The organism is Janthinobacterium sp. UMAB-60 (assembly GCF_900095235.1).
Lineage (GTDB): Bacteria > Pseudomonadota > Gammaproteobacteria > Burkholderiales > Burkholderiaceae_D > Janthinobacterium.
In genome coordinates this window covers 1-57,671 of record NZ_LT607497.1, presented here as the reverse complement: position 1 = coordinate 57,671, position 57,671 = coordinate 1, and the positions used below count along the sequence as shown (strand labels likewise).

General features: G+C 57.6%; 50 protein-coding genes, 1 tRNA gene and 1 other RNA gene (1 of these 52 running past the window's edge). 30 read left to right on the top strand and 22 right to left on the bottom strand.

Annotation, left to right across the window (positions count from 1 at the left end; all coding sequences use genetic code 11):
• The 3 genes from ribBA to nusB all read left to right on the top strand — a co-directional run.
• Window positions 1-841, top strand: partial view of a bifunctional 3,4-dihydroxy-2-butanone-4-phosphate synthase/GTP cyclohydrolase II gene (gene ribBA, locus K0F86_RS22590; protein ID WP_219136414.1) — the 3' portion only. Its footprint begins 281 nt before the window's first position; only the last 841 of its 1,122 coding nucleotides appear in the window; the start codon falls outside the window, past its left edge; it ends in the stop codon at window positions 839-841.
• A gap of 59 nt (window positions 842-900) precedes the next feature.
• Window positions 901-1,383 (top strand): 6,7-dimethyl-8-ribityllumazine synthase, encoded by a 483-nt coding sequence (ribH, locus tag K0F86_RS22585; RefSeq protein ID WP_071078714.1) that lies wholly within the window; start codon window positions 901-903, stop codon window positions 1,381-1,383.
• 91 nt (window positions 1,384-1,474) lie between these two features.
• A complete protein-coding gene (gene nusB / locus K0F86_RS22580; RefSeq protein WP_219136413.1) occupies window positions 1,475-1,945 on the top strand; it encodes a transcription antitermination factor NusB in 471 nt (156 codons plus the stop codon).
• 222 nt (window positions 1,946-2,167) lie between these two features.
• On the opposite strand, the gene K0F86_RS22575 is transcribed toward nusB, so the two are convergent.
• Window positions 2,168-3,085, bottom strand: coding sequence for a lytic transglycosylase domain-containing protein (locus K0F86_RS22575; protein ID WP_219136412.1), 918 nt, complete (start codon window positions 3,083-3,085; stop codon window positions 2,168-2,170).
• Window positions 3,086-3,563: 478 nt separating this feature from the next.
• On the opposite strand from K0F86_RS22575, the gene ubiD reads away from it, so the two are divergent.
• The 7 genes from ubiD (at window position 3,564) to K0F86_RS22540 (ending at window position 11,371) form a co-directional block, all read left to right on the top strand.
• On the top strand, window positions 3,564-5,048 hold the full coding sequence (gene ubiD / locus K0F86_RS22570; RefSeq protein WP_071650179.1) for a 4-hydroxy-3-polyprenylbenzoate decarboxylase: 1,485 nt from the start codon (window positions 3,564-3,566) through the stop codon (window positions 5,046-5,048).
• A 179-nt stretch (window positions 5,049-5,227) separates the two neighbouring features.
• Window positions 5,228-5,326: signal recognition particle sRNA small type (ffs, locus tag K0F86_RS22565), an RNA gene on the top strand.
• A gap of 216 nt (window positions 5,327-5,542) precedes the next feature.
• Complete coding sequence (locus K0F86_RS22560; protein ID WP_219136411.1) at window positions 5,543-7,843, top strand: DNA polymerase III subunit gamma/tau; 2,301 nt, start codon at window positions 5,543-5,545, stop codon at window positions 7,841-7,843.
• A gap of 41 nt (window positions 7,844-7,884) precedes the next feature.
• A complete protein-coding gene (locus K0F86_RS22555; RefSeq protein WP_096234483.1) occupies window positions 7,885-8,211 on the top strand; it encodes a YbaB/EbfC family nucleoid-associated protein in 327 nt (108 codons plus the stop codon).
• Window positions 8,212-8,258: 47 nt separating this feature from the next.
• Window positions 8,259-8,849: a recombination mediator RecR gene (gene recR / locus K0F86_RS22550; protein ID WP_071078710.1), complete on the top strand. Its 591-nt coding sequence runs from the start codon at window positions 8,259-8,261 to the stop codon at window positions 8,847-8,849.
• Between the two features lie 3 nt (window positions 8,850-8,852).
• On the top strand, window positions 8,853-10,070 hold the full coding sequence (locus tag K0F86_RS22545) for a CaiB/BaiF CoA-transferase family protein (RefSeq protein ID WP_219136410.1): 1,218 nt from the start codon (window positions 8,853-8,855) through the stop codon (window positions 10,068-10,070).
• A gap of 167 nt (window positions 10,071-10,237) precedes the next feature.
• Window positions 10,238-11,371 carry an esterase-like activity of phytase family protein gene (locus K0F86_RS22540; RefSeq protein ID WP_219136409.1) on the top strand — a complete coding sequence of 378 codons (1,134 nt, stop codon included), beginning with the start codon at window positions 10,238-10,240 and terminating at the stop codon, window positions 11,369-11,371.
• On the opposite strand, the gene K0F86_RS22535 is transcribed toward K0F86_RS22540, so the two are convergent.
• The 4 genes from K0F86_RS22535 to K0F86_RS22520 all read right to left on the bottom strand — a co-directional run bounded on the left by K0F86_RS22535 (window position 11,340) and on the right by K0F86_RS22520 (window position 18,942).
• Window positions 11,340-13,499: a bifunctional diguanylate cyclase/phosphodiesterase gene (locus K0F86_RS22535; protein ID WP_219136408.1), complete on the bottom strand. Its 2,160-nt coding sequence runs from the start codon at window positions 13,497-13,499 to the stop codon at window positions 11,340-11,342. The genes K0F86_RS22540 and K0F86_RS22535 overlap by 32 nt on opposite strands.
• Window position 13,500: 1 nt before the next feature.
• Window positions 13,501-16,371 carry a response regulator gene (locus tag K0F86_RS22530; RefSeq protein ID WP_219136407.1) on the bottom strand — a complete coding sequence of 957 codons (2,871 nt, stop codon included), beginning with the start codon at window positions 16,369-16,371 and terminating at the stop codon, window positions 13,501-13,503.
• A gap of 310 nt (window positions 16,372-16,681) precedes the next feature.
• Window positions 16,682-16,882: a YbdD/YjiX family protein gene (locus tag K0F86_RS22525; protein ID WP_010396213.1), complete on the bottom strand. Its 201-nt coding sequence runs from the start codon at window positions 16,880-16,882 to the stop codon at window positions 16,682-16,684.
• Window positions 16,882-18,942 (bottom strand): carbon starvation CstA family protein, encoded by a 2,061-nt coding sequence (locus tag K0F86_RS22520; protein ID WP_219136406.1) that lies wholly within the window; start codon window positions 18,940-18,942, stop codon window positions 16,882-16,884. The genes K0F86_RS22525 and K0F86_RS22520 overlap by 1 nt, the downstream gene beginning before the upstream one ends.
• Before the next feature lie 245 nt (window positions 18,943-19,187).
• Between K0F86_RS22520 and K0F86_RS22515 the strand changes: the two genes are divergently transcribed.
• From K0F86_RS22515 to K0F86_RS22495, 5 genes are all read left to right on the top strand, one after another.
• On the top strand, window positions 19,188-20,558 hold the full coding sequence (locus K0F86_RS22515) for a cache domain-containing protein (protein ID WP_219136405.1): 1,371 nt from the start codon (window positions 19,188-19,190) through the stop codon (window positions 20,556-20,558).
• A 28-nt stretch (window positions 20,559-20,586) separates the two neighbouring features.
• Complete coding sequence (locus tag K0F86_RS22510; protein WP_219136404.1) at window positions 20,587-21,216, top strand: response regulator transcription factor; 630 nt, start codon at window positions 20,587-20,589, stop codon at window positions 21,214-21,216.
• A 266-nt stretch (window positions 21,217-21,482) separates the two neighbouring features.
• Window positions 21,483-22,607: an EAL and HDOD domain-containing protein gene (locus K0F86_RS22505; RefSeq protein WP_306823220.1), complete on the top strand. Its 1,125-nt coding sequence runs from the start codon at window positions 21,483-21,485 to the stop codon at window positions 22,605-22,607.
• Between the two features lies 1 nt (window position 22,608).
• Window positions 22,609-24,654 carry a bifunctional diguanylate cyclase/phosphodiesterase gene (locus K0F86_RS22500; RefSeq protein ID WP_219136402.1) on the top strand — a complete coding sequence of 682 codons (2,046 nt, stop codon included), beginning with the start codon at window positions 22,609-22,611 and terminating at the stop codon, window positions 24,652-24,654.
• Between the two features lie 154 nt (window positions 24,655-24,808).
• Window positions 24,809-24,898, top strand: a tRNA-Ser gene (locus K0F86_RS22495).
• 129 nt (window positions 24,899-25,027) lie between these two features.
• Here K0F86_RS22495 and K0F86_RS22490 read toward each other — a convergent pair.
• Both K0F86_RS22490 and K0F86_RS22485 read right to left on the bottom strand, forming a co-directional pair.
• A complete protein-coding gene (locus K0F86_RS22490) occupies window positions 25,028-26,086 on the bottom strand; it encodes a tyrosine-type recombinase/integrase (protein ID WP_219136401.1) in 1,059 nt (352 codons plus the stop codon).
• A gap of 18 nt (window positions 26,087-26,104) precedes the next feature.
• Window positions 26,105-26,356: a DUF4224 domain-containing protein gene (locus K0F86_RS22485; RefSeq protein ID WP_046682344.1), complete on the bottom strand. Its 252-nt coding sequence runs from the start codon at window positions 26,354-26,356 to the stop codon at window positions 26,105-26,107.
• Between the two features lie 273 nt (window positions 26,357-26,629).
• Here K0F86_RS22485 and K0F86_RS22480 point away from each other — a divergent pair, with 273 nt between their 5' ends.
• Window positions 26,630-26,959, top strand: a complete 330-nt coding sequence (locus K0F86_RS22480; protein ID WP_219136400.1) for a hypothetical protein — start codon at window positions 26,630-26,632, stop codon at window positions 26,957-26,959.
• 11 nt (window positions 26,960-26,970) lie between these two features.
• Here the strand turns inward: K0F86_RS22480 and K0F86_RS22475 are convergent, their stop codons facing one another.
• The 10 genes from K0F86_RS22475 to K0F86_RS22430 all read right to left on the bottom strand — a co-directional run bounded on the left by K0F86_RS22475 (window position 26,971) and on the right by K0F86_RS22430 (window position 31,354).
• Window positions 26,971-27,174, bottom strand: coding sequence for a hypothetical protein (locus K0F86_RS22475; RefSeq protein WP_219136399.1), 204 nt, complete (start codon window positions 27,172-27,174; stop codon window positions 26,971-26,973).
• Window positions 27,175-27,263: 89 nt separating this feature from the next.
• Entirely contained in the window at window positions 27,264-27,503 is a 240-nt protein-coding gene (locus tag K0F86_RS22470; RefSeq protein WP_219136398.1) for a hypothetical protein, read from the bottom strand.
• Entirely contained in the window at window positions 27,497-27,649 is a 153-nt protein-coding gene (locus K0F86_RS22465; protein ID WP_162995787.1) for a hypothetical protein, read from the bottom strand. Before K0F86_RS22465 ends, K0F86_RS22470 begins: the two co-directional genes overlap by 7 nt.
• Entirely contained in the window at window positions 27,646-29,484 is a 1,839-nt protein-coding gene (locus tag K0F86_RS22460) for a replication endonuclease (RefSeq protein WP_219136397.1), read from the bottom strand. Before K0F86_RS22460 ends, K0F86_RS22465 begins: the two co-directional genes overlap by 4 nt.
• Window positions 29,474-29,827: a hypothetical protein gene (locus K0F86_RS27720; protein WP_257572307.1), complete on the bottom strand. Its 354-nt coding sequence runs from the start codon at window positions 29,825-29,827 to the stop codon at window positions 29,474-29,476. Before K0F86_RS27720 ends, K0F86_RS22460 begins: the two co-directional genes overlap by 11 nt.
• Window positions 29,828-29,928: 101 nt before the next feature.
• Window positions 29,929-30,330: a hypothetical protein gene (locus K0F86_RS22450; RefSeq protein WP_219136396.1), complete on the bottom strand. Its 402-nt coding sequence runs from the start codon at window positions 30,328-30,330 to the stop codon at window positions 29,929-29,931.
• Window positions 30,331-30,450: 120 nt separating this feature from the next.
• On the bottom strand, window positions 30,451-30,714 hold the full coding sequence (locus K0F86_RS22445; protein ID WP_219136395.1) for an ogr/Delta-like zinc finger family protein: 264 nt from the start codon (window positions 30,712-30,714) through the stop codon (window positions 30,451-30,453).
• Complete coding sequence (locus K0F86_RS22440) at window positions 30,711-30,899, bottom strand: hypothetical protein (RefSeq protein ID WP_219136394.1); 189 nt, start codon at window positions 30,897-30,899, stop codon at window positions 30,711-30,713. The genes K0F86_RS22445 and K0F86_RS22440 overlap by 4 nt, the downstream gene beginning before the upstream one ends.
• Before the next feature lie 37 nt (window positions 30,900-30,936).
• Window positions 30,937-31,140: a hypothetical protein gene (locus K0F86_RS22435; protein WP_219136393.1), complete on the bottom strand. Its 204-nt coding sequence runs from the start codon at window positions 31,138-31,140 to the stop codon at window positions 30,937-30,939.
• Window positions 31,141-31,150: 10 nt separating this feature from the next.
• Entirely contained in the window at window positions 31,151-31,354 is a 204-nt protein-coding gene (locus K0F86_RS22430; protein ID WP_219136392.1) for a ribbon-helix-helix protein, CopG family, read from the bottom strand.
• A gap of 80 nt (window positions 31,355-31,434) precedes the next feature.
• On the opposite strand from K0F86_RS22430, the gene K0F86_RS22425 reads away from it, so the two are divergent.
• From K0F86_RS22425 to K0F86_RS22415, 3 genes are all read left to right on the top strand, one after another.
• Complete coding sequence (locus K0F86_RS22425; RefSeq protein ID WP_219136391.1) at window positions 31,435-31,875, top strand: helix-turn-helix domain-containing protein; 441 nt, start codon at window positions 31,435-31,437, stop codon at window positions 31,873-31,875.
• Between the two features lie 348 nt (window positions 31,876-32,223).
• Entirely contained in the window at window positions 32,224-33,543 is a 1,320-nt protein-coding gene (locus K0F86_RS22420) for a hypothetical protein (protein ID WP_219136390.1), read from the top strand.
• A 350-nt stretch (window positions 33,544-33,893) separates the two neighbouring features.
• On the top strand, window positions 33,894-34,634 hold the full coding sequence (locus tag K0F86_RS22415) for a hypothetical protein (RefSeq protein WP_219136389.1): 741 nt from the start codon (window positions 33,894-33,896) through the stop codon (window positions 34,632-34,634).
• Between the two features lie 108 nt (window positions 34,635-34,742).
• On the opposite strand, the gene K0F86_RS22410 is transcribed toward K0F86_RS22415, so the two are convergent.
• Window positions 34,743-35,270, bottom strand: coding sequence for a hypothetical protein (locus K0F86_RS22410; protein ID WP_219136388.1), 528 nt, complete (start codon window positions 35,268-35,270; stop codon window positions 34,743-34,745).
• Between K0F86_RS22410 and K0F86_RS22405 the strand changes: the two genes are divergently transcribed.
• Complete coding sequence (locus K0F86_RS22405; protein WP_219136387.1) at window positions 35,269-36,042, top strand: OST-HTH/LOTUS domain-containing protein; 774 nt, start codon at window positions 35,269-35,271, stop codon at window positions 36,040-36,042. The two genes, K0F86_RS22410 and K0F86_RS22405, sit on opposite strands and share 2 nt — an antisense overlap.
• A gap of 225 nt (window positions 36,043-36,267) precedes the next feature.
• Here the strand turns inward: K0F86_RS22405 and K0F86_RS22400 are convergent, their stop codons facing one another.
• Complete coding sequence (locus tag K0F86_RS22400; RefSeq protein WP_219136386.1) at window positions 36,268-36,969, bottom strand: hypothetical protein; 702 nt, start codon at window positions 36,967-36,969, stop codon at window positions 36,268-36,270.
• 383 nt (window positions 36,970-37,352) lie between these two features.
• Here K0F86_RS22400 and K0F86_RS27955 point away from each other — a divergent pair, with 383 nt between their 5' ends.
• From K0F86_RS27955 to brxL, 10 genes are all read left to right on the top strand, one after another.
• On the top strand, window positions 37,353-37,559 hold the full coding sequence (locus K0F86_RS27955; RefSeq protein ID WP_374197315.1) for a ribbon-helix-helix protein, CopG family: 207 nt from the start codon (window positions 37,353-37,355) through the stop codon (window positions 37,557-37,559).
• Entirely contained in the window at window positions 37,556-38,356 is an 801-nt protein-coding gene (locus tag K0F86_RS22395) for a hypothetical protein (protein ID WP_257572306.1), read from the top strand. Before K0F86_RS27955 ends, K0F86_RS22395 begins: the two co-directional genes overlap by 4 nt.
• Complete coding sequence (locus K0F86_RS22390) at window positions 38,346-38,909, top strand: BREX protein BrxB domain-containing protein (protein ID WP_219136385.1); 564 nt, start codon at window positions 38,346-38,348, stop codon at window positions 38,907-38,909. The genes K0F86_RS22395 and K0F86_RS22390 overlap by 11 nt, the downstream gene beginning before the upstream one ends.
• A gap of 26 nt (window positions 38,910-38,935) precedes the next feature.
• A complete protein-coding gene (gene brxC, locus K0F86_RS22385; RefSeq protein ID WP_219136384.1) occupies window positions 38,936-42,397 on the top strand; it encodes a BREX system P-loop protein BrxC in 3,462 nt (1,153 codons plus the stop codon).
• A gap of 85 nt (window positions 42,398-42,482) precedes the next feature.
• Window positions 42,483-45,815 carry an Eco57I restriction-modification methylase domain-containing protein gene (locus K0F86_RS22380; protein WP_219136383.1) on the top strand — a complete coding sequence of 1,111 codons (3,333 nt, stop codon included), beginning with the start codon at window positions 42,483-42,485 and terminating at the stop codon, window positions 45,813-45,815.
• Window positions 45,816-45,860: 45 nt separating this feature from the next.
• A complete protein-coding gene (locus K0F86_RS22375; RefSeq protein ID WP_219136382.1) occupies window positions 45,861-46,985 on the top strand; it encodes a hypothetical protein in 1,125 nt (374 codons plus the stop codon).
• On the top strand, window positions 46,975-48,546 hold the full coding sequence (locus K0F86_RS22370; RefSeq protein ID WP_219136381.1) for a hypothetical protein: 1,572 nt from the start codon (window positions 46,975-46,977) through the stop codon (window positions 48,544-48,546). Before K0F86_RS22375 ends, K0F86_RS22370 begins: the two co-directional genes overlap by 11 nt.
• Complete coding sequence (locus K0F86_RS22365; RefSeq protein WP_219136380.1) at window positions 48,543-50,339, top strand: Hsp70 family protein; 1,797 nt, start codon at window positions 48,543-48,545, stop codon at window positions 50,337-50,339. The genes K0F86_RS22370 and K0F86_RS22365 overlap by 4 nt, the downstream gene beginning before the upstream one ends.
• Before the next feature lie 4 nt (window positions 50,340-50,343).
• A complete protein-coding gene (gene pglZ, locus K0F86_RS22360; protein WP_219136379.1) occupies window positions 50,344-52,692 on the top strand; it encodes a BREX-1 system phosphatase PglZ type B in 2,349 nt (782 codons plus the stop codon).
• Window positions 52,693-52,707: 15 nt separating this feature from the next.
• Complete coding sequence (gene brxL, locus K0F86_RS22355; protein ID WP_219136378.1) at window positions 52,708-54,753, top strand: protease Lon-related BREX system protein BrxL; 2,046 nt, start codon at window positions 52,708-52,710, stop codon at window positions 54,751-54,753.
• 219 nt (window positions 54,754-54,972) lie between these two features.
• On the opposite strand, the gene K0F86_RS22350 is transcribed toward brxL, so the two are convergent.
• From K0F86_RS22350 to K0F86_RS22340, 3 genes are all read right to left on the bottom strand, one after another.
• Window positions 54,973-55,923 (bottom strand): sce7725 family protein, encoded by a 951-nt coding sequence (locus K0F86_RS22350; RefSeq protein ID WP_219136377.1) that lies wholly within the window; start codon window positions 55,921-55,923, stop codon window positions 54,973-54,975.
• A 48-nt stretch (window positions 55,924-55,971) separates the two neighbouring features.
• The gene (locus K0F86_RS22345; protein ID WP_219136376.1) at window positions 55,972-56,847 is read right to left on the bottom strand and encodes a sce7726 family protein; all 876 of its coding nucleotides are present in this window, start codon (window positions 56,845-56,847) and stop codon (window positions 55,972-55,974) included.
• Window positions 56,848-57,388: 541 nt separating this feature from the next.
• Complete coding sequence (locus K0F86_RS22340) at window positions 57,389-57,634, bottom strand: H-NS histone family protein (protein WP_257572320.1); 246 nt, start codon at window positions 57,632-57,634, stop codon at window positions 57,389-57,391.
• Window positions 57,635-57,671: the final 37 nt, after the last annotated feature.

Sequence of the window (57,671 nt, the reverse complement as noted above, 5' to 3'; positions counted from 1 at the left end):
CGTGACGACGGGCATTTCCGCCGCCGACCGCGCCAAGACCATCCAGGTGGCCGTGGCCAAGGGCACGCAGCCCAGCGATATCGTCCAGCCTGGCCATATCTTCCCCCTGAAAGCGCAAAAAGGCGGCGTGCTGATGCGCGCAGGCCATACGGAAGCTGGTTGCGACTTGACGGCCATGGCCGGCCTGACGCCCGCGTCCGTGATTTGCGAAATCATGAAGGACGACGGCACCATGGCGCGCCTGCCGGACTTGCTGGTGTTTGCCGAGCAACACGGCTTGAAAATCGGCACGATTGCCGACCTGATCCATTACCGCAGCCAGACGGAGTCCCTGGTCGAGCGCGTTGCCGAGCGTACCCTGCACACGGCGCATGGCGAATTCCGCCTGATCGCGTTCCGCGACAAGCCCAGCGCGTCGGCCCATTTGGCCCTCGTGCATGGCGACCTGGCGCCCGGCCTGGAAGCGCTGGTGCGCGTGCACCAGCCCGTTTCCCTGCTGGACGTGCTGGAAAGCGAAGTGACCACCCACTCGTGGACGGTGGCGGCCTCGATGGCGGCCATCAAGCAGTCCGAGCGGGGCGTGATGGTCTTGCTGAACTGCGGCGAGACGTCGGGCGAGCTGTTTGCCCAGTTCGCCGCACTCGACACGCCGCAAGCCAAGCCGAAAGGCCGTGCCGCCAGCATGGACCTGCGCAGCTACGGCATCGGCGCGCAAATCCTGCGCGACCTGGGCGTGAGCAAGATGCAATTGCTGGCCAGTCCCCGCAAGATGCCGTCGATGGCCGGTTTCGACCTGGAAGTGACAGGTTTTCAGTGCCATCCAGGCCAGACGTCGATGTGAGAGTAAATGATGGCGGCATGTGTGTGTCGCCCTGAACCACCAGATTAAAGAGGCATATGATGAGCGTAGGAACTTATGAAACCAATTTTGCCGGCGAAGGTTTGCGCGTCGGTATCGTCCAGGCACGATTCAATGAAATCGTCGGTGGTGGCTTGCTGTCGGCATGCCTGGAAGAGTTGAGCAAGCTGGGCGTGGCCGATGAAGATATCCTGCACGTGACCGTGCCGGGCGCCCTGGAAATCCCACTGATTCTGCAAAAAATGGCAGAAACCGAGCAATTCGACGCCCTGATCGCACTGGGCGCCGTGATTCGCGGTGAAACCTACCACTTCGAGCTGGTATCGAACGAATCGGGCGCAGGCATCACGCGCATCGGTCTCGATTACGGCATCCCCATCGCCAACGCAGTGTTGACGACCGAAAACGACGAGCAGGCGGAAGTGCGCATGCTGGTCAAGGGAGCCGAAGCGGCACGCGTGGCAGTGGAAATGGCCAATCTGGCGCAAGCGCTGGAAGAGTTGCAAGACACAGACGAGGATTAATCGTGCTTGCGCCGCAGTGTGCTGCCTGGCAGCACGCCGCGGTATTCGTCACTATTTGCAGTAAATACGTATTTAAGAACAGGTAACAATCATGACTGAGAAAAATTTGCTCGCCAATCCCAGCAAAAACCGCACGCCGCGTCACCGCGCGCGCGAGTTTGCGCTGCAGGGCTTGTACCAGTGGCTGCTGAACAATGAAGACGCGACCACCGTCGTGAACAATATTCGCGCGGCTCACGGCTTCGACAAGGCCGATGGCGATCATTTCACGGTGCTGCTGTACGGCGCCATCAAGGATTCGCTGGCGCTGCGCGACAGCATGGCACCCTTGATCGACCGCAATATTACGGAACTGTCGCCGATCGAACACGGCATCCTGCTGATCGGCGCGTTCGAGCTGAAGAACAACATGGAAATCCCGTACCGCGTCGTCATCAACGAAGCGGTCGAGCTGGCCAAGTCGTTTGGCGGTATCGATGGCCACAAGTATGTGAACGGCGTGCTGGACAAGCTGGCAGTGAAATTCCGCGAGGAAGAAGTCAACGCCAACAAGCGCAAGTAATATAGGTATGGATCCAGCGGCGAAGGCCGCAATGGATGCAAAAAGGGCAGACTGAAAAGTCTGCCCTTTTTGCTGTCGAAGTGTTGCGCATTAACGTATCTGCGCCTCTTCCAACCGTAGCGAGCAAGCCCGATATCGGGTTGAGTAACGCAGCTGTACTGGAGTACAGCGAGTAACGCCGACCCGAGAGCGGGCTGCGCAGTAGGTTGGAAGAGCGCGCTACTACAAGCCGGCGATCTCGTTGTGCGGCAGCACTTTGATGGTGATGCCGCTTTCCGGTGCAGGCGCCTTGGCTGGCGCTGGCGTGTTCGATGCCATCACCGGCGTGCTGGTCGGCACGCGCTGGCCCGCCGATACTTGTTTCAGGCGGCGGTATTCGGCCAGCACGCGCGAGCCGTAGCCCGAGTCGGTGGCGAAGTTGGCGGCGCCCACATAGGTTTTCAAGCCCGCTTCGACGGAACCGCCACGCGTGACGTAGTCTTTCAGGATCAGCGAGCCGACGCGGATGTTGGCGACGGGATTCAGGGCTGCCTGCACGCCGCCCATTTCCTGGAAGCGCTCATGGTGTACTTTCGACATGACTTGCATCAAGCCTTGTGCGCCGACCGGGCTTTCGGCGAACGGGTTCAAGCCCGATTCGATGGCCATCACGGCCAGGATCAATAGCGGGTCCAGCTTGATTTCGCGCGCCGTCAGGTACGCCGTCGAGACGAGCATATTGGTGGCATCGTTGGCCACGCGGTAGCGCTTGGAGAGCCAGTTGGTGACCCATTGCTGCTGCTTTTGCGTGCCCAGCAAGGCTTTTTCTTCCTTGGTCAAAGGCGCCTCGTTGGCGGCGGCCATTTGCACGGATGCAGGCGCTTCCATCAGTGCCGACAGGGCCGGCGCTTCAACGGCTTGTGCCTCTGCCATGGGCAGCGGGAACAGGCTGTGCGTCAGTTGCTTGCCCAGGTCCGGGCGGAACATCAGCAGGGCGATCAGTGCCAGGGCGGAAATGCCGAAGACTGTCAGTGTGTGTTGCGCTGTGGTCAATACGCCACGTGCCGAAACGGCTTGTGCGCGGGCACGCAAACGCGCCAACGCTGGCTGGCCAGCCACGGTTGAAGCAGGCAATGCTGCTTCAGTGCTACGATGAGTCATAGAGTTCCCCGAAATGTCGCGTCAACAGGCAGTCCCTCCGCGGTCACGCGGTGTTGTGGGTACTGCCAATGCCGTGCATCAGAAATATCATCGTTTCCGCCGCGTATGGATGCGTGCGAGAAACGCCGTCATTGCTTGCTTGAGCTGATCGGTCCCATGCTGGTATTGGATCAGTCGCAATACAACTTTTACCGGGGGTAAGGCAGACGCCTTTTGAAAACACTCCTTAAAATGTCATGTGGAGCCCCGACTCCGTGAATGAAAGAGAAACGCTAAAATCAAGCTCTGGGCCGGCGTGCTCTTTCAAGTTGGGCGAATTGTAGAAGCCGTTTTATATCAAGTCAATACTAACGAATCGATTCTTTATTACTTTTATGTCTTACTTTTTGTCTTGCATTGTGCCAAAAGCCAATAAAATCAATTACTTGGCATAGATCCTTCAGCAACGGCGTCCGACGTCAAAAAAAATTAAAAACACATGAAATATTCAGATTTGCGAGATTTTATTTCTCAACTGCAACAAATGGGTGAACTTAAGCCTATTTCGACCCCCATTTCGCCGATTTTGGAGATGACGGAGGTGTGCGACCGCACTTTGCGCGCAGGCGGACCGGCCTTGCTGTTCAATAATCCGACGGGATACGACATGCCGGTGTTGGGCAATCTGTTCGGCACCACGCGCCGCGTGGCGCTGGGTATGGGCGCGGAAGATGTCAGCGAATTGCGCAAGATCGGCCATGTGCTGGCGCGCCTGAAGGAGCCGGAACCGCCGAAGGATTTCAAGGATCTGCTGGGCCTCGGTTCGCTGGTGAAATCCGTGTGGGACATGTCGCCGAAAGAGTTGCGCGGCGCGAAGTGCCAGGAAATCGTCTGGGAAGGCAATGACGTCGACCTGGCGCGCCTGCCCATCCAGCATTGCTGGCCCGGCGACGTCGCTCCCCTGATCACCTGGGGCCTGGTGATCACCAAGGGCCCGAACAAGAAGCGGCAAAACCTCGGCATCTACCGCCAGCAGGTATTGGGGCGCAACAAGGTCATCATGCGCTGGCTGGCGCACCGGGGCGGTGCGCTGGACTTCCGCGAGCATGCGATTCAAAGCAAGGGCAAGCCGTATCCGATCGCCGTCGCGCTCGGTGCCGATCCCGCTACTATATTAGGTGCCGTCACGCCGGTGCCGGACAGCCTGTCCGAATACCAGTTCGCCGGCTTGCTGCGCGGCAGCCGCACGGAGCTGGTGAAAGCCATCGGCAGCGAGCTGCGCGTGCCCGCCTCGGCCGAAATCGTGCTCGAAGGCCATATCTACCCGGACGAAAATCATCCGAGCGGCTATGAACACGCGCTGGAAGGGCCGTATGGCGACCACACGGGCTACTATAATGAGCAGGACAGTTTCCCCGTGTTTACCATCGACCGCATCACCATGCGCCGCGACCCGATTTACCACTCCACCTACACGGGCAAACCGCCGGACGAGCCGGCCGTGCTGGGCCTGGCGCTGAACGAAGTGTTCGTGCCCCTGCTGCAAAAGCAGTTCAGCGAAATCACGGATTTTTATCTGCCGCCCGAAGGCTGCAGCTACCGCATGGCTGTGGTGCAGATCAAGAAGCAGTACGCGGGCCACGCCAAGCGCGTGATGTTCGGCGTGTGGAGCTTCCTGCGCCAGTTCATGTATACCAAGTTCATCGTGGTGGTCGACGAGGACGTGAATATCCGCGACTGGAAAGAGGTCATCTGGGCCATCACCACGCGTGTCGACCCCATCCGCGATACGACCCTGGTCGACAATACGCCCATCGATTACCTGGACTTCGCTTCGCCCGTCAGCGGCCTGGGCAGCAAGATGGGCATCGATGCGACGAATAAATGGCCGGGCGAAACGACGCGCGAGTGGGGCACGACGATCGCCATGACGCCGGAAGTGAAGGCTAAGGTGGATGGGATCTGGCAAGAGCTGGGGCTGTAGGTCGGGTTAGCGCTTGCGCGTAACCCGACGTTGCGGCGCTGGCATGCCCATGGCCTGCATACTCAGCAGTGTCGGCTTACGGCCTGCGGCCTAAGCCGACCTACGCCGACCTACGCCGACGCACACAGCATTGACACGGCAATTTCCCAATCTGGCGCAGGTCGGTTATAATTGTCCCCGGCGGGCCCCTGCGCATCGTGGCATGGCTAACCTGGTCAGGTCGGGAACGAAGCAGCCACGGCTATTAACCATGAGTGCCGCAGATCAGGCTCGCCTCCTTCGGGAAACAAACAGTAAAGCTGCCGTTGGCGGCTTTTTTGTTTTGCGGCGCTGTGTTTTGCCAGTCCGCATGCTTGCCTGATTTTCCAGAATGCCACTCTCCATGTTATACAATTGCTGCTTTGCCGCGTTTGCCATATTTGAATGTGGCCCGGCCATGAGGCTTGCGCCCGCCGCGCAGGATCACCCGCAAAATCGCATGGTAAAATCTCAGCATGTCCTATCAAGTCCTCGCCCGTAAATACCGCCCCAAGAATTTCGAGACGCTCGTCGGCCAGGAGCACGTCGTGCGCGCGCTCACGCATGCCTTGCACAGCGGCCGATTGCATCACGCCTATTTGTTCACGGGCACGCGCGGCGTCGGCAAGACGACCCTGTCGCGCATCCTGGCCAAGTCGCTCAATTGCATCGGCCCCGATGGCACGGGCGGCATCACGGCCCAGCCTTGCGGCGTCTGCGAAGCGTGCACGGCGATCGATGCGGGACGCTTTGTCGACTATATAGAGATGGATGCGGCGTCGAACCGCGGCGTCGATGAAATGGCGCAGCTGCTGGAACAGGCGGTCTACGCGCCAAGCAATGCGCGCTTCAAGGTCTATATGATCGATGAGGTGCACATGCTGACGAACCACGCGTTCAATTCCATGTTGAAGACGCTGGAAGAGCCGCCCGAGCACGTCAAGTTCATCCTGGCCACGACGGACCCGCAAAAGATTCCCGTCACCGTGCTGTCGCGCTGCCTGCAGTTCAACCTCAAGCAGATGCCGCCCGGTCACATCATCAGCCATTTGGACAATATCCTGGGGCAGGAGGGCATCGCCTTCGAACAGCCGGCCTTGCGCCTGCTGGCCCAGGGCGCCCACGGTTCCATGCGCGATGCGCTGTCGCTGACGGACCAGGCCATCGCCTACGCGGCCGGCGAAGTGACGCTCGATGCCGTGCAAGGCATGCTGGGCGCGCTCGACCAATCGTACCTGGTGCGTCTGCTCGACGCGCTGGCGCAGCAGGACGGCGCCGATCTGCTGGCCGTGGCCGACGAGATGGCCTCGCGCAGCCTGTCGTATAACGGCGCCCTGCAGGACCTGGGCACCTTGCTGCACCGCATTGCGCTGGCGCAAACCGTGCCGACCGCCTTGCCGCAGGATTTGCCTGAATACGCGGACATCGTGCGCCTGGCCGGCGCGTTTGACGCGGAAGAAGTGCAGCTGTTTTACCAGATCGCCGTGCATGGCCGCAATGAACTGGGCCTGGCGCCCGATGAATATGCGGGCTTTACCATGACCCTGCTGCGCATGCTGGCCTTTCGGCCCGGCATAGGCGGCGCCGATGGCGTACCGGCGGCAGCACCTGCGGCTGCCCCGGGCAATCGTCCCGCCGCCGTGGCCGCCGCGCGCGCCGCAGCCGGCGCATCCGCCCCGGCCGCCCGCGCCGCCAGCAACAGCGTGGCCAGCCATGCGGCCGTGACACCGCCCGCCGTGGTGGCCGCTGCCGCCGCCAGCATGGCGCGCAGCGAAGCGCCGCCGCCACGCGCGGCTGCACCGGCGCCAGCACCAGTAGCAGCTCCGGCACCGGCAGCGCCGCCGGCTGCGGCTGCCCCGGCAGCCTCGGGCGCGCCGATCAGTTCCGCCCGCGCCGCCATCAATGCGGCGCTGGAAGCTGCCCGCGCCGCCTCGAAAGGCCGTCCGGGCAGCGCGCCGTCGGCGCCAACATCGGCGCCCAAGCCGGCTGCGCCGGCACCAGCAGCGGAACCTGTCGCCGCAGCGCCAGCTCCGGCCGCACAGGTCCAGGCAGCGCCGCCACCACGGCCCGCCGCCGCGAAAGCGCCGGCGCCGTGGGACGATGCGCCGCCAGTCGCCGTGATGGAAGCACCCGCACCCGCACCCGCGCCCGTGCAGCCGGCACGCCAGGCACCGCCACAGCAGGCGCCCGCCGATGACGACTTGCCGCCCTGGGTCACCGAATTTTCCGACGACAGCGCGTCTGCCGCCGTGTCCGCGCCCGCCGCGCAGAGCAGCGAGCAGCCGGCCGTCGTCATGCCGCAACGTGCCGCCAAGCAAGCCGCGCCCAGCGGACCGTACGTGATCACGCCCGTGCCTGGCCTGGACTGGGACGGCAACTGGCCGGCCGTCGCCGCCGTGCTGCCCCTGCGCGGCGTGGCCCAGCAGCTGGCTGTGCAAGCCGAGCTGATCGAATGCCTGCACGACGGCCACAGCACCACGTTCCGCCTGCGCGTGCCGATCGATACGTGGCGCAGCCCGGCCAACGTGGAAAAACTGGCGGCCGCGCTGACCGAACGCTTCGGCCGCAAGGTCGCGGTCGACACAGAACTGGGCGCCGTCTGGTACACGGCCAGCGCGGAAGCGCAGGCGCACCGCGAGGCGTGCCAGCTGCAAGCGGAAGCAACCATCGCCAGCGATCCCTTCGTGCTCGACATGAAGCGTGCATTCGACGCTTTTGTCGTGCCGGGAACGATTACCCCTGCACCGGCCGGCTCCGCCGCGCCGACCCTGCATTGATGATTAACACACTCACAAACTGAATTGAACGGAGCATTCTCATGATGAAAAATCAACTGGCTGGCCTGATGAAGCAGGCGCAAACAATGCAAGACAACATGAAAAAGGCCCAGGAACAACTGGCGCTGGTGGAAGTGGAAGGCCAGTCCGGCGCCGGTCTGGTGAAAATCGTCATGACGTGCAAGAACGACGTCAAGCGCGTCTCCATCGACCCGTCGCTGCTGGCCGACGACAAGGACATGCTGGAAGACCTGGTGGCCGCCGCCTTCAACGACGCCGTGCGCAAGGCGGAAGCGACGTCCGCGGAAAAAATGGCAGGCTTGACCGGCGGCATGAACTTGCCAGCTGGCTTCAAAATGCCATTCTGATGCAATCCCGCATGCGCTCGATCTGTGGCACGGGGCAGGGTTGATCCATGTCCAAGTCGCTTGAATTTTTGACCGAGGCGCTGCGGCGCCTGCCCGGCGTCGGCCCCAAGTCGGCGCAGCGGATGGCATTTCATTTGTTGCAGCACGATAGGGAAGGCGCGGCCATGCTGTCGCGCGCCCTGTTCCAGGCCGTCGATGCCGTGCATCACTGCGGCCTGTGCAATACCTTTACCGAACATGAAGTGTGCGAGACCTGTCTCGACGAAGAGCGCGACAAGCGCTTGCTGTGCGTGGTGGAAACGCCCGCCGACCAGCTGATGATCGAGCAGACGCTCACCTACAAGGGCCTGTATTTCGTGCTTATGGGCAGATTGTCTCCGCTCGATGGCATCGGCCCGAAAGATATCCACCTCGAAAAATTACTGGGCCGCGCCAACGATGGCGTGGTCGGTGAAGTGGTGCTGGCCACCAATTTCACGAATGAAGGCGAAGCGACGGCCCACTACATCAGCGAAATGCTGAAGGCGCGGGGCTTGCGAGTGAGCCGCCTGGCCCGCGGCGTGCCCGTGGGCGGCGAACTGGAATACGTCGACGCGGGCACGATTGCCCGCGCGATGCTCGACCGCAGGGCAACCTAAATCATGCAAGAAAAAACGTCGGCTGGTCCTTTGACGGGCATCAAAGTCCTGGAACTGGGCACCCTGATCGCGGGGCCGTTCTGTGCCCGCATGCTGGCCGAATTCGGCGCCGACGTGATCAAGATCGAGTCGCCCGATGGTGGCGACCCCATCCGTACCTGGCGCGTGCTGAAAGACGGCACTTCGCTGTGGTGGTCGGTGCAGGCGCGCAACAAGAAAAGTTTAACGCTGAACCTGAAGACGCTGGAAGGCCGCGCCATCGCGCGCCAGCTGGCCCTGGAAGCGGACATCATCATCGAGAACTACCGCCCCGGCGTGCTGGAAAAGTGGGACCTGGGCTACGAACAGCTGAAAAAGGAAAAGCCATCCCTCATCATGGTGCGCCTGTCCGGCTTTGGCCAGACGGGACCGATGAAGGACTTGCCCGGTTTCGGCGCCATCGGCGAGTCGATGGGCGGCTTGCGCTATGTGTCCGGTTTTGCCGACCGTCCGCCCGTGCGGGTCGGCGTGTCGATCGGCGACTCGGTGGCGGCCCTGCACGGCGTGATCGGCGCCATGATGGCCTTGCGCCACCGCGACGTGACGGGTGGGCGCGAGCACGGCGAAGGGCAGATGGTCGACGTGGCCCTGTACGAATCCGTGTTCAACCTGATGGAGTCGCTGGTGCCCGAATACGACCAGGCGGGCGTCGTGCGCGAACGCACGGGCGGTTCCTTGCCAGGCATCGTCCCCTCGAATACCTACACGACGGGCGATGGCGAAAACATCGTCATTGCCGGCAACGGCGACGCCATCTTCAAGCGTTTGATGCTGGCCATGGGCCGCATCGACATGGCGGGCGACCCGCAACTGGCGCGCAACGATGGCAGGGTGGCGCGCACGCAGGAAATCGACGACGCCATCGGCGCCTGGTGCGCCACGCACACGATCGACAGCGCGCTGGCCGTGCTCAAAGCTGCCGATGTGCCATCCGGAAAAATTTACTCCGTGCGCGATATGCTGAGCGACCCGCAATTTCTCGCCCGCGAGATGTTCGAACAACACCATTTCGCCGACGGCACACCCGTCAAATTGCCCGCCATCAGCCCGAAACTGTCCGCCACGCCGGGCAAGACGCAGTGGCTGGGGCCAACCCTGGGCCAGCACAACGACGAGGTGCTGGGGTCGCTGGGCTATGATGCCGCCGCCATTGCGCGGCTGAAGGCCGATGGGGTGGTGTAGGCAGGAGCAGGTAGATGAATGTCGGGTAGGTCGGATTAGCGGCGTAGCCGCGTAATCCGACACCACCACGCCACGTTACCGACACCACCACCACCAGCCATGCCAACAATGTTGTCGGCTTACGCGCTCCGCGCTAAGCCGACCTACGCAACTTACTGATACCCGCCATGCACCGATCTTTCCGCACCGCGCTTGCCCTGGCGTCCGCCGCCATCCTCCTCTCCGCCTGCGCCAGCTTCCCCCACGACGCGCCGATTGCCGGCCTGCGCCTGATCGGCGAACAGCGCATCGCCTTGAAACAGGCATTCGAAGGCACCACGGTGGGCGGCTTGTCCGGCATCGACTATGATGCGGCCAACAAGAGCTGGGTGATGGAAAGCGATGACCGCTCGGAAATCAATCCGGCCCGCTTTTACCGTGCCACGCTCAGCTACGACAGCAAGGCGTTTACGGCCGTGACTTTGAGCAGCGTGCATTTCTTCACGCAGCCGGACGGCAGCCGCTACCCGAACCTGGCGCATGCAAAACTGGACCAGGGCGACCAGGTGCCCGACATCGAGACCATCCGCGTCGATCCGCAGGACGGCAGCCTGTGGTACGGCAGCGAAGGCAACCGCAAGGTGGGCCTGCACCCGTTCGTGCGCCACGCGGACCGCGACGGCCACTACCTGGCCACCTTGCCCACGCCCGCCATGTTCAATGTCTCGCAGGAAGAAATCGGCTCGCGCAACAACATGAGCTTCGAGGCACTGTCTTTCTCGTCGGACGGCAAGAGCCTGTGGCTGGGCATGGAAGCGGCGCTGTACCAGGATGGCCCGCTGGCCACGCCCGACAACGGCTCCGTGGTGCGCATCACGCGCCTGGACCGCGCCGGCACCGTGCTGGGCCAGTATGCGTATGCGATCGAGCCGGTGGCGTCGCGGCCCGCGCCGGGGCGCGAGGCGGACAATGGCGTGTCGGAAATTCTTGCCGTGAACGACCACCAGGTGCTGGTGGTGGAGCGGGCCGGCGTGGAACACGCCGATGGCGTGTATTCGAACCATGTGCGCATCTACGCGATGGACACGGCTGGCGCCACCGACATCCAGGCCATCCCCGCGCTGGCGGGCGCAGCCTATGTTCCGGCGCGCAAGCGCCTGCTGCTGGACCTGGAAAAGATCGGCCTGGCAAGAATCGACAATATCGAAGGCATCAGCTGGGGTCCGCGCCTGGAAAACGGCCGCCGCAGCCTGGTGATGATTTCCGACGATAATTTTAATCCGCAGCAAGTCACGCAAATCCTTGCCTTCGAAGTGCTCTAGTTTCCAGGTTGGCCAGCTGGCCCGCCTGCCTGGCCAGCATGGCCGTGATCGTGTCGTGCGGCGACGGGTGGCCTAAAAAGTATCCCTGCGCCATGTCGCAGCCGTATTCTTCCAGCATCAGCAGTTGCTCGTCCGTCTCCACGCCCTCGGCCACCACCACCATCTTCAAGCCATGCGCCATGGCGATGATGGCGCGCGTGATGGCCGCGTTTTCCGTGTCCTGCGGCAAGCCGGCGATAAAGCTCTTGTCGATTTTCAAGGCCCGCACGTCGAAGCGCTTCAAATAATTCATCGACGAGTATCCCGTGCCGAAGTCATCGATGGACAGATACACGCCGATGCCGCGCAATTGCTCCAAGGTCACCATGGTGGCGCGCGCATCGTCCATCAACGTTCCCTCCGTCAATTCCAGTTCCAGCAGGCGCGCATCGAGGCCCGTGTCGGCCAGGGCCGAGAGCACGATCTGCATCAGGTTTTCATCCTTGAATTGCTTGGCCGACAGGTTCACGGCCATGCGGATGGCCCGTCCGCCATCGTTTTGCCAGGCCTTGGCCTGGTTGCACGCCGTGCGCAGCACCCATTCGCCGATGGGCACGATCAGCCCCGTTTCTTCGGCCAGCGGGATGAATTCCGTGGGCGAAATGATGCCCCGCTCGGGATGGCGCCAGCGAATCAGCGCTTCCACGCCGACGATCTGCGTGCTGGGAACGTCGATCTGCGGCTGGTACAGCAAGTACAGCTCGTTGTTCTGCAAGGCTTTGCGCAGACCCACTTCCATCTTGACGTGGCTCATGATTTCCATCGTCAGCGATGAACTGTACAGCTTGGCATTGTTCTTGCCGCAGTTCTTCGCGTGGTACATGGCCGTGTCCGCGTATTTGAGCAGCGAATTGCAGTCCTCGCCATCTTCCGGATACAGCGAGATGCCGATGCTGGCCGTGACGAAAATCTCGTGCGCCTCGATCATGAAGGGCCGGCGCATGGCTTCCTTGACCCGGTGCGCCACGTTCAGCGCGTCTTCCACCCGCTCCAGGTCGGGAATCAAAATCGTGAATTCGTCGCCGCCCAGGCGCGCGAGGTTGCTGCCGCCGAAGCTGGCCTCAAACTCGTGTTCGGCGCGCAGCACCAGGTCGCTGGGGCGGATGGTTTCGCGCAGGCGCTCGGACACCACCTTGAGCAAATGGTCGCCCACGTCGTGGCCCAGGGTGTCGTTGATGCGCTTGAAGGCGTCGAGGTCCATGAACAGCACGGCGAATTTCTTGTCGTGCTCCTTCGAGCGCAGCAGTTCGCGCTCCAGCGTTTCCAGGAAGGCCTGGCGGTTGGGGATACCCGTCAGGCTGTCGCAATACGCGAGGCGGCGGATCTGCTCTTCCGTGCGCTTGCGTTCGCTGATGTCGCGCACCAGGCCCAGCACTTCGTCGGCGCCCGTCGCCACCAGGCGCGCCTCGAAATGGCGCGTGCTGTCCTCGTGCGTGAGCGTGTAGTCGACCGAGCCGATATGCTGCGTGGCCAGCACGGCGTGCGCCTTGTCGAGCAGGCGCGCGGCGATTTCGGGCGGCAGCACGTCGCGGATATGGCTGCCCACGCAGTCGCTGAGGGAAAAGCCCGCGCTGGCGTCGTGGCCCTGTTCGTAGTCGAGATAAAAGCCTTCGCGGTTCAGGCGAAAGAAGGTGTCGGGGATGGCGGCCAGCACGGCGCGGTTGTGCGCGTCGGCGATGCGCAGGCGGGCGATGGCGTCGCTGGCGCGCAGCACGTACAGCACGCGGTGGCCCAGGATGGGCCAGTTGATGGGCTTGGAAATGAAATCCGTGGCGCCCACCTCGTAGGCGCGCGTGACGGCTTCCAGCTCGTCGCCGCCCGTGACCATGATGATGGGCACGGTGCCGCCCACTTCCTGGCGGCGGATTTCGCGGCACACGGCAAAGCCGTCCAGGGCCGGCATGTCGACGTCGAGCATGACCAGGTCCGGCCCGCTGTGCTTGTAGCTGGCCAGCGCCTGCACGCCGTCCTCGGCCTCGATCACGTCCAGGCCTACCTGGGTGAGCATTTGTCGCATCAGCAAGCGCATCACGGGATCGTCGTCGGCCACCAGCACCAGGCCGCGGGGAGGGGAGAGGGGCGCTGTCATGTCAGTGTTCCTTCACGAGGATGGCGCTCAGCGATTCGCGTACGGCCAGGAAGGCTTGCTGCATCTGCTGCAGCAGGGCAGCCGCGCCCTCGGTACTGCCGGCGCGGCCCAGTTTTTCCATCTCCTTGCACAGCTGCGCCAGGCCATCGGCGCCCACGTTGGCGCTGCCCGACTTGAGGCTGTGCGCCACCTTGCGCAGCGCTTCCGCATCCGCGCCGGCAATCGCTGCGCGCATGGCGCTCAACTGGCGCGGCGTCTCGCTGGTAAAAGCGAGGATGACCCGTTCCAGCAGCGCATCGCCATCGGCCTGCGACAGGGCGCGGATGTTTTCCAGCGCCTGCCGGTTCAGCGGCTGGCCCGCCGGCGGGGGGGCGGAAACGGGTAGCGACACCTCGGGCGGCGCTTCCTGCAGCGTTTGCGGTGTTTGCGCCTGCGGCGCCTCGCTGTGGTGCACGGTGGCCGCGCGCGGCAGGGTGATCCAGCGCGCAATCGTGTGGCCCAGGTCCTGCTGCGTAAAAGGTTTACTCAGGTAATCGTCCATGCCGGCCGCCAGGCATGCCTCGCGGTCGCCCTGCAGCGCATTGGCCGTGATGGCGACGATGGGCAGCACGCGCGCGTGGCCGCACTGCTGTTCGTGGCGGCGGATTTCCGCCGTGGCGGCAAAGCCGTCCATCACGGGCATCTGGCAGTCCATCAGGATCAGATCGAAATCCTCGGCCTGCGCCGCCTGCAAGGCTTCGTCGCCGTTGCGCGCGCACACCACGTCCAGGCCCAGGCTGTCGAGCATGGCCAGCGCCACTTCCACGTTGACGGGATTGTCCTCGGCCAGCAGCACGCGGCGGCGCTGGCGCCGGCCCACTTGACGGGCCGCATGCGGCGGATGGATGCGCATGCCCTCACTGGCGCGCGGCGGCGTGACGATGCAGTCGAACAAGTCGCATTCGCGGGCCGGCTTGATCAGCTGGAAGGCCACGCCCGCCTCGCGCCGCTGCACGGGGTCGGCCGCCGCCTGTTCCGTGCTCAGCAGCAGTAACTTGAGGTCGGCCAGCAGCGGGTCGCTCTTGATGGTGGCGGCCAGGGCCAGGCCGCTGGTGCGCGGCAATTCCATGTCGAGCAGGGCCACGGCATACGGCGTGCCCGCCTGCGCGGCCGCGCGCAGCTTGCCCAGGCAGTCGCTGGCCGTGCCGGCGCTGTCGCTGACGATGTGCCAGCTGGCCAGCTGCCGCTCCAGCACGGCGCGCGTGGCGGGTGTGTGGTCGACGATCAAGGCGCGTAATCCCCGTGTGGTTTTCAGGTTGAAGGACGGGTCATCGCTGTCGACCCGCCGCTTATCGAAATTTACTTCGAACCAGAAGATCGAGCCTTGCGTTAAAGCATTATCAACGCCGATAGTGCCGCCCATCAGCTCCACCAGCTGTTTCGAGATCGTCAATCCCAGGCCCGTGCCGCCGTGCTTGCGCGTGGTCGAACCGTCCGCCTGCGAGAACGATTCGAAGATGCGCGTCTGCGCTTCGTTTGATACGCCGATGCCCGTGTCGTGCACCTCGAAGCGCAAGCCCACGCTGGGCGCGTCTTCGCTGCACACTTCCACTTTCACGGTGACCTTGCCCGTTTCCGTGAACTTGATGGCGTTGCCCAGCAGATTGACGATGATCTGGCGCAATCGGTTCGGGTCGCCGCAGATGGCGACGGGAATGTCAAACGCGATATCGAATTCCAGGCTGATGTTTTTCGCTTCCGCCTGCGGCGCGAACACGTGCTCTATGTCGTCGAGCAATTCGCGGAAATTGAAGCGGATGTATTCCACGCTCAGCTTGCCTGCCTCGATCTTGGAAAAGTCGAGGATGTCGTTGATGATCACCAGCAAATTCTGCCCCGAGCGCTGCACCATGCTCGTGTAGTGGCGCTGCTGCGGGCTCAACGGGCTGGCCAGCAGCAGTTCCGTCATGCCCAGCACGCCATTCATCGGCGTGCGGATTTCATGGCTCATGGTGGCGAGAAACGCGCTCTTCGCCTGGCTGGCCGCCTCGGCCGCATCCTTGGCCTTTTCCAGCTGCGCCGTGCGCACGCCCACCTGGCGTTCGAGCTGGTCGCGGTAATTGGCCAGGGTGCTGTCGCGGCTGTCGATCTGCGCCAGCATGTCGTTGAAACTGTCGATCAGCACGCCCAGCTCGTCGCTGCGCTGGTGCGCGATGCGGTGGCTGTAGGTCTGGCTGCTCGACACTTTTTGCGCCGTATCGATCAGCTTGGTGATCGGTTCGGCAATCACGCTTTTGAAACGCCGTGCCAGGAAGACGGCGATCAGGAAGGACAGCACGGTGGCGCCGCCGATGGCGCCCACGTGGCGGCCGATGTCGCGCCACATGTGGTTCAGGTCTGCCTCGATCAGCACGGCGCCGATGATCTGTTGCGGCTCGCCCGGCTGGTAGACGGGACGGTACAAACGCATGGCGGGCGCCAGCGTCGTGCCCGCGCCTTGCGTGACGGGCTGCACGGCCATGTCGGCCAGCAGGGCCGGGTCCATGTCTTCCGGCGCCGCCAGGCCATCCGCATGCTGCGGCGCGCGGTACAGGGCGAACAGCCGGCCGCCCCGGTCGAACAGGGCCGCCTGGGCCACCTCGTCGCGCGCGGCCAGCGATGCCAGCACCTGTTCCGCCTGCGCCTGCGCAGGTTTGCCCGCCAGCAACGGCACCGCGCTGGCCGCACCGATCACGCCCGCCAGCGACAACAGTTGCTTGCCTTCATCGTTCTTGTGGCTGAGCACGGACGTCAGCGCAAACGCCACGAACACCAGCAGCAGCGCGCAGCCCGATGACAGTACCGAGATCATGGTCAGCTTCTGGCTGATGCTGGAGCGTTGGAAATTGAACATGGTGGCGGCGCTTCTCCGATCGATCCGTTGACTGTTTTTTAATTCCTATTGGAAAAATATAGACGCGAAGACACACCCTGATGTTGATGTGGGTCTAAGGGAGGAGAGGGGAGGGGAACTTATACGATATGAAACAGCGGATGGCAGCACGTAGGTCGGATTAGCGCGGCAAAGCCGCGCGTAATCCGACAGCATCACCGGCCAACGATATTGTCGGATTACGCGCTTGCGCGCTAATCCGACCTACGCAACTGGGTTACGACGCTGGACAAAACCGACGCGCAGTAGGCTGGGTCAGGTGTCACCACAACTAACAACAGCCGCCACGCTTGCCGGCGCCGCCATAACGGGCTTCCTGCCGTTCGCGGAAGAACTCTTCATACGTCATCATCGGCTCGCCGGGATGGGTGACTTCCCGGTGCGCCACATAGGTGTCGTACTCGGGCAAGCCGCACATGAGCCGCATGCTTTGCCCCAGATACCGTCCAGCCTTGATGATTTCGTCGATCATCATTGCACCGTGGGCATGGCCTGGAACGGCGTTTCCTTGGTGCTCGGCTGGCTGTCGCGGCGCGCCTTCAGGATGGTGCGGATGCCGAAGAACAGCACGCTGATCACGACGATGACGAAGAAGGCGGCCAGGCCGGCGTCCAGGTAATCGTTGAAGATGATCTGCTGCATCTGCGCCACCGACTTGGCCGGCGCCAGCAGGGTGCCTTCATCGAGCGCCGCCGAGTATTTCTTCGCATGCGCGAGGAAACCCACGCGCGGATTGGCGTCGAAGATCTTTTGCCAGCCCGCCGTCAGGGTGCACAGCAGCAGCCAGATGGTCGGCGTGATGGTGACCCACGCATAGCGGCCTTTTTTCATCTTGAACAGCACGCAAGTGCCGAGGATCAGCGCGATCGCCGCCAGCATCTGGTTGGCGATGCCGAACAGCGGCCACAGGGTGTTGATGCCGCCCAATGGATCGACCACGCCCTGGTACAGGAAATAGCCCCAGGCCGCCACGCACAGGCCCGTGGCCAGCAGGTTGGCGATGACGTTTTCCGTCTGTTTCAGCGCTGGCACGAAGCTGCCCAGCAAGTCTTGCAGCATGAAGCGGCCCGCACGCGTGCCCGCATCGACGGCCGTCAGGATGAACAGCGCCTCGAACAGGATGGCGAAGTGATACCAGAAGGCCATCATGGCCTTGCCGCCCATGGCGCCGGACAAAATCTGCGCCATGCCGACGGCCAGGGTCGGTGCGCCACCGGCGCGCGAGATGATGCTGTGCTCGCCAACGTCCTTGGCCGTCTGCGTCAGCATTTCCGGCGTCACATAGAAGCCCCATTGCGAGATCGCCTGGGCGGCCGATTCCGCCGTGGTGCCGATCAGGGCGGCCGGGCTGTTCATGGCGAAATAGATGCCCGGCTCGATGGTCGAGGCGGCCACCAAGGCCATGATGGCAACGAACGATTCCATCAGCATGGCGCCGTAGCCGATGAAGCGGGCGTGGCTTTCGTTTTCAATCATCTTCGGCGTGGTGCCCGAGGAAATCAGCGCGTGGAAGCCGGAAACGGCGCCGCAGGCAATCGTGATGAACAGGAACGGGAACAGATTGCCCGACCAGACAGGGCCGGAACCGTCGATGAACTTGGTCATGGCCGGCATTTTCAGGTAAGGCGCGACGACGATGATGCCGATGGCCAGGCCCAGAATCGTGCCGATTTTCAGGAACGTCGACAGGTAGTCGCGCGGCGCCAGCAGCAGCCACACGGGCAGCACGGAAGCGATGAAGCCGTAGCCGATCAGCATCCACGTCAGTTCCGTGCCGGTAAACGTGAACATCGGGCCGAGCACGGCGGATTCCTGCACGTACTGGCCGCCGATGATGGCCAGCATCAGCAGCACAAAGCCGATGATGGAAATTTCGCCGATGCGGCCCACGCGGATGAAGCGCGAGTACACGCCCATGAACAGGGCGATGGGTATCGTCGCCATCACGGTAAAGCTGCCCCATGGGGAACCGGTCAGCGCTTTGACGACGATCAAGGCCAGCACGGCCAGGATGATGACCATGATCATGAAGCAGCCGAGCAAGGCGATCATGCCGGGAATTTCGCCCAGTTCAGCCTTGATCAGGTCGCCCAGCGAGCGGCCGTCGCGGCGCATGGAAATGAACAGCACGATGAAATCCTGCACGGCGCCCGCGAACACCACGCCCGCCAAGATCCACAGCATGCCGGGCAAATAGCCCATCTGCGCGGCCAGCACGGGGCCGACCAGGGGACCGGCGCCGGCAATCGCCGCGAAATGGTGGCCGAACAGCACATATTTATTCGTCGGCACGTGGTCGAGGCCATCGTTGTGCTTGAAGGCCGGCGTCATGCGGCGTGCATCGAGGCCCAGCACCTTGTCGGCGATGAACAGGCTGTAGAAACGGTAGGCGATCAGGTAGACGCAGACGGCGGCGATGACGATCCAGATTGCGCTGATCGGTTCGCCACGTTGCAGGGCGACGACGCCCAGGGAGCCGGCGCCGGCCAGCGCAAGCGCTGCCCAGCCGAGCTGTTTGAAAATGCGGTTCATGCTTCCTCCAGAGATTGACGGGCGCTGTGCCGTGCGATGATGTGTGCTGCGGGTCCTGGTCGTCGCCAGTTTGATGTGACTTTTGGTGTATTTGCAGCTTATGGCAAGTATTCAGGAATCGTATAATTGCCGCAAGCGCACGACTACGCAGTAACGCTCAGTATTACTACGCAGGCCGATCGCCGCGCCGCGACGTAAAATCACGCATTCCCACCAGCATCGACGCCGCCGGAGCGCGCCAGGCCATGAAACTCAGACAGAAAGTCATCTTCCTGGCCATCACGCCGCTCATCCTCGCCCTGTGCGCCATCGCGTTTGCCGTGCGGCACCAGGCGGTCACCCTGGCCGAGCAGCAGCGCGCCACCATCCAGCAAGCCTATCTGGCCAGCAAGGAAGCCGAACTCAAGCATTACGTGACCCTGGCCAGCCATTCCATCGCCTCGTTATATGGCTCGGGCCGCAAGGATGGCGCTACACAAGAGGAAGCCAAGCGCATCCTGTCCGCCCTCAGCTATGGCGATGATGGCTACTTCTTCATCTATGATTTGCAGGGCAAGTCGCTGATGCATCCGCGCCAGCCCGAGCTGGTTGGGCAGAATCTGTGGGAGTTGCGCGACGCGGACGGCAACCTGACCATCCAGCGCCTGATGCAGCGCGCCAGGAGCGGCGGCGGCTTCGAGCGCTACAACTGGATCAAGCCCTCGACCAACAAGTCCGCGCCCAAGCTCGGCTATGTGATATTGATGCCGGAATGGGGCTGGATGATGGGTACCGGTATTTATATGGATGACGTGGACCAGGCGCTGGCCAAGGTCGACGCCCAGCAGTCGCGCAATATCCGCTCGACCATGGAGTTGATCGCCGCCATCGCCATCCTCGGTTCGCTGCTGGTGGCCGCCTGCGGCCTGGTGCTGAACTTGCGCGAATTGCGCGTGGCCGACGCCAAGCTGAAAGTGCTGGCGCAGCGCGTGGTCGAATCGCAGGAGGAGGAGCGGGCGCGGCTGTCGCGTGACTTGCACGACGGCATCAGCCAGTGGCTGGTCTCCATCAAGCTGCAGATCGAGGCGGGCATCGCGCGCCTGGCCGGCAATGCCGAACAGAAAGACAAGGCGCCTGCCACGTTCGAGCGGGCCGCCGAGCAACTGAACAAGGTGCTGGGCGAGGTGCGGCGCATTTCGCACAACCTGCGCCCGGCCATCCTCGACGACCTGGGCCTGGCCGCCGCGCTCGACCACCTGGTGCATGAATTTAACGACAGCAGCAGCGCGCAAGCCAGTTTCACGGCCAGCCCGGCGGCGGCGGGCGAGGGCTTGCCCGACATGGTCAATACCGTCCTGTTCCGCATCGCCCAGGAAGCGCTGACCAATTGCGAGCGCCATGCCCACGCCCGCGGCGTGGAAGTGAGCCTGCGCGAGGCGGGCAAGGCGGTGGAATTGCGCATCGAGGATAATGGCGGCGGCTTCGATTTCGACGGCATCGCCCTGCACCCGCAGCGCGGCATCGGCCTGCGCAACATGACGGAACGCATGGAAGCCATCGGCGGCAGCCTGCTCATCACCTCGTCGCCGGCCGGCACCCTGGTGCTGGCGCGGCTCGCCCTTCCACCGACACACTGATGAATAGATACCGAGAAGATACCGAGACATGAGCGAGAAAATCAACATCCTGCTGGTGGACGACCATCCCCTCGTGCGCGACGGCTTGCGCGCGCGCCTGGAAGCGGTGGCGCATTTCGACGTGGTGGCCGAGGCGGGCGGCGCCGACGAAGCCCTGGCCCAGGCGCGTGCGCATCAGGTGGATCTCGTGTTGATGGATATCAATATGCGCGGCATCAACGGCATCGAAGCGACGGCGCTGTTCAAGCAGGCCTTTCCGCAGATTGCCGTGCTGATCCTGTCCATGCACGACAAGCTCGAATACGTGTCGCAAGCCATTGCCGCCGGCGCGCGCGGCTATGTGCTCAAAGATGCTCCAGGGAAAGATATCGTCTTCGCCATCGAGACGGTGATGTCCGGCGGCATTTATTACAGCGCGGCCCTGGCGCGGCAACTGTCGCGTCCGCAAGTGCACGATTCCTTCCTCACCACGCGCGAGCAGCAAGTGCTGCAACACATCGCGGCGGGACAGTCGAACAAGCAGATCGCCCGCGACCTGGACTTGAGCGTGCGCACGGTGGAGACGCACCGCCTGAACATCAAGCGCAAGCTGGGTATCGAAGGACAGGCCGAATTGATCAAATATGCGGTCGAACATGCGCATGGCGGCGGCGCCTGAACGGCGCTGGCGCCACGGTGTTTTTTTCAAACCCGCATGACAGGCGGGTCTCCCGGGGGGGATGTTTTTTTTGAATATTTATTGCCAAAATTAAACTGTTTCGCGGGTGAGATTCGGATAGAATGATTCTCGCTGTCGAAATGGCATCCCTGTCGGGCCAGGGTTGCCAATGCTGGTCAGTTTATTTACTATGGCGCCCTACCCACACTGAGATACCGATGTCAGCGTCTGAATCAAACCTGTTTCCGTTGGTGGGATTACAAGCAGTGGCCAATGCTCATAACGAGTGGGTCGCTGTCACCTTGCATGTACCGCAGGCCTCGACGGCGCCGCTGCTGGCGGCGCTGGCCGCTGCCGACGCGTATGCCTTCCTGGCGCCGCTCGACTGCATCATTCCCTTGGTCGACCCGCATGGCGTGGACGAGGCCGTGCTGGCGCAACTGGTGCCGCAACGCACCATTTTCCGTTTGCCGGCGCAGCTTGCCGGCGACAAGCAGATCCAGAAAAAATGCCGGCAATGGCGCGACGCCGGCTATCGCATCCTGCTCGATGGCGCCGATGCCGGTCCCGTGGTGGCGGCGCAGGTTGACGCGCGCGCGCTGAGTTTTGACGCGGCGGGCACACGCCCGGCCCTGCATCAGCTGCTGCCCTTGCCGGGGCCGCACCTGGCCTACAACATCGGCGACGCGGGCCAGCTTGCCGCATTGCAAGAAATCGGCGTGAGCTGGTTTGCCGGCGACTACGCCTTGCGGCATGCGCGCCAGCAAAGCGAGCCGGAAGACGCCACCTCGCGCCGGCGCTTGCTGGCCCTGCTTGGCTTGCTGGCCCGCGATGCCGACGCACACGAGCTGGAAGTGCCGCTCAAGCAAGATCCATCACTCAGCTATCATCTATTAAAACTGGTCAATTCAGCCGCCTTCGGTTTCACGGCGCCGATTACCAGCTTCAGCCAGGCTATTACCTTGCTGGGCCGGCGCCAGCTGCAGCGCTGGCTGCAACTGCTGCTGTATGCGCGGCAACAGGACGACGGCAAGATTCATGCGCTGCTGCCGCTGGCGGCCGTGCGCGCGGCGCAGATGGAAGCGCTGTGCCAACTGCGCGGCGGCGACCGCGATGCGCAAGACCTGGCCTTCATGACGGGCGTGTTTTCCCTGCTCGACGTCCTGCTGGGCATGCCGATGGAAGCGATCATCGCCACCCTGAACCTGGCGCCCGAAGTCAATGACGCCTTGCTTGAACGCAATGGCGAGCTGGGCACCTTGCTGGCGCTGGTCGAAAGCGCCACGCCGCCGCCCGAAGGCTTGCGCCGTGCCGGCATCGATGGAGAAACCTATTGGCGCAGCCTGCTACAGGCCTACCAATGGGCCATCCAGGTCAGCCGGAACCTCTAGCATGACCTTGCTGCCGGTGTCGGATTACCTCGGTGACAGCGCCGCCCTGTGCGATGCCGTCGTGCGTTTGCGCGGTCCCGCGCTGGTGGCTGAGCTGGGCCGTATCGCCAGCGCCGTGATGACCAGCCCGCATGGCCAGTTTCTGCCTGCGGGCGGCATGGGCGCCGCTGTGCCAGCCGTGCCGTTTCCCCGCGATACGCCCGCCTTGCTGCAGGAAATCAGTTTCGACGGCCATTGTTTCGGCCATTACAGCGTGGCGGGACGCAGCCTGTACAACGACGCCGACCGCCACCACCTGGCCAGCCTGGCTTCGCTGACGGCCGGCGTGCTGCAGGTGCATTCACTGGCGCAACGCTCGACCCATGCTTTTGCGCAAGTCGAAGCCTTGCTGGCGCAGCAGACGCAAATCCTCGACCAGTTGCACGAATCCGTGCTGACGATGGACTTGACGGGCTACATCACCAGCTGGAACAAGGGCGCCGAGCGCCTGTTCGGCTACACCTCGGTGGAAGCCGTGGGGCGCAACATCCTGTTCCTGTACGACGACGAAGACACGGCTTTCCACGACGCCTTCCTGGAACAGGGAGGGCGCCTGATGGAGGTGCGTCGCCGAAAGAAGTCAGGCGAGATCTTCTGGGCCAGCCTATCCCTGTCTCCGCTGCAAGACCTGGACGACAAGCCCATCGGACTCATCGCCTACCTGACGGACATTACGGAACGCAAGCTGGCCGAAGAGCGCTTGCACCACCTGGCCTACTACGATTCGCTGACCAGCCTGCCCAACCGCACCTTGCTGGCCAAGCTGGTCGACCAGGCCCTCAGCGTGGCGCAGCGCAGCAAGATGCTCGGCTGCGTGCTGTTCATCGACCTGAACCGTTTCAAGCTGATCAACGACACCCTGGGCCGGCGCATCGGCGATGAGCTGCTGCGCCAGGTCTCCTTGCGTTTCCGCAAGGTATTGCGCGACCAGGACCTGGTGGCGCGCCTGGGCGGCGACGAGTTCGCCGTGGGCCTGTTCGACATCGGCCAGCACTTCGAGGCCAGCATGGTGGCGCAAAAGCTGCTCGCTTCCCTGGTGCAACCGTTCCTGATCGAAGGCCACGACTTGCGCGTGGGCGCCAGCATCGGCATCAGCGTGTATCCGCAAGACGGGCAGGACGCGGAAACCCTGCTGCGCCTGGCCGACATCGCCATGTACCGCGCCAAGCAGGACAGCGGCGGCGAAGCGGAAAGCGTGGCCTTCTACAGCCAGGACATGAACTTGGGCATGCAGGCGCGCATGCGCCTGGAAACAGGCTTGCGTCAGGCATTGTCGGAACAGCAACTGTTGCTGCACTACCAGCCGAAATATGCGCTGGGCAGCGGCCGCATCATCGGCGCCGAAGCACTGGTGCGCTGGCACCACCCGCAGCACGGCATGATCCCGCCCGCCGAGTTCATCCCCCTGGCCGAATCGACGGGCCTGGTGGTGCAAGTGGGCGAATGGGTGCTGGAAGCGGCCTGCGCCCAGGCGCAGGCGTGGAAACTGGCGGGCCTGCCGCCGATCCGCCTGGCCGTCAACGTCTCCGCGCGCGAATTCACCTCGGCCCTGCCGGCCCGGGTGGCGGCGACCCTGGCCCGCTACGGCCTGGAAGCGGCCTGGCTGGAACTGGAAATCACGGAAAGCACGCTGATGCACAACATCGAACGCGTGATCGGCATCATGGACCGCATCACGGCGCTGGGCGTGGCGCTGTCGCTGGACGACTTCGGCACCGGTTATTCGAGCTTGTCCTACCTCAAACGTTTCCCCATCGACACCCTCAAAATCGACCGCTCGTTTACCACCGGCATCCCGACAGACGCCAGCGACTGCGCCATCGCCAGCACCATCATCAGCATCGCCCAGCAGCTGCACCATAAAGTGATCGCGGAAGGCGTGGAAACGGCCGAGCAGCTGGCCTTCCTGAAGAGTTCCGGCTGCGACGAAGTACAGGGCTACCTATTCTCGCGCCCGTTACCGGCGGGGGAGTTTGAAAGAGTGCTGAGGGAGAATTGGGGCGTGTAAGGCATGTGTGCTGGCATGATTGTTTATGCCACAAGCAAAGAGCCGGGGTCATACCCGCCAGGCACGGCCCCGGTCCTTGACGTTGGGGTAAATAAGGCCATGGGAGAGCTAGCCATTGGTAAGCCACTGACCTTTATGTATAATGCTGCCATCTGGAAGCGTGGCCGAGTGGTTGAAGGCACTAGTCTTGAAAACTAGCGACGGGTTACACTGTTCGTGAGTTCGAATCTCACCGCTTCCGCCAGAAATATGAAAATAAGCCCTTGAATATCAAGGGCTTATTTTTTTTGTGCTGTCGCCTGCAAAATCCCTGATGTAAAACCTCAGTTTCAACTTAGCGCTAATTTGCGGAAATGGTTTCCGCAACTCGCCGCTAGCGAGTAGGGCGGACAGCCTGGCCAATGCGCCGATAGACCTTTTCCGTGATGACTTTTTCACTATGCCCCAGCAGGGAGCTGGCGGCGCCCAGGTCGGCAATGTCGCTGGCGGAGCGCGCCCGGATATCGCGGAACTGGAAGGCCTTGATGCGGCTGGCCAGCTCTTCGTCGCCAGCCTTTAGCGCCAGTTCCGCTGCAGCTTTCCGGGCGCCATCGAAGCGCAGGCGCAAATGCCACTTCTTGACCTGGCAACCATTTGGCAGCGCGACGATGAAGGTGGTGCGCGGCCGGTGCGCGCGCGCGTGGATGCGCTCGATGACTTTCGCCAGTTCGGACTTGATGCCGTCGTGCTCGAGCACGATGCGCAGCAGCTTGTTGCTCTTGCCCTGGCGCACCTGCAACGCCCCATCCTTCAAATCGCCGTCGCGCATCTTGAGCACGTCCGCAGGCCGCTGTCCGGTCAGGTAGTTCAGGTCCATGGCGTCCTGCAGTTCTTCACAGCCTGCGTTGCGCACCGCATCCCACACGGCTTTGTCGGCATAGAAGTCACGCGGCACTTCTTTATTCTTGCGCACGCCCCTGCATGGGTTCTCGCGCTTGGTGTAGCCCCATTCCCTTGCCATATTGAACACATGCGACAGCAACGCGATTTCGCGGTTGGCGCGTACCTTGGCGCTGCGCGCGTCGCGGTAGCGGGCAATGTCCTGCGGCGTGATGGCGTCGATGGGCGCGCTGTCGAAGACCGGGCGCAGCTGGCTCAACGAGCTGGAGTTCTCGCGTTGCGTGCTTGGCGCCTTGCCCGGCAGGATGTCGCGGACGTATTGCGCAAACACGTATTCCATCAGCGTGGCGTCGGTTGGCACGGGCTTGCATTCGTATTCTGCCCACAGGCGCTTGGCCTCGACCAAATCCGTGCCCAGCGGGTATTCCTTCCGGTTGCCGGCGTCGTCCCGGCCATTGTAGTAATAGCCGGTCCATGTTTCGCCCGATTTCAGCTTGCGCACGCGCCGCAGCATGCGCGGCGGCAGTTTGTAGCCAGTGCTTTTAGGTCGCATTGTTTTCTTTCAATTCTATTAACGTACTTTGGACAGGTCCGGCGCCCAGGCCGGCGTGCTCACCAGGCTGGCGGGATTGATGCCGCTCAAGCGCAACCTGGCGTACAGGCGCCCGATGATGGGCGCGCCGGCGCGGTTTTTGATGAAGGTCCAGCCGTTTTGCTGCAGCCATTTGATCTGATCCACTTTCCGGCAGCAGCCTGAAATGGTTTCCAGCTCTTCCGCAGTCAGGGTTTCGGACTGGATGGAATTATCAAAAAGGTTATTCATTGGATGCCGCTTTCTTTGTGGCCGGGCTGCATGCTTGGCATTTGTTCGTGGCCAAGGCGAACGCTTCGGCCTCCGTGTACTGCGGTACTTCTGCGCCTGGCTTGCGGTAGTCGCGCAGCCGGCAGAATTCTTTGTATTGGTCCATTTTTAATAGTCCTGCTTGGCTTTGCAAACGCAGTCGGGTAGACGACCGCGCCGCCTTTGCCGCCCAGGTGGTTTATGCGGCAATCCTGCTAAACTAGCAACTCCTACAACCGCAATAGAATTAAGCATATGAAAACAATCGTGAATAGCACCTACTCTGCTCCTGAATTTGACGCCCAGATCGCGGACTGGCTGGCTACCTACGAAACCAGCGAGTACGATTTTCCCGACGCCCCCCGTCGCGTCGGCATCCTGTTTCGTCGCGACGACGTTAGTACCGTGTACAGGGCTATAGATGGCGCAGGTGTCAGCGAAATTGGCAAGGCATATGATTTTCTTGAGTCCATCGGACTGCGTGACCTGGCGATCTACGATCATCCGAGATTCAACTGCATCTACGGCTTGCCCGAACATCGTCCGCAGGCTGGCGAAAAGCTTGCCGTCATTCTTTGGGAGTAGTTGTGCCGGCTTCATGCCGTAAACTCCCTTTGGGCCAGCAGCAGATTATTCAGCTGCTGGACCTCGTAATTGCGACCTGCAGCGTTGTCCTCGTCCAACGGCATGTATTTCAGGCGCTCTTTCGATTGCGCAATGGCGACGCGCAATGCCATGTCGATACCGACGTAGGCGCACGTGGAAAGTTTGATTGTTTTGTAATAAATTGCGTTTGACATGATGCTTCCTCAGGCTATGGGCATGGTCTTGACGATGGAATTGGCGCGCACGAACAAGGTCGCCACGGCATGCGTAGGGTGTTCCGCTGTCATGCTGGGCACCCGAAAGGCGCGACAGCTTTCTTGACCGCCTCGATGGCCGCCAGCGGCACCGCCCGGAACAAGCCCGGCCACTGGTGGTCCAGCTCCACCCACGCATGCAGCTCCCCATTGCCCACGTCGCGGCGCAGGTCGTTGACGGTGCCGGCCTGGTAGCCTTCATCGGTGTCGAATGTCACGCGGTCGCCCAAGGCGATTTGCCGCGGTGAATCGGTCGAGGTGGTCAGCATTGCGGTGCTCCTTTCAGTTTGGCAGTAACGCCGCACACGCCGAAGTGGTCGAGGGCGGCCTGGATCGCGTCGCCGCTGGAAGCGGCAATCGCGGCATATTCAAAGCGTTCGGTTTGCGTGCGAACGATCACGGCATAGGTGCTCATGTGCCATTTCCTTCTTGGTGTGGGGTGTCGGGGAGGATCAATCGGGGCCACGGGCAGGCGTTGACGGCCGCCCAGGCGGCAATCACGGCTGTTTTTGCCTCGTCGGACAGATCGGGCACGGGCGCCGCTGGCGGCGTGGCCGGGGCAGGGCGGTCGGGGTGCGTACAGTTATTTACACGAGTCCGAGGAACGGCAACCCCAACAGCCACCCCGCGCCCGCCTGTGGCCTGTACCGGCGTCCACGTATGGCGCACGGACTTGAAGACCACGCCGATGAGGTCGCTGCAGCGCACGCCGTAGGGCGTGGTGCGCAGTGTTTCGCCGTAGCGCCCGATGACGGTCTTTTCGTCTTTGGCCAAGGTGACGACCAGTTCCTTGCGCGGCACCAGGGCGCCGCCCTGGGCGCGCAGGTATTCGGCCCAGCAGGCGCGCTTTTCGCCGTCGATCTTTTGCACGGCATTCCAGGCGCGGCGCATGGCGGCCGGGGCTTCGTTGAGCATGTTTTCCTCGATGCGGCGCAGCTCGCGCCACACGGTGACGGGCGCGCCGCCCCATTGCTGGAATTGACGAATGCCCCAGCACGCGGCCCAGGATTCGACCCGCGCCGATGGCGTCAGCTCGACATCGCCTTCGGTGTCGGCCGTGACGACGTAGCCTTCCTTGGTCTTGTGCTCGGCCACGCCATCGATGTTCTTGGCCACGTACTTGGCGATGTAGCCGGCGGCGCTGCCCTTGGCCCAGTCGATGCGTTTCACGTCGAGGCGGCGCGCGAAGGCGCCCGGTTCGCCACGGTCCACGCGCCAGGCGTAGCGCTTCATGATGCGGATGGCACGGCCGGCCACGTCCTGCAGGTGGACCGTCTTGTATTTCGCGGTAGGGCGCACGAACAGCAGCAGATGCCAATGCGGGCAGCCATCGTGGTGGGGTTCGGCAATGCGAAAGCCGTACAGGCCGATGCCCCGGCGCGCCAGTGCGGAACGGCACAGCGATGTCATCTTGCCCAGGTAGGCATTGGCTTCGCGGGGCGTGGAGCCGTCGAACTTGTCGTTTGGCTTGCCGCTGTGCTGCATGGCGTGGAACCGTGACGGGCACGTCCAGGTGATGAAAATGCCCTGGTCGCCGCATTCGCGGGCGATCTGCTCAAAGCCGTTGATGCGCAACATCAATTCGCCGCGCCGGATGGCCTTGTTGGCGGTGGTCTTCTCGGCCAGCTCGGCGATGCTGAATTGCTGGCCGTTCTCGTTCTGCACCAGGGTGGCGGCCAGTGCTGCCGCGTTGCGCCGGTTTTGCGCCAGGCGCGATAGCACGGCGTCGTTGCTGGCGTAGGGTTCGCCGCGATAGTTCACATAGCCCAGGCGGATATTGCCGGCCTCGAAGGCGCGCTTGACGCGCTTGCGCAGTTGGCGGCGCCACCAGCGGGCGTCCACCAGGCGGGCGATGGTGTCGGCCAGCACGTCGAACTCGGGCAGCTCAATGCCATACGAGGCGCATTCGTCTTCCATGATCTGCAGGGCGTGCGTGTCGGATATGGCCATCCACAGCATTTTGGTGACGCCGGCCGCCGCGCGTTCGGCGGTGGCCACGATGTCGGCATCGCTCTGCGACAGGTCAACGCCGGCCGGCACGTACAGGTCGGCGAACTCGCGCACAAAGCTGGTGGCGACGGATTCATAGACTTTGTACCAGGACGACCAGGCCATCTTGGCCATGGCGGCCGTGATGACGCGGTTGCGCCATTTGTAGGGGATGCGGGCCAGCTCGGGCGCGAACTGGGCGGATCGCAAAAAAGCTTCGTGACGCTGCGGGGCTGGCAGCAGGATTTGTTTAGATTGCATTCAACAGTCTTTCGTACACACGGATAGCGGCGGAGGTGGCGGCGCGCAGTTCGATGCGCTCTTCCTCGGTAAATGAGTGGATGGGCGATTCCCAGCGCTCGGCGTCCATGCCGGCGGCGATCAGCACGGAGCGGCGCGCGCCGCGCGGCGACAATCCCCAGGCCTGGGCCATGAAGGGCGCCAGGTTGCGCGGCTTGATGCTGCGTAGCTGGGCCTTGGCTTCGGCGATGGCGGCCAGCGCATGCCCGGCGCCTGGTGGCGTTGGCATATCCTTGTCGCGCGCGGCCAGAATTTCGGCGGCAGGCTGGAAGGACAGGTGATTGTCGATAAGGGACGCCGGCATGGTTCAGTCCTTGATGGCGCCGATGGCCCGAAGCACGTCAGGGGTAATGACGATCAGGAGCGACAGCAGCCAGATGCCGCAGGTTTTGGCCACGCGCAGCATTAGCGTGCCCCTGCCTTGAGAAAATGTTCTGCCCAGTACGGGAGCGTGTGCGATGTGCCGCAGCAGTGCCGGGAACCCGCTTCAGTGGCGAAAATGTAGTTCACTTCGATGGGCAGCTTGCCGACCAGGGCGCGTTGCTTGGCTGGCGCGAAAAAACCGTCACGCTCCAGTGCCTGCGCATCGCTGACGATGAAGGTCAGATTGGCAGCGCCGTAGGCATGATAGGTCTTGGCAATCTCATGGATGTGGGCGGTCAGCGCCGCGATGCCGATGCCCGCGCTGGCTTGGAGCAGAAAACACGTTGGTGCCACGGGGACAATACAATTTTGCAAGGTCGGGCGGATCGTGCTTGATGCCATGGATTGGTCGGCATGGCTGGTGGCGTGCAGCGTGTTTTCCATCGGTTTTCCTTATTTCAGGTTGAACGAATCCCGCACGCTCAAAAAGGAGCGCTGCAGGGCACAGCAAAGAGGGGGAGTTACGGCGGCCGGGCTACGGCGGCGCGAGGATCGGGATAGTCATCAGCAGCCCGCAGTGAGGTCAAAGGCAAGCTGGCTGGTGGCTGCCGTGCGCGCATGCTGGGACATCGGGATGCGGATATCCGGCTTGGGCATGGCGGACAGCGAGAGGGTGCGCAGTACTTCCAGGCCTGCCACGAAGACGTGCCCGCAGTCGGGGTTCTGGCACATATAGGTGATTTCCTTGAACATGGCGGACATCATGCGGCTTTTGACAGCGCGGACGGTGTAGGCGCAATGCGGGCAGGGCAGGCCGATGACTCTCATTTCAGCTTTCTTTCCACTTGGTACAGGGCGCGACCGCGACCTGTAATATTTTTCGACTGTATGCGTAAGCGCGACTTGACGAGCCATTCAGCCGCCTGATCGATACTTGCCAGCCCCTGGCGCTGGCGCACGAGTTCCAGCACCGCGCGCTCTTCGTCATTGAGGTTAATTTGATGGTCTGGCATTTTCTGTAACTTTAGAGTTGCTCAAAAGTGACTCGGTTTAAACGTTGCGACGCTGTACGCTGTCGATGGTGGCGTCATCCAAGGCGATCACGGCCAGGGCTTCACGCATCACGATCTGGCGCACCAGCACCGCAAGCTCTTCGCCCTGGTAGTTGGCGATCGAGGAAACAAGCTGGTGCTCGTAATCGTCCAGGCGCAGCGCGACTGTATGTTTGCGGATACGTTTTGCATCGGGGTACATGGCGCTGTCCTTAGTAGGTGGATTTGGGGGTGAGTTCGCGTTTGTAGTCGGCAAGGCCGCGCAGGATCAGGAGGCGAAGGAGCCATGCGCGTGACCGCTGTTGAGCTGCTGCTAGAGTTTCGATTTCCTTTACCTCGTCAGGAGCCAGGCGAACGCCAAGCGGCTGGGAGGTGACGCCTTTGGCAATGCGTCCGACTTTTGACAAATTATTCATAATGTTATGATCTGTAATCGCTACGGAATGGCGTAAATATATCACTCATTTGAGTGATTTGGAAAGGTATTTGTACTCAAATGAAGCATTTTTTTGATCGTCTCAAGGAAGAACGAAAACGTCTTGGCCTCAATCAGGATGAGTTTGCAGCCCTCGGTGGAGTAAAAAAGGGTGCCCAGTTCAACTATGAAAATGGTTCCCGTTCACCAGATGCGGACTACTTGGCCGCGGTAGCCGCCGCAGGCGTAGACGTACTGTATTTGCTCACAGGGCAAGTTTCAGCGACTGGTCTACCGGATGATGAAAGTGAACTGTTGATCGGTTATCGCAAGTTGGATTTACGTGGGAAAGCACGTGTGCTTGGCGTAGTTGAGGGCGTTACCGAGTCGCTTCCTTCGAAGTCTCCATCCAAGGCCGTGGAACGCAATACCCAAATGGTTTTTCATGGAAAAGTTGGCCAACAGATTCATGGAGATATCACCGCTCCGCAAACGATCAACGTCGGTCGTAAAAAAAAATGACCAACAAAAGTTGTGGCGAAAAAGAAAGCTTTCGCTGATAAGGCGAATTGGAAAACTACAAATAGCTACACTTTCTACACTGGCTTTTGCTAGTTGCTGGCCTCTGTATAAATGTGACGTGATCGCAACGTCAGCAAACAAGTTTATTCGAAATTCATGTTATTACGAAGGGAAGGCCTTCACAGTCGGTATTGTCATCGAGACGGCGCCTGGCATCAAATGCGAATGTGCGTCTACTACATCTGATGCTTTTCCAACTTGGGTCAAAGGTAGCTGGAGTTAGTCGTATAATTTCGTAATTTTCATACCTGTTAAGTTTTTGTCGAAAATTCACTGAAGAAAGAAGATATGCAGGCAAATATTAGCGATATTTATGATGCGTTGATTGATTTAAGTAAGGCTGTTATCGCTAATTTCCCCCCTCAGAATGATTCCCTCTATTCAGATCATTGGGGCGGGCTTGCTCCTGCGATTAACCGTCACGATGCTGCCGCACAAGCAAGTCGTTTGGCAGAAGATCTGAAACAGGTAGATGTATATCCTAGTGAAACGAGTGTGCCTGCGGATGAGATGATTCGCCGTATAAGGCATCTTCAGAATAATACTTTGCCGCAAATGTACAACGGCAATATCGGCCAAGCCTACCCCGCATATATAGGAACCTTGCACACTATACGTAAAATTCTGTTGCCGCAAGAAGCTTGGATACCACTCGATCGAACAATGTGGCCCGCCAACGTAGCACGAAAAGCTGCAGCCGCTCAACGCCGTTTAGACGAGTTAAACGTTTCAATACCTCTGATCGCTGAAAAAATTGCTGATATCCATGCAGCACACAAAATCTCAGAGAATCTTGAGGTGGATTTGCAAGCGTTATCTGAGGCGCGTGAAAAAGTTGAAAAAGCGGTGACAGAGTCTGCAATTAAAAGTGCCAAGCTGGACTCGTTTTTGACTCAATCAACGACATCGTTGGAGACGTTAGAAGAGCGTGCCGAGGTCGCGGCGAAATTGGTCGCGCAGTGTGAGGCTGCTTACCATATAACTACTACAAAAGGTTTGGCGGGAGCCTTTGATCAGCGGGCGATATCTTTGCGGTGGTCAATACGTGGTTGGGTCATCGGTTTGGCGGCAGCATTGTTAGCCGGCTCCTGGATTGGTACAACTCGATTAGAATCGTTAGCTAAAGCATTGAGCGTTGACAACCCTAAATGGCCCCTTGTTATATCTCAAATTATTTTATCTCTTCTTGGGGTTGGTGCACCGATATGGTTCGCGTGGCTCGCGACAAAACAGATCGGCCAACGCTTCCGTTTGGCTGAAGACTATGCGTTTAAGGCATCCGTCTCGAAGGCGTATGAGGGGTATCGAAAAGAGGCGGCTGAGCTAGATCCAGAATTTCAGTCGACACTCTTCCGTTCTGCTTTGCAACGACTAGATGAAGCTCCGTTACGCTTGGTTGAGACCCATCAGCATGCGTCACCTATGCAAGATTTTGCCAATTCTGATATGGTCAAGAATGCATTTAAAATCGCCCCTGACCTGCCGTCGAAGCTTATGAATATAGTGAACGAGACTCTTCAGCAAGCGAAAGTTGCTGCAAGCGAGGCATCCAAAGTTGTAAACGAAGCAAAGAATTTGAAAAGTAGTGTTTCGGAAGACGAGAAATGACGAGCCTATCAGAAAGTTTGGCATAACACGCCTTTGAGGCACCGAGCGACAGCGTCGCAGTCGTCTCACCTGTTGATCCGATCGGCTTGTCGCTTGTCTGGTGGCGGGGGCAGGTCTGCCATGCGTACACGATCTGAGTTTTGGGTCTAGGCTCACAGCACACTATCATGTATTAATTGTCAATACGGCTCGACTGGCTATGCCGCTTATGCGTATTGACGCTGAGCTTACGCTGAAACTTCAGCTTGGGCATTCGCATAGCTGGGCAGTGTCGGAATTGCAGATCTGACCCTCAAACGCTCAAACGCGGAAGCTACTGCTCCTCGCTCCTGACTCAATAAAAGATAAAAATGACTGAAATGGAACAAGAAATAATCTCGTTTTTCGAAAAATATATTGACGATTTTTTAGGCGACATGGGCGTTGGAGGGCACGCAAACCATCCCGATTTTGAGCTGCTGCCCCGAGATTTCGTTGAGTTTGCAGAGAGAGACCTGAAGGCAGGCAGTTCGACGCACAGCTTGGTAAATGCTACGGCTAATCTGAAACGTGCAGTTGACTGCCAACTGGACTATCTTTTAGTGGCCTTAAATTTGGACAAGCTCTATCGAGAGAAAAGACTTGGCGTAGATAGGAAGCTAGGATTTCTTAAACGTGCAGGAATATTTCGATCTCGTTCAATTGAAAAATTAAACACTTTCAGAAATCGTCTCGAGCACCACTATGAAATTCCTAAGATAGAAGATGTTGAAGTCTATTTTGATCTTGTTGCCGCATTTGTGAGCGTCGCTGAAGCGGTAATTCCTGCTTTTAGCCATAGCGCCTCTCTGGGCATGCAAATTCATGGAGGGGGCTACGTTGGAACGAAGTTCACATACGAAGGGCCCAAGCTTGAACTGAGTTTGAGGCACGACGCAACAAATTATGACCAAGTATTTCAAGTTGATCTTTCAGAGTCAATGAATGTGATAGATAAACTCGAATCTTTCGCGTTTTTACTTCGGGTTCACCTCCTTTTCAGAAAATATGATGAGAGTGCAATCGGGCCGCGTCACTTCCTAAGTTCACTTAGGGGAGATACTCAAATTTGAGTTTCAACTCCGATAGTAAAAAATGGTCGTCCTTCATCTCGCATTAATATGGTAATAGATCCGTTTCAGGGCGAAAGCAGCCGCTGATCTAATGTAAACGACGCGCGTTCATGCTGTTTCTGCGCCGGCTGCTGTTTGCGTAGGCATCCACGGTTCCTCGCTGTTTTCGCGGATGATGTCCCGCACTTCCTCAATGTGCTTCCACGCATGCAGTGCCGCCCGTTTCGCGGCCTGCTTGCTCTTGTAAACATGCTCCAGTGTCTTGAGCGTTCCCGTGGCACCGGCCTGCTCCTGGCCCGCCTTTTTCTTCTTCGCCGCCACGTCCTTCCACTTGGCCACCACGCCCGTAATGCCTTCGTCCGGGTCTTTCTCTTCCTCGCGTTCGGCCTCCACCGCTTCCGTCTTCGTTTCAAACTCCACGCGCGTGGTAAAGCCGTTGCCGCCCAGGCTGTGCGTGACCTTGACCGATAGCCACTCGGTGGCGTCGATCTCGGGCTTGAAGCCTTGCACGGTCACGGGCGATTGCGGGAACACGGCCGGGTTGCCCAGGGCCAGGCTCATTTCAAAGGTGGCCAGGCCGCGCAGGATGCGCTGCCATTCGGCCACGGCCGCCGCGCGCGCGTCGGTTGCGGGCATGGCTGTAGAAGGCCAGGTAAAGCAATTACAAGCAGCGCAGGACCAGAAACGCGCTAGTATGCGCACCAAGACTTTGGGCACGCTCGTCGGCATGTTCACCGGTGAGCACTTAACTGCGGCATTATCTGAAGTCGAGGCTGGACGGGATGATGACGCCTGCTCCGGCGGCCAATTTGTTGATGTCGCTTGGGCCAGCATGCGCTTTAATATCTCGATGTCGCCTGAGCGCTACGCGCAAACCAAGGATAATCTGGCTGAACTGGTTGCGTTGCGCAATGACCTCATCCATCATTTCCTCGAACGTTTTGACATCTTTGATGAAAACGGCTGCTGCGCAGCTGCCACCCACCTCGATGCCTGCTACGAGCAAATTGATGTGCATTTTGAACGCCTGAAGGAATGGGCCAGGAGCTTAGCCGAGACCCAAGCGCTGGCGTCTTCATTCTTGCAGTCAAAGTCGTTCGAGGATATGTTCGTACACGGCATCAATCCTGACGGTTCAGTGTGCTGGGCGAGGAGCACGATAGTCGAATGTTTGCACAAGGCAGAGACGGCTTGCCAGGTAGGCGGTTGGACCTCCCTTGACACCGCGATAGAGTTTATCTCGAAGGAAAATCGAGACCAGGTACCGAGCAGATATGGATGCAAGACATGGCGCCAACTCTTGAGGAAGTCAGGGCTGTTCGAACTCCGGAGCATTGGAGGTTCAGTTGGCAATAGAGGCGAAACTTGGTATCGCATTCGAGCGGCTCCACTCAGAGACGAGAGTTGACCGCCATAGGTTCATCCGCGCCCATGGTACTGACCGATTGTTCGGATTGCTTATTAATGATATAAACGATATAAATAATTATATCGTTTATGCCGTAAGCCGAGAAGTATCGTACAAACCATATAATGCTTCGTACCGTACGAAACATAGCGGCGCTGCAAAAAATTCCTTGTTGGATGCATTGGCGGAGCGGCGAACTCGCCACCGCTTCGCTGCGGCATCTGGCTACATCGCCAATTGGTGAGCAAGAACGCGTTGTACAAACAAGCTGCCGACACCGCTCGCCGTAATAGCCGCTCGCACATTTTCCTTGACGGTGGCCTCATCCATACCCATAGCGCCGGCAGCCAGCATTACGGTGGCGTACGCATCCAGTACGTCGATGCCAGTGATGTCGTAGCCATATCCGCGCATGATGCCCGTCAGGGCAGTCATGCTGGCCGCCATGGAGAAGGCCGGTTGCTTGACCGCGAAGTCTCGTGCCGCCCGAATTAAGGTGCGAGGGTCGGTTTGGCTCCGGTTTGCCAGTTCGATGGACAGCTCGAATAAACCAGCATCCTTGGCAGCAGCAAACCATTTGCCTTCTTGGCCTGGCTGGCTCGCAACCAGGTCACGCAAGATGGTCTTCTTTGGTATGCCCGGGTACTTCTTTGCCGCGGCCTTGAATGTCGTCAGATTGGTCGTTGCGTTCGTGGCGTCCATCGCATCGCGCGCGTACGCCTCTTCCACAAACCCTGCGTCCAGCAATGCACCCTCGCAGAACTCGGCAATCGCCATCAGTGGCTCATTCAGGCCTTTGGAGTCCTGAGCATATTGAATCGCCTCGTCGCGCCTCCCCATCTTGGCCAGTGCTTTTGCGCCCCATACCCTGTAATGCCAAGACTTGTGCCGGTACTCCAAGCAGTTCGTCGTGACGGCCAGCAGCATACAAGGCGCTCAGACATGTCGTGGAGCCCTTGAAGTATCCATAAACGGTGACAGGCTGTGGGGGCTAATAGTCTCATACAAATTTCGTAAGCCGTCGGGCTGCCCCCCCCCACACACCTTCGAGACTCAAAAGCCCTCCGGGAAGTGGTTATTGGTGACTTTTTCTTCTTGGAAACATGCTATTGTCAATGGTTTCTCTTTTGTAAATTAATTTCATTTCGTCTCCTGTTTTTTGATGCTATCTAAAAGTATGTTTTACAAGAGGAACGCCTCTTTGCACGCGCCGCAAGGATTTTTTTTCGTATGGCTAGACGGGAAAAGGAGCAGACGTTATGCTGTCGGACCGCTAGCATAACGCTAGCGCCAGGAAATTTGGAGAAAAGATGGCCCAGCTGAAGACCCAAGTAGTCAGTGTCCGTGTGGAGCCGCAGATTAAGGCTGCGCTTCAGGCCGCGGCTGACAAAGAGCGGAGGAGTCTTGCGAACATGATAGAAATTATGGTGATGACCTATTGTCAACAGAGCGGTGTCGTTGTTGAGGGTATGCAGCCCCAAGACTCCGCGTCTGAAAAGGCGTCGAGAAATTCGTGAGCGTAGCTAAAGAAATTCTTTTTTCAAGACTCGGCTTTCGATTTGGCACGAACGGTCCGCATGCGGCGCGCACCATGATGCTGGATGACCTTCGAATCCTCTTTGCACGTCTGCCTGTCGACGCTACACGAGCGGACTATGCGGAAGATGTGGTGGCGCGCAATGCGCTTGGAAAGCCAACCAAGAAGGCTCGTGAGCTTACTCTTCGTCATTTGACAGCGTTGTATGGACTTGACCCCAAGTTGCCATTGTTTCGTGCGCTGCGTCGCATATGGGGCAGTGACGAAGCTGCTCAGCCTATGCTCGCTCTCACAGTTGCTCTTGCTCGCGACCCCTTGCTTAGAAGTACCCAGCCGTTCATTTTAAGCAAAGCTCCTGGCGCGCTGGTGGCCAGAGAGGACATCGAGAATCTCTTTGCCGCCAATCATCAAGATAGGTTCAGTCCTGCATCGCTGAAGTCGTTCGCCCAGAACGTCAACGGTACTTGGACGGCAGCCGGATTCCTGTCTGGCCGCATCCGCAAGACGCGCTCGGTGCCAGTAGTCACCCCAACGAACGTAGCTTTATGTCTTTTCCTTGGATACCTTGAAGGTTTGTCTGGGCAGCGCCTATTCACATCGCCCTGGATGGGTTTGCTTGCTGGCTCATCTGGTGAGCTAGAAGGGCTTGTAAGCTCAGCCTCTCACCGTGGCTTGCTCGTGTTTATGAATGCTGGTGGCGTCAAGGAGCTTCGCTTCCCAGATTACCTTACCGTTGAAGAAGAACAAGTCCGTCAGGAGGCTTCCAGTGTCATCTAAACTTGCAAAACTTTTATCAGTCTATCGTCAACATCTCACCGTCCCGTGGCAAGAAGGGTTAGCAGCTATTCAGCGCGTTATTTTCGCCGTCTATGACAAGACTGACGAATTGCGTTTGCGCGCGAACGTTGACGAGTTCGCCCTGGTTACCCAGCAGGCTGAGAAGACGTGGTTGCTTATTGACGTGACCAACGCATTTCCAGAGTGGATGGCTTCGTTGGAGTATCGCGACGCGTATTTCGAGAATCCCGAAGACCTGGCAGGCTATCCGATGGGTGAATTGTCCGAATTTATTGAAAGCATGATTACGCAGCTTAAGGCTCAGATTGTGGCCAATGCATCCTCGGATACCGTTGTTGCTCTTTTGGGGGTAGGCAGTCTGTTTGGCCTAGCTCGTGTTTCGACCTTGGTGGAAGGCATTAAGGATTCCGTGCCTGGACGTCTGTTGGTATTCTTCCCCGGCGAGTATCACCCAGAAAACCATACATACCGATTGCTTGACGCAAGAGACGGTTGGAACTACCTGGCTGTCCCTTTAATCGCCACCGAATAATTCATTAAAGTTATTGAAGGACCACCATGCTGAACAGGGAAATTTACACCACTGAGCCGAAAGAAAATCGCCTTGCCAACAATGGCGTGGCTGAGGTTTCTGAGGACCATTCAGAAGCCGCTCAGAGCATTCTGCGCTACGAGCTGGAGACCTTTGTGTGCGATGGCCAGTACGAAAAGGGTGTCGAAATTATTTTGGAAAAATTCCTGCTCAACCTGGGCGGAAAGAATGAGCAGCCAGGTGTCTGGATTTCCGGATTTTATGGCAGCGGCAAGTCGCATCTGGCAAAAATGCTGCGTACGCTCTGGACCGACTACAAGTTCGCGGATGGCGCTTCTGCTCGCAGCATAGCCAAGGTACCCAGTGGTGTGTATGAGTATCTGAAGGAACTTTCCACTGAAGGAAAACGCTACGGTGGGCTGCACGCAGCGGCTGGAAAGCTCGGTGCTGGCGCTGGAGATAAAGTCCGTCTGGCACTGCTAGGAATCATATTCAAATCCAAGGATTTGCCTGCGCAGTTTAATCAAGCTCAGTTTGTCCTGTGGCTCAAGAGTGAAGGGTTGCTCGACGAGGTCGAAAGTGAACTTAAGGCTGCAGGACGCTCGATAGCCCAAGAACTGCCACACATGTACGTGTCGAACCACTTGGCGAAAGTATTGCTGAAGGTTCGCCCTGGCTTCGCCGATAGTGAGGCTGGTGCCCGCCAACTGCTAAAAGCCCAGTTTCCTCAGGTTACCGATATCTCCAGCGAGCAGGTCGTCTCCGCCATCGAAGAAGCCTTGAAGGTCGACGGCAAGTTTCCGCTAACACTTGTCGTACTCGACGAGGTACAGCAATATATTGGTACTGATGCGGAAAAGGCCTTCCAGGTTCAGGAGGTCACGGAGACCCTCTCCAAGCATTTCAATGGCCAACTGCTCTTCGTCGGTACAGGTCAGTCGGCCCTGTCTGGCATGCCCAACTTACAGCGCTTAATGGGGCGCTTCCCGGTGCAGGTGATGCTGGGCGATTGGGACGTTGAGAATGTCACGCGCCAAATTATCTTGGCAAAAAAGCCTTCAGCTATACCTTCAATTGAGGGAGTGTGGCGTAGCAACTTGGGCGAAATTTCCCGCCATCTACGCGGGACCAAACTCGAGCATGTCACTGAAGACGAAGCGGTCATGACCGCTGACTATCCTATCTTGCCCGTGCGTCGCCGGTTTTGGGAGCGGGTGCTCAGAACCATTGATACCACCGGCACTGTTTCACAGCTGCGTAGCCAATTGCGAGTAGTCGCGGAGGCCGTGATGGCGACCGCTGATGTACCCCTTGGGCATGTTGTCTCTGGCGATTTTCTGTACGACCAAATCGCAGCCAATCTCGTGTCCACTGCCCAGTTACCCAAGGAAGTGTTTGAGAACGTGCAGCGTTTTTCGGCAGGCGGGGCTGATGCTCAATTGAAAGCTAAACTGCTGAAGCTCGTTTTTCTAATCAATAAGTTGCCGCCGGAAGCTGCGCTTGATATTGGATTGAAAGCTACTGACGAGGTGTTGGCTGATTTGCTCATTACTGACTTAGCTGCGGGTTCAAGCGGTTTGCGTAAGCAATTGCCGGCGCTACTGGATGAGCTTCAGAACAACGACCGGCTCATCATGGCGCTTGCGGGTAGTGGAGGCACAGAATATCGCCTGCAAACCCGCGAATCGAGCGGTTGGTATGACGAGTTTCGTGCTCAGGAAGCCGAACTCAAAGCCGCGCCTCAGCGTATAGAGCAACAGCGCGCAGACCTATTCAAAGCACGCTTTGGCGAAGTTCTGAAGAAGGTCCGTGTTGTACAAGGCAAGGACAATGTCGAGCGCCGTTTCACACCGATTTACGATGAAATTCTACCCAAGGACAACGAAAAATCCTTATACCTGTGGATTCAGGATGGCTGGCAGACGGAAGAGAAATCTATGATTGCCGAAGCCAAGTCGAAGAATACCGACAATCCGACGCTTTTTTGTTTTTTGCCATCGCAGAACAAGACGGAACTCTCTAACGCCATTGTTGCGCTTGAATCTGCCCGGTCCACGCTGCGCAAAAAAGGCGCGCCCGGAACTGAAGAGGGGCGCGATGCTCAGCGCTCGATGGAGAGCCGTCAACGCAATGCCGAGAAAGTGCTCGCTGATTTGTTGGATGCGCTTTTCGCTGGCGCACGCGTATTCCAGGCCGGTGGACAAGAGGTGGCCGATGGCGCCGAACTTTACGACCGCATCAACCGGGCCGGCAAGGCATCTGCAATCCGACTATTCAATCAGTTCGACGTGGCAGACAGCGACCAATGGAGCAAGGTGCTCGATGAGGCTCGTAAAGGTAACCTGGAATCCCTCAAAGCGGTAGGACACACTCAGGAGCCGGATAAGCATCCAGTATGCCAAAAACTGTTAACGTACATCGGTCCCGGGAAAAAAGGTTCCGAAATCCGCGAGAACTTCGAAAGCCCACCTTTTGGCTGGCCGCGCGACGCCATTGACGGCGCGCTATTTGCTCTGCTCGCCTCTGGACATATTCGCGCATTGGACGCATCCAGCAAGCAAATGGATGCCAAGAGCCTCGACCGAAATAAGCTGACCCAAGCTAGCTTCCGCCAAGAATCAATCACAATTACGCCGCCTCAGCTTATCAAGATTCGCCAGCTGTTTACTGCTGTGGGAGTGCCCTGCCAGCCCAAGGATGAACTTGCTAAGGTACCGCAACTGATTGCTAAGCTGCGAGAACTTGCGGGCAAGGCTGGCGGCGCCGCTCCAGCACCCGAATTGCCAAAACTCACCGTCGTCGAGGCACTTGAGGCGCAGTCCGGCAACGGACAGTTGCTCGAGCTTTTCACGCGGCATGATGAACTGGCCGGTCTTGCCAAGCAGTGGGGGACGACTGCCGAAGAAATTCAGAAGCGGTTGCCCGTGTGGGTTCAGCTTGCAGGATTGCTTGAGCACGCGAAGGAGTTGGGACCATACGACGAACTCAAGGCTGATTTAGACGCTATTCGTGCCCAACGTACCCTTCTGGCTAACCCCGACCCAGTGCGCCCGTTGCTCAATAGCGCCGCTGAAATGCTGCGTCACGCTTTGAATGCCAAGTTACATGATTACGCTGTGGCGTTCGAAGCGCAACAGGCCCATCTCTGTGCTGACGCCGACTGGAATAGGCTTACGGATGGCCAGCGTGGCGACTTGAGCCAAAGCCATCACCTGGAGCCAATGAAGGCTATTGACCTCGCGTCTACCGATAAGCTCCAGGATGCGCTTGACGAGTGCACGTTGCAGCACTGGATTTCAAAAACACAGGCACTAGCGACCCGCTTTGATGCCGCCCGTCATGCTGCTGTGCAGCTTCTTAAGCCGAATGTGATGCACGTGGTCATTCCCAAGCGAACGCTCAATGACGCGGCTGAACTAAAGGTCTGGCTGGTCGAGGTAGAAAAATTGTTGAGTGAGAAGCTGAAGACGGGGCCGGTGGCGCTTTGACGGCCTATCAGGTACAGCCTCCTTACTCTTGCACCCGGATAGATAACTCGGATTGCGGTCCCGCTAAATATATGGAATCAAAAGAATGACAACGCTTTCAAAGCAGCTGCGAACTCAGCTAGAAAATACCGTCAAGGCCGCACGCGACGTGGCCGAGGAAGCTGCGCAGGCGGCACTGGCTCAATTAGCGGTAGGTGACGCAAGGGGGCCGGATTACCAAAGTGAGCTCCAGAAGGTTTTGCGTCGCCGCTTGCGCGCTCATGGCCGGGCATTGGGCGATATGAAATTGAGTGACGACACACAGAACATTCAACATTTGGTTTGGGAGGTCGCGTACGAGCATTGGCACCGCATGCTCTTTGCCCGCTTTCTGGCTGAAAATGGACTCTTGATGTGGGAACCTGGTGCTGCAGTTTCTCTGGATGATTGCCGTGACATGGTGGACAACTACCCTGACATGGCGATGAATGCCAAGACACAATGGGAGTTGGCGGGCAAGCTGGCCGCCCGCATGCTGCCGCAGGTGTTCAAGCCCAATAGTCCTGTATTTGAGCTCAGTTTCGCACCGGAATACCAGCGTGCGTTGGAGAAAATGCTCGCGGCATTGCCCAGAGAGGCATTCAAGGCCAGCGATAGCCTGGGCTGGGTTTATCAATTCTGGCAATCCAAGCGCAAGGACGAGGTCAATGCCTCCGAGGTAAAGATTGGCGCCGACGAATTGCCGGCCGTCACCCAGCTATTCACCGAGCCCTACATGGTCGAGTTCCTGCTACATAACTCGCTGGGAGCCTGGTGGCAAACGCGGCATCCTGGAAAGCCTTGCCCGGTTGAACTGACCTATTTGCGCACGCTTGATGACGGCACGCCTGCCGCCGGCACGTTTGAAGGATGGCCTGCCACCTTGGCCGAGTTCAAGTTGCTCGACCCTTGCTGCGGGTCCGGTCATTTTCTGGTCGCTGCCTTTTTGTTGCTGGTGCCTATGCGCATGGCATCCGAAGGATTGAATGCCATGGATGCTGTGGACTCGGTGCTTCAAGATAACCTGCATGGTCTGGAAATTGACCCCCGCTGCGTTGAAATTGCGGTGTTTGCGTTGGCCCTAACGGCATGGAATTTTCACGATGAAGATGGCAACGCCCTTGGTGTTCGCGCTGACATGCCTTTACCCAATATTGCGTGCTGTGGCTTAAAAGTAGCCGGCCGCGTGCAAGATTGGGAGGCTTTGGTGACGGACGATGACATCGATGCCGAGCACCTGCGCCAAGGGCTGAGCCGCTTGCACGAAACCTTTACCCAGGCGCCTCTTCTGGGCAGTTTGCTTGACCCATCAAAAGCAAACAAAGGTGACTTGTTTGCTGCAGATTACAGCATCCTGCGGGATTTACTCAAGCAGGCTCTTGCAACGGAACATCAGCCCGCTCTATTCGATGAAATAGAAGGGCGATGGGACTTGGCACTCAGCGCGCAAGGGCTATTGGAAGCCGCTAGGTTGCTCGACCAGCGCTATCACTTTGTCATTACCAATGTGCCCTATCTGACGCGCGGCAAGCAAACCCAAGCGCTCAAGGATTTCTGCCAGCAGCATTACTCCGATGCAAAAAATGACCTGGCCAACGTATTCCTTGAACGGTGTCACGAACTTGCTCTGAAAGACACGGGAGTGGTCCAGGTTGTAATGCCTCAGAATTGGCTATTTCTTACGAGCTACAAACGGCAGCGGGAAAGCTTGCTTAAGCGTACTTCATGGAATTTTTTGGCACGTCTCGGGTCGGGAGCCTTTGAGACGATTAGCGGTGAGGTTGTAAATATAATTTTATTAACTCAGGTAAACTCACCGCCCGACTCTAGCTTTAATCTATGCGGGATAGACGCTAGCGAACAGCGGACTGTGAACGATAAAGTGGAGTGGTTGCATTCTGGGATTGTCATATCGACGAGCCAGAAGTCCCAGCTGACTAATCCGGACTCAACGATTTCTCTTCAACCGCTCACTGGAGGAAATAGGTTATCCGAGTTTGCATCATCTTACAAAGGTGTTGGAACGGGTGATGACAATAGATATAAAAAAGTATTTTGGGAAGTCGCGCTTTCTTCAAATTGGATTCCCATGGCATCAGCGCCAGATTGCATATCTTCGACCACCGGAGGATATTCCAGCGTTTTATTTTGGCAACAAGGTGCGGGCGAATTATCTTCTAGCTCGAGTGCGTACTTAAGGAATATTGATAAATGGTCACACGTAGGAATTCTATTCGGAATGATGAGTGATTTGCCGTGCGCGCGCTATGCGGGCGGTGCTTGGGATACTTCGTCATGTGTGCTAATTCCAAATAAGGTAGAGTACCTGCCGTCCATTTGGGCGTATGCTGAGTCTCCGCAATTCCGGCAAGAATTGCGCTCACTTGTAACAAAGATAAGTGTTGAGGTTAATCACTTCACCCAAGTTCCATTTGACATATCCCACTGGCAGAAAGTCGCCGCCGAGCGTTATCCCAACGGTCTACCGAAGCCCTATTCGGACGACCCAACCCAATGGATATTCCATGGACACCCGCAACCCTCGGATGACCCGCTGCAAGTCGCCGTCGCCCGTCTACTTGGTTACACTTGGCCTGCCGAGTTGGGCGAAGAGATGGAGCTCTCCGAAGAGGCGCGCGCCTGGGTGGCAAAATGTCAATCGTTGGATTCGCACGTTGATGACGATGGCATTGTCTGCCTGTCGCCAGTGCGTGGTGAGAAGGCAGCGGATGAGCGGTTGCTTGCACTGCTAATTGATTCTTGGGAAACCGTTGTACCTGGTAGTTGGAAGGCGTCGGTACTGGACAAACTGCTGGCGGACGCAGATTGCTCCGGAAAGGGTGTAGATGTGTGGTTGCGAGAAAAATTCTTCGAACAGCACGCAAGGCGCTTCCAACATCGCCCTTTCATTTGGCACGTATGGGACGGTCTGAAAGATGGGTTCGGCGCATTGGTGAACTATCACCTTCTTGATGCGAAGAAACTTGAGCGGCTCATCCATACCTACCTGGGCGACTGGATTCGTAATCAGGAAGCAGGTGTCGCGAGCGGTGTAGATGGCGCTGAATTGCGCCTCGCCGCAGCAAAGCAACTCAAGACCAAGCTGGAAGCCATCCTCGAAGGCGAAGCTCCCTACGACATTTTTGTTCGTTGGAAGTCAATGCAGCAACAATCTATCGGCTGGAATCCCGACCTCAATGATGGGGTGCGCATGAATATCCGACCATTCATGACCGCAGAAGTTTTGCGGCACAACAAGAAGCCGAAGCTCAACATTACTTGGGACAAGGACCGCGGCAAGGATGTCGTCAGTGCGCCCTGGTTTCATAAATTTGATGGTGACCGTATTAATGACCATCATTTAAGCCAGGCGGAAAAGCTGATATCGAAATTGCCATAAAATAGTCGACACAGCAATGCAGTAAACATAAACACAAGGAAAACAATGGGATTTTGGCATACAGGATACTTGGAGTTTCACGAGTCAACGGGTTTGTCTGACATATACATTGCTCCGATACCGTTTTTTCCGCGATGCCAGAAGTGCGGCCAAGAGTTTCCAGACGTCGACGCATTGGCGCTTCATCGCTTCGAGAAGCACCCCTATTTGCAACCAGCCTTGCTGATTGACGGCGTCGAGTTTGTCGCCACGAGACACACGATTTCGAAGCAAATTGAGGCAAAAAATATACGATTCACGAACACAAGCACCTGTTGGGTCAATGGTGAGCAAGTGACTGCGGCGGTCTTGTCGCAGCGCATAGCTGCCGCTCGTCAGAAATTTATTTCCGTGCGGCTTAGAAATGATGAAGGAGCGGTGGAAACAAGCTACGACCTTGATATTGGCATCCCAGAAAAAAATGACATCATCGAGGTCGAAAAGCGATTTTTCGAACTTTCTAGCGCCGGTAACCTGACCGTCATATCCATCAACAACTTCATTCAAGTTACGCGTGAGTTCCTTTCTGTTAGGAGCTATGTCGATGGTTTGAGCATGTACCTGTATGGGGTTCTCGCAAAAGACCAGCGTGGGAAGACATCGCTCACGAGGGAAGATGGGCGAGCACGTATGACGTCTGCGCAGCAACTGCTTAGCCGTTTCAATACGCCGCTCTCAGTCGTTGTCACTCAAACCATTAATTTCAACTTGAATGCGTTTAATGATGGATTGTCGGTGAAAAATTCACCGCAACTGGCTCGCGTGATGCAGCGATTTTGGCGCCTCCTTCATCCCCTTGAAAATTTGCCAGTACTCCCGGATGAGACCGAAGGAGTTCGGTCTAAGCAAGTTCCGCTTGATGTTTGCACCAATCAACTGCTTGAATGGAGTCTGCTTTCATCTTCAAGCGTTGTTGAAAAAAGAAAAGAGCTGGAAAAGACATTTTCTGACGATAATTGGATTCCCGACGATAGATTTAAAGTCCAGATTCTTCTCGTAGACGCATTGAACAATGAAGGTGAAGTCAAGAAATGCTCCGACCATGCGCGGCGATTGCGGCACCACCCACAGTGGGGTAAGTGGGCTGAATCCCTGATACAAATTGATAAGCGAGAACGTATTGAGCAGTGATGAAAACAAGCCCGTGAAGTCGGCGAAATTGATAACAACGATATCATTGCCTTTCGGTAACAGGAAATCAAAAAGACGAAATACGATGTCAAAGCAGAATGTTAATTTTACGATAAGTTCTCAATCTTTGCCTGGTTCGCTCAATACAGGGCAGCCTGTCAAAGCGCATCCAGCCGACAGCGCTTGGGGGGCACCCAATATTCGAAATGCCACAGCACCTGCGGTCAAGGCTCCAAATGAGCCGCGCGAGGGCGATGATAGGCAACCATCGACAGCTACTGAGGCGGTGGCAGTCATCGCTCCGAAAAGTCCGCTATCGGATGACTTGTCGAAGGTCGTTTTTTCCACGGACGATGACTCAGATAAGACCGTTTCGACCGTGGCAGTGGAAAAAAGGAAGGACCCGCAATCATTCGCTGAGTACATCGACCTCTTCTATGTTGGGAAAATCAAGAGCTTGCCAGAAGCGCTCGTACAGCGACTGACTGGTCTTTCAGCAGCCATGGTGCCGGAAATGCGCAGCGCTCTGCTGAAAAAGGCCATGGGCTTGGATGCTTCGCTTGAAAAAACACGTAATTTGATGCAACTTGCCCGCAGTGCGCTCCCAAACCGGACGTTGGAGTCTATGTTCAGGGAGTTTGCTCAAGACGTTGTCGCTCTGCATCCAGCCTTGCGCAACCATGGGCTCGCCCGCTCTTATTTGTTTCCACTTTATGGGCAGGGTCAATCGCTTCAGGATGTTTGGAGTGCCTTAAATAAGTGCAATTCCAAAGAGAAATCTTCGAAAATCAAAGTCATTAAAACGGCTCCAACTCTGGCAGGCAATGCTGTCGAGTCAAGTTCAACAGACGACGCTGTTATTACTTTCGTGTCGCTAGAGAGCACTCCGAAATTAGATTCGGATGGCGACTCTACTGATGCCGCAGTTTCAACAGAGAAGAAAAATAATCCAGAAAAGGATTTTGTAAAGGCTCGGCGCAATGCTTTTCTTTGTGCAGTGGTCTGGCGCCGCGAGCAGGAATCCATATCGTTTGGGGATATTCACCGGGTATTCAAGGATACGATACTGCGCCTTAAAAACAAGTCAGAAAATATGGAAGACGACTTGCTGGAAAGCATGCTTTCGCTCTCGGCAATCGAGGCTGAAAAAGTTGGCCTGTACGCCGAATGGGCAAGTCAATCCATCAATGCCCAGATTAATCGCGGAGGATTTCTTGAAGAGCAACTCGCGAATAATGTGGAAAAAGTGGAGCGTCTAAGTAGTCAAAATGCAGAGCAGGCCACACTGCTGGCACAAAAAAATGAGGAACTTGGTAATTTCAAGAGGCAACTTCAGGAGCTACAGAGTGAACTGGCAGTTCAAAAAGTGCATGCCAGAGCAGATTATGAAGAACTGCGTGCGAGGTCCTTGGGGGTGCTGAAAAAGGAAGTGATGGATTTGGAGAACGTTGAAATTGCGTTGTCGCGGCCGATTCCAAAAGTTGAAACGGCGAAAGATGTTGTGACAGTGGTGGTTGACTCTTTGCAGGCATATATCAACGATTTGGAAGGTAAGAGATGAAGGTATTTGGCTTGGATTTCGGTACGACCAATAGCGTGGCTTCCATGGTCGTCGGCACCCGTTGTATTTCGCTTTTGGACGACAACATGCCACATCCTTCAATCGTCTGTTACCAGGGCGATGAGGTCATCGTCGGGAAAAAAGCCAAGGCCATGCTTGGCTCTGCAGGGGCCGGTGGTGTTGGAAATATTGTGCGTTCTCCCAAAACCAGGTTAGGTGAAAAATCGGTCGAGGTTGATGGCTTCAGCTATAGCCCAAAGGAAGTAGTCAGGGACGTTGTCAAGCATGTCTGTGCCGATGCTAAGAGGCAAATGCCAGAAAATGTATTTGCGACAGCGGTCGTTACGATTCCGGTTGACATGAACGGTTCCCGACGCAGGGAGTTAAGAGAGGCATGCAGGATGGCGGGTGTCAGTGTCATGCAATTTGTGCATGAGCCGCTGGCTGCCTTGTACGGGCATTTGCGCAATAAGGAAAACTATGCTGAAGAGACCCGGCGATTGAATGGTGAAATTGTGTTGGTCTTCGATTGGGGTGGCGGAACGCTCGACTTGACCCTTTGCCGCATGTTGGGCGGGATGTTGGTGCAAATCAAGAACGATGGCTGTGACAGTGTCGGTGGGGACCTTTTGGACGACATGTTGGTGAACTATATTGAACAGGCAGTTTTAGCAAAGCGTGGCATCACTCATGAGGTTGCTACTCAAGTTGGCGCCAAGGCAAGGCTGCGCGCATCTGCCGAGAAGGCGAAAGTGGAATTGTCGGGCAAGGACACGCATCCGATTTTGGTGGTGGATTACTTTATGAACGAAGCGGGTGACCCCGACCTGGAATTTCGGCTTACTCGAAGCCAGCTTGAAGAGTGTACAAAGCAAAAAATTGAGCAAGGGATTCGACGCATCGAAAAAATACTCGAGTCGTCCCGCTTGCCGGCATCAGCCGTCAAGCTCTGTCTTGCAACAGGCGGCATGGTGAACATGCCTTGTATTCAGTCACGACTACGAGAAATTTTTGGCGCACAGCGGGTCGAGATTTCTACGCGGGGGAACACGATAATTTCCGAAGGCGCTGCCTGGATTGCGCACGATGGGGCAAGGCTGTTGCTCTCCAAGAATATCGAATTTCTGGTGGCGCGTCAGGCATATTTCCCTGCGATTAAGGCAGGCACGCTGATGCCGAGTGAGAGCACGGTTCAGACTCATACATTGGATATGTATTGTGTCGACCCAACTGATGGGATTGCGAAGTTTCAGATTGTCGCGCCAGAGAGACCTGGACGAAGCATTCAATCTACAGACGAAAGAAAAACCTTGGGAACCCTCGCCGTAGAAGTGGATGAAAAGGTGTGGCCTCTCGGTGAGAGATTATGTATTGACCTTTCGATTGATGACAACCTGATTTTGCTTGTTGAGGTCGAATCGACCATTGCCCGACGCAAGGACCGTTTGGAAATTCATGAGCTTGAATTCGGCTTGGCTGCACCGTTTGACATAGAGGATATTAGCTCTGCTGCATCCCGAGTTAAGGATGTGCTTACTTCTTTGCCTAAAAGTGAAAAAGGCGCCATCATTTTACGTTCGAACGTGAGTGAAGATGCCCAAGACACTTCGCGTATCCCTGGTGAAGTAGCGCGCCAACTGTTTGGGGGGGAGTACTTTGATAGGAATTCGAACCGAAATCTTTCGCAAGTTCAGGACTACGAAAAGCTAGTATATCAGCCCTGTTCATGTTGCCGGCAGGTTCAGTGTCTTTGCGGTGCGCTGCGCAAAGCCGGTTGGACATCCCCTAAGTAGAGTATTGGAAAAAATATTCGTTATGACTATTCGCGCAAAATTCATTGAATCAATTCGAGAAGCCATTAAGGTGAATCGAGGTGTACAGACGACTCCTGCAGTCATTCTTTGGTCCGACAAAGACCGGCTGTGGGAGTCGATACTCCCACAGCTCGTCGATGCGTTACCGGAGCTTCTCGTCCTTGGTACATTTGCTCCAGACCGACGGACTGGGCCGGCAATCTGGCTAAAGTGTGCCGTTGCGCAAACGTTGGGCGAAGATTTTGCTGCAGGCGATGCCATTCCAGTGATTTATCTCCCTGGCGTGGGTCGCAATGAACTTCGCGCCATCGAGTCCTGCCCTCGTGAATTGCAGCCGCTTGCTGAGCTACAGTATCGTGGTGTATTTTGGAGCCAAGCAAATGCAAAGGACTGGACCTTCAATGCCTTCTTGACCTCAAAACATGGGGGGCTTGGCCTCGACGTTTCGCAAGACAAGGCTACCCAGGACTCATTACAGCGGGTTTTAACGGCCGGCGTCTTCTTTGAACATTCAGTGGCTGACTTAAAGTCGCGACAAATAAATGCCGCATTCTTGGACGGACTCTTGGCACCGAATCCGGCGCGTGATGTCCTGGTATGGTTAAACGATTCCGTGCTGGCCCGCTCCCAATGGCAAGGCGCCCATTGGGAATTGTTTGCGGCGAGGTGTCGCAGCGATTTTGGCTTTGACCTTCATGCCGATGGCGCCCTAACCGCAGCAGAAAAGCTTGCCAGTCGGGCAGGCGCTTGGGCAGCGGTATGGGACCTCTATAGCGATTCATATGTGAGCTTCCCCAAGGTGGCTGACCACTTGGCGAGGGTACAGCCGCCAAAATCTCGCGGCCTATTTGACGACCCGGCAGAAATGGCTGGATACCTCCATGTGAATGAGGAGGCCGAGGCTTTGCTGCGCAGCCAGTTGAATGCCGTAGGAGCCATGGCCGTCATCGAAGCCAGGGCTGCTATCTTCGATATCGAGAAGGACCATGGCCATCGTCGCGATTGGCTTTGGGCCCGGATGGGACGCTCAAAATTGGCGAGTGCCCTTGGACACTTAGTGGAAATTGCGTCGCTTTCTGGGAAAATTCCGGGAGGTACAACTCCAGACCAAATGGCCGATAAATATCGGGAAAGTGGTTGGATGGTAGATTCGGCGGCGTTGAAAGCTATTTCGGCCGTCCAATCTAAGGCGGATTCGGATGCTGTAAACATGGCGCTTCGCGCGCTTTACGTCCCATGGCTTGAGGACACTGCCAGCCATTTCCAAAAAGTAACCATCGAACAGGGACGCCTAAGTATAGGGGTGCCAGAACGCGCGGCAGACGCTAACGGGCACTGCACAATCTTCGTGGACGGGCTGCGTTACGATGTTGCCATGGTATTGAAGGAGCAGCTTGGCTCGGTTGGGGAGGTATCACTCAGCTCTTCTTGGACGAGCATACCTTCAGTGACCGCATCTGGTAAGGCATGGGTATCGCCTGTCGCCAAATATATTGGCGGTAAAGTGACCAATGAAGAATTCGAGCCATGCGTGAAGGGTGACGACAAGCCTCTCAATACCTACAATTTCCGGAAGCTCCTCGGCGAGCATGGTATACAGGTTCTGGACAAGCACGAGATAGGTGACCCGACTGGCAAAGCGTGGGTTGAGTGCGGGGACCTGGACCACTATGGTCACGCGCATGGTCTCAAGCTCGCGCGCGACCTTGATGTTCAGCTTGGACAAATTGTCGAGCGCACAATGGAGCTCGCCGCAGCCGGTTGGACTTCATTTCGAATCGTAACTGACCACGGTTGGTTGCTTGTTCCGGGAAAGCTACCGAAGACTGAGTTGTCGAAGCACCAGACGAAGACAAAGTGGGGGCGTTGCGCGGTGCTCAAGGATTCGTCGCATGGTACTGCGCTGACGTTTGGCTGGGACTGGTGTAAAGACGTGCAAATCGCGATGGCGCCAGGTATATCTAGCTTCGTCGCCGGCGACGAGTACGCTCATGGTGGGCTTACGTTGCAGGAGTGCCTTGTACCTGTCATTGAGGTGCTGGCTTATCAGGAAAATACGGCAGCATTGAAGGTGGACACCATCAAGGTGACGTGGAAGGGTCTGCGGTGCCAGGTTCAAATTGCGGCAGCGCATACCGGATTGGCGGTCGACATTCGCACGAAAGCCGCGCTTGCTGAGTCCAGTGTCTTGGCCAAGGTAAAAATATTCGAAGAGGGTAGGGCTTCCGTAGCCGTTGCCGACGATTCGTGTATGGACGTGGCTGCATTTGTTGTAGTGCTCGACGCTAGTGGTGCCGTCGTTCAAAAAATGCCGACTACGATTGGCGAATGAAATTGAGGAATACGTATGCAATTGGATGAACTTGATAGGAAAGCGAGCGAGGCTTTCGAAGGATATGTTGTTCGCAAGGACCTGGTGCGCACATTCAGTCGCCAGTTTCCTGTGCCAACGTACGTCGTCGAGTTTCTGTTGGGACGATATTGTGCGACTACTGACGACACAGAGATTCAGGAAGGTATAGAAATCGTCCAACGTCAGCTTGGTTCGCGAACGGTGAAGGCCGGGGAAGAAGAGCTCTTCAAGGCGCGTGCTCGCGAATCCGGTTCCGTCAAAATCATTGATATCGTAACTGCTCGGTTGGATGCCAAGACCGATTCGTATGTGGCATCGCTGCCGAGTCTTCGTTTGAACGACGTGCGTATTACGCCCGAGACGGTGAGAGAGCATGAGCGCATGTTGACGGGAGGTTTCTATGCCGAGGTCACGCTTGGGTACGATGCGTCAATAGCGCAAGAGAAGGGCGGACGTCCCTTTGGCGTCGACGGACTTCGCGCAATCCAATTGTCGAAGCGCGAGGTTCTGGATGAACTTGCCAAAGGGCGTGGCCAATTTACGACGCCCGAATGGCGCGACCTATTGCTTCGTAGCGTGGGATTTGAGCCGGGAGACCTGGCGGAACGTGCTAAGGATGCCCTATTGCTGCGCATGGTGCCATTCGTTGAGCGCAACTACAATCTAGTAGAACTTGGTCCTCGAGGCACCGGAAAGTCACATCTTTTTCAGCAGATTTCACCCTATGCGCACCTCATTTCCGGCGGCAAGGCTACCGTGGCTCGAATGTTCGTGAATAACCAAAATGGTCAGCGTGGCTTGGTGTGCCAGTACGACGTTGTCTGTTTTGATGAGGTCTCTGGTGTGTCCTTTGACCAAAAGGATGGCGTTAACATCATGAAGGGTTATATGGAGTCGGGAGAGTTCTCCCGCGGCAAAGAGAGCATTCGCGCGGACGGCTCGATTGTCCTGGTAGGTAACTTTGACGTCGACGTTGAGCACCAACAACGCGTCGGCCATCTCTTCGGACCCCTGCCTCCTGAGATGCGCGACGATACAGCTTTCATGGACCGTATTCATTGCTTCTTGCCGGGTTGGGATGTGCCGAAGCTGAACCCAAGCTTGTTCACCGACCACTTTGGATTGGTGAGCGACTTCCTTTCCGAGTGTTTCACACAACTACGTGGGCAAAGTCGAGTATCGACCTTGCAAGGCCGTGTGTTTTGGGGAGGTGCTCTATCGGGCCGCGACCTCAATGCCGTCAATAAGACAGTTAGTGGCCTGCTCAAGCTTATCTATCCAGATGCGGGTGCGCAAGTCAGCGACGAAGACCTCGAGTGGGCTGTTCGTCTGGCGCTTGAAGTGCGGCGCAGAGTGAAGGAGCAGCAAAAACGCATTGGTGCTGCGGAGTTTCGCAACACGCATTTCAGCTACACGATGGGCGCGGAGGGAGTTGAGAAATTTGTTGTGACGCCAGAGCTTAGGAGTGATAACACGTTGGGCATAGACCCGTTGGAGGCTGGTCAAGTGTGGACTATCAGCCCGGGTGGTACAGACGACAATCCTGGCCTTTATCGTATCGAAGTCAATGAGGGGCCGGGTTCGGGAGTTCGCATTATGAACAAGCCGACACCGCCGGCGTTCCAGGAGTCGATGCGGTACGCGGAACAAAATTTGTACGCACGGTCAGTTCAGCTTGTTGGTGACCGAGACCCCAGGTCGCATGAGTTTTCCGTCCAACTTCGAGCGTTCGACGCCGCTAAATCTGGGGCAAAGCTTGGAGTGCCGGCGTTAATTGCCCTGTCCAGCGCATTGCTTCGGAAGTCTGTGCGCGGGGGGCTGGTTGTGGTCGGTGAAATCAATCTCGGCGGCTCAATTGAGCCTGTTCACAACGCCGTCAACATCGCTGAAATCGCGATTGAGAAGGGGGCGCAGGCCCTGCTGATGCCGGTAAATTGTAGGCGTCAACTTAACGAGCTCTCGGATGATATGGCGACAAAGGTGGACATCCAGTTTTACTTGGATGCACGAGATGCGTTGCTGAAGGCGCTAGTCGAATGATTGGATTGGATTGGAATGAGTTGCATATTGGTGTAATTGTGATGCATCAATAATTCGATATTGTTTTTTTAAGGGCCTGATAAACCATATGGAATGCGCGTTAACGATATAAATAATTATATCGTTTATATTATATTCTATCGAGGGTGCGGAATATGTACGGGAACCCTCCCCTTATCGAGGGTCTACAGACAGCACGAAATGGTAACCGTGCTTCCGTCAGTGTCCGGTCAATAGGAAGTCGTGGATGCGGGCGATATGATGTTGAATTTGACGCTCTTTGTTTTTGCCGAGACCAGGATAGTGCGAATTGTTGTGGTTTTGCAGGTAGTCGTTAATGGCCCCATTAGTGCCGAACTCGGCTCCTCGGACGTGGTACTCCGCCGCGAATTTTGATACGGCCTGTAAAAATTTTCCTTCGGTCGTACCTACCCCGATGTGGGTATCGTCGGATACAAAGTGCTGTACCCACAGGTTCCCGTCCCTCCCGCTTTTATATGTAATGTGGACAGCCACCGCGCCAGGCGGACCTCCGCCCAGCTGCACCTCGCAACCGGTAATGGTGTAGTCGCCGAATCCGGCTCCGTGCTCGCTAAAAGACCTATGACGGTCAGTAAAATGCTCCTCCCCGCAGTAGTCAGCATTTCGCGGCTGTTTGTTGAAGTGGTCGTAAATGTGAACCTTTTTTGCGTGCGGAAGCAATAATAGCTGCGAACTTGGTACTTTCCCTTGCAGCGCAACGTGGTATGACACGTTCGGCACCAATGCCAGCGACTGCACAACGGCATCAGAGAGGCCAGAGTTCAGGTAGAGAAGCGCAACTTCACGATGCGAGTATTTCGTTAAAAAATCATGCACAGCTGCATGCGTTACCCCGGGGCGGCACAAGAAGCCCGGGATGATGCTAGCTTGCGCTGCAAGAGAGACATCTACAGCTGCGACCCATGCCAGCGGCGGACCACCTTTTAACTCGCCTTGCGAAGGGTTCGTGATGATGATGGCTTTGTGCCCCCGCTCCCCAATTTCGTCGATGGTCTTAGTTAGTGCTGCAGGTTTCGTGACAATCGGCTCGATGATGGGTATCACGAGCCCGGAAGACAGATAGTTAACACTACTGCTGCGAATAGCGAGCAATTCCGATGCGCGCCCAAAAACATATGGAAAGTACATTAACGGTCTCCGAGGTAGGTAAAAGACTCGCCACCGAATATTCGTACGTTAATGGGATAATTGAATCGGTTTCGACAGAGAATCCAAAACCGAAATGCGTTGACGTCCGGAGAGCGGCGTTGCATATCCTAAAGCGCGTAGGGACGATGGTAATCTTAAAACAAAGTCTACATTAGATTTGTCCGTTGTACGCGATTTAAGCGCTTTGACAAAACATTTATGCGCCTGCTCAGCAGATAGTTGTTGAAATAGAGTTTCGCAATAAGCACCGATTAACCCATTTGGCATAGACGGTACCGCTCCGAGAGTTGATTCGATGGCGCTTAGATATTCCTCCCGTCGCATACAGCGGAAAACTGTTCGCGGGTCAATATTTTCAATGTTCGTGCTTGCTTCGCGGTAGGGTGTCAAAGCGTGCTGGTCCGAAAGGACAATCAGGCCAACGCGGCTGTCGAGCTCACGTTCATAGCGTGTGATGTGAGCTGGATGCGTAACCACGTATACCTTGTCAAAGGTTTTGAGATAGTCGTTGGTCTGCGAGGCGAGACGTTTGCATGTATCGAACTCGGTTTTTATCTCGTACGCTGTGGTCGTGCCGTTTGCCACAACGACATCTGCGATTGAACTGCCCACTCGAAGCTCTACTTGGAAACCTGCAGTACGGGGGCTGTGGCGTTTAAAGACAAGTCGGGTCGCCAATTCGTTCTTGTAGACATACTCGTTGCGATAGCTGCTGGCCAAGCGGTTCCAGCCATGTTCGAACAGGTCGCCAAGCCCGAGTTCGGCTAGGTCGTGCTCGACCTGGCCATGCGTTAGTAGCAGGTCAATAACTGGCTTGGCATTTCCGGTGCGTGCAAGCTCAGCGAACATAGGTCGCGTGTAAGCTCGGGAAAGCAATCGGAGGGAATCAATCGTAATAGTCATGGTGGAAGGCTGTTGTAGCGAATGAAACGTATAAGTACATGGCGCAAATCAATCACCACTCATTGCGCCAAGCATTTTAGCAGCATTCGTAGCCGGATAGCCTCGAGTCCAGTAGCAACAAGTAGTTGCCAGAGGGCCTGTCCAGGTGCAGGAACAGCATCCGGCGCTTGCCGCACTCATCAATGTCGTGTAGCGGGGGCGCCAGCATCAGCTCGACTGGAACAAATAAAATTAACTATATGGCAATATTTATTATTGGCCACTGGGATATGATGTTGCTGTGCTCTCAAGTGTAAGTATATTTTCTTTCAAAAGTGGAAGAATGCTCATGCAACCGCTGGCGCTCTATTTAGCTAATTTTTGTCGCTTAGATTCGACCTATCGAGGCCTTCCTACGTAGTGGTGACAACAGACGCCTGTGCTTATGTGCAAAGGCGATGGCCTACCAGTGGCATGCAGTGCTGATGCCGCTCAGGATTCTCATTATGAAGAAATAATTGACGGCGCATAACTACTATTTGCGCCACGGACGTCCAGTTCCTTAACCCGTGATACGAAACTGTTCCTTGTCCTTGCCATCAAGCCAGCGCGGCGCGCGGCCGCGGCCAGTCCAGGTCTCACCTGTTTCTGGGTTCTTAAATTGCGCTGGAACCGAGCCCTTGGCTTTTGTTGGCTTCGCACGAGTTCCGGAGGAGATATCTTCCACGGTGATGCCGTGCAGCTGCATCAAGTCTTTGATTGTCTTGATTGCGCCACTGAGCTCATCTGAAATAGCCCCTTGATTCACCAGACACAGCCTATGCGTTATTCTTACGGATAGGAAT

Excerpts from the sequence above, each read along its gene's own strand:
- ribH (WP_071078714.1), top strand. The coding sequence starts at position 901 with ATGAGCGTAGGAACTTATGAAACCAATTTTGCCGGCGAAGGTTTGCGC.
- nusB (WP_219136413.1), top strand. The coding sequence starts at position 1,475 with ATGACTGAGAAAAATTTGCTCGCCAATCCCAGCAAAAACCGCACGCCG.
- K0F86_RS22575 (WP_219136412.1), bottom strand. The coding sequence starts at position 3,085 with ATGACTCATCGTAGCACTGAAGCAGCATTGCCTGCTTCAACCGTGGCT.
- ubiD (WP_071650179.1), top strand. The coding sequence starts at position 3,564 with ATGAAATATTCAGATTTGCGAGATTTTATTTCTCAACTGCAACAAATG.
- K0F86_RS22560 (WP_219136411.1), top strand. The coding sequence starts at position 5,543 with ATGTCCTATCAAGTCCTCGCCCGTAAATACCGCCCCAAGAATTTCGAG.
- K0F86_RS22555 (WP_096234483.1), top strand. The coding sequence starts at position 7,885 with ATGATGAAAAATCAACTGGCTGGCCTGATGAAGCAGGCGCAAACAATG.
- recR (WP_071078710.1), top strand. The coding sequence starts at position 8,259 with ATGTCCAAGTCGCTTGAATTTTTGACCGAGGCGCTGCGGCGCCTGCCC.
- K0F86_RS22545 (WP_219136410.1), top strand. The coding sequence starts at position 8,853 with ATGCAAGAAAAAACGTCGGCTGGTCCTTTGACGGGCATCAAAGTCCTG.
- K0F86_RS22540 (WP_219136409.1), top strand. The coding sequence starts at position 10,238 with ATGCACCGATCTTTCCGCACCGCGCTTGCCCTGGCGTCCGCCGCCATC.
- K0F86_RS22535 (WP_219136408.1), bottom strand. The coding sequence starts at position 13,499 with ATGACAGCGCCCCTCTCCCCTCCCCGCGGCCTGGTGCTGGTGGCCGAC.
- K0F86_RS22530 (WP_219136407.1), bottom strand. The coding sequence starts at position 16,371 with ATGTTCAATTTCCAACGCTCCAGCATCAGCCAGAAGCTGACCATGATC.
- K0F86_RS22525 (WP_010396213.1), bottom strand. The coding sequence starts at position 16,882 with ATGATCGACGAAATCATCAAGGCTGGACGGTATCTGGGGCAAAGCATG.
- K0F86_RS22520 (WP_219136406.1), bottom strand. The coding sequence starts at position 18,942 with ATGAACCGCATTTTCAAACAGCTCGGCTGGGCAGCGCTTGCGCTGGCC.
- K0F86_RS22515 (WP_219136405.1), top strand. The coding sequence starts at position 19,188 with ATGAAACTCAGACAGAAAGTCATCTTCCTGGCCATCACGCCGCTCATC.
- K0F86_RS22510 (WP_219136404.1), top strand. The coding sequence starts at position 20,587 with ATGAGCGAGAAAATCAACATCCTGCTGGTGGACGACCATCCCCTCGTG.
- K0F86_RS22500 (WP_219136402.1), top strand. The coding sequence starts at position 22,609 with ATGACCTTGCTGCCGGTGTCGGATTACCTCGGTGACAGCGCCGCCCTG.
- K0F86_RS22490 (WP_219136401.1), bottom strand. The coding sequence starts at position 26,086 with ATGCGACCTAAAAGCACTGGCTACAAACTGCCGCCGCGCATGCTGCGG.
- K0F86_RS22485 (WP_046682344.1), bottom strand. The coding sequence starts at position 26,356 with ATGAATAACCTTTTTGATAATTCCATCCAGTCCGAAACCCTGACTGCG.
- K0F86_RS22480 (WP_219136400.1), top strand. The coding sequence starts at position 26,630 with ATGAAAACAATCGTGAATAGCACCTACTCTGCTCCTGAATTTGACGCC.
- K0F86_RS22475 (WP_219136399.1), bottom strand. The coding sequence starts at position 27,174 with ATGTCAAACGCAATTTATTACAAAACAATCAAACTTTCCACGTGCGCC.
- K0F86_RS22470 (WP_219136398.1), bottom strand. The coding sequence starts at position 27,503 with ATGCTGACCACCTCGACCGATTCACCGCGGCAAATCGCCTTGGGCGAC.
- K0F86_RS22465 (WP_162995787.1), bottom strand. The coding sequence starts at position 27,649 with ATGAGCACCTATGCCGTGATCGTTCGCACGCAAACCGAACGCTTTGAA.
- K0F86_RS22460 (WP_219136397.1), bottom strand. The coding sequence starts at position 29,484 with ATGCAATCTAAACAAATCCTGCTGCCAGCCCCGCAGCGTCACGAAGCT.
- K0F86_RS27720 (WP_257572307.1), bottom strand. The coding sequence starts at position 29,827 with ATGCCGGCGTCCCTTATCGACAATCACCTGTCCTTCCAGCCTGCCGCC.
- K0F86_RS22450 (WP_219136396.1), bottom strand. The coding sequence starts at position 30,330 with ATGGAAAACACGCTGCACGCCACCAGCCATGCCGACCAATCCATGGCA.
- K0F86_RS22445 (WP_219136395.1), bottom strand. The coding sequence starts at position 30,714 with ATGAGAGTCATCGGCCTGCCCTGCCCGCATTGCGCCTACACCGTCCGC.
- K0F86_RS22440 (WP_219136394.1), bottom strand. The coding sequence starts at position 30,899 with ATGCCAGACCATCAAATTAACCTCAATGACGAAGAGCGCGCGGTGCTG.
- K0F86_RS22435 (WP_219136393.1), bottom strand. The coding sequence starts at position 31,140 with ATGTACCCCGATGCAAAACGTATCCGCAAACATACAGTCGCGCTGCGC.
- K0F86_RS22430 (WP_219136392.1), bottom strand. The coding sequence starts at position 31,354 with ATGAATAATTTGTCAAAAGTCGGACGCATTGCCAAAGGCGTCACCTCC.
- K0F86_RS22425 (WP_219136391.1), top strand. The coding sequence starts at position 31,435 with ATGAAGCATTTTTTTGATCGTCTCAAGGAAGAACGAAAACGTCTTGGC.
- K0F86_RS22420 (WP_219136390.1), top strand. The coding sequence starts at position 32,224 with ATGCAGGCAAATATTAGCGATATTTATGATGCGTTGATTGATTTAAGT.
- K0F86_RS22415 (WP_219136389.1), top strand. The coding sequence starts at position 33,894 with ATGACTGAAATGGAACAAGAAATAATCTCGTTTTTCGAAAAATATATT.
- K0F86_RS22405 (WP_219136387.1), top strand. The coding sequence starts at position 35,269 with ATGGCTGTAGAAGGCCAGGTAAAGCAATTACAAGCAGCGCAGGACCAG.
- K0F86_RS22410 (WP_219136388.1), bottom strand. The coding sequence starts at position 35,270 with ATGCCCGCAACCGACGCGCGCGCGGCGGCCGTGGCCGAATGGCAGCGC.
- K0F86_RS22400 (WP_219136386.1), bottom strand. The coding sequence starts at position 36,969 with ATGCTGCTGGCCGTCACGACGAACTGCTTGGAGTACCGGCACAAGTCT.
- K0F86_RS27955 (WP_374197315.1), top strand. The coding sequence starts at position 37,353 with ATGGCCCAGCTGAAGACCCAAGTAGTCAGTGTCCGTGTGGAGCCGCAG.
- brxC (WP_219136384.1), top strand. The coding sequence starts at position 38,936 with ATGCTGAACAGGGAAATTTACACCACTGAGCCGAAAGAAAATCGCCTT.
- K0F86_RS22380 (WP_219136383.1), top strand. The coding sequence starts at position 42,483 with ATGACAACGCTTTCAAAGCAGCTGCGAACTCAGCTAGAAAATACCGTC.
- K0F86_RS22375 (WP_219136382.1), top strand. The coding sequence starts at position 45,861 with ATGGGATTTTGGCATACAGGATACTTGGAGTTTCACGAGTCAACGGGT.
- K0F86_RS22365 (WP_219136380.1), top strand. The coding sequence starts at position 48,543 with ATGAAGGTATTTGGCTTGGATTTCGGTACGACCAATAGCGTGGCTTCC.
- brxL (WP_219136378.1), top strand. The coding sequence starts at position 52,708 with ATGCAATTGGATGAACTTGATAGGAAAGCGAGCGAGGCTTTCGAAGGA.
- K0F86_RS22350 (WP_219136377.1), bottom strand. The coding sequence starts at position 55,923 with ATGTACTTTCCATATGTTTTTGGGCGCGCATCGGAATTGCTCGCTATT.
- K0F86_RS22345 (WP_219136376.1), bottom strand. The coding sequence starts at position 56,847 with ATGACTATTACGATTGATTCCCTCCGATTGCTTTCCCGAGCTTACACG.